Below are 57,142 nucleotides of genomic sequence, written 5' to 3'. Positions count from 1 at the left end.
CTGTTGCGCGACCTCGGCGATCAGTTGCCGCCGCTGATCGTCGTCGATGACAGGCAACAGATGATCGACCAGGGCGGGAGCGTGGCGCGCGTCCCATTGCAGGGTGCGATCCAGGCCTGGGTGGTCGAATGTCGCCAGGGCCAGGTCCATTTCCGCGCACAGGCGGCCCAGGCCGGTCACCAACTCAGGCGGCAGGTGTTTGAGCTGCGTGAGGGACTGGCCGTCGATGTACTCCAGCAGTCGCATATGGACCGCTTGGCCGTCGACGTCCAATGTCAGCAGGTCCTGGCCGTTGCTGGCGGTAATCACCCGCGGCACCTTCACCGCGCCGTGCCCGGCCAACTGCTTGAGGGCAGCGTGTTGGGCCTGGAGCTCCTGGACAGCGTAGTCGCCGTGGCAAATTTTCAACACAAAGCGCCCGCGCTCGCTGTCGACTCGGTAATTGAGGTCCTGGTTGCTGCCAAGGGGTCGCAGGTCGCCGCTGAGTCCGTAATTCAAGCGCAACAGCACCAACGCCTGCTCGGCGCTGATCTGTGGGCTTGGCAAACTGGCACGGTGAACCAACGTAGTGAGCGGCATACAACGACCCCTGAGGTGGTTTTGATCGGATGCCTATCACGCCACTGAGTCGGGGGATAAGCAACCCCTCCTGTTCAAAAATATGCACAGCCCTCCTGAGAGGCTATATGGGAAGGGCGTGTCCATAGGATATTCGCTTGCACCGCCCCCGCCATGCCTACAAGCTATGCTCCTAAGGCTCTGTCGTCTCACGGAAAAAGGCTTACCCGGATGCGCATTCTCATCACTGGCGGTGCCGGCTTCATCGGCTCGGCTCTCATACGGCACTTGATTCTTGATACCGGACACCAGGTCCTGAACCTCGATAAGCTGACCTATGCCGGCAATCTCGAATCACTGAGCAGTATCGATCACGACAGCCGCTACGAATTCGTCCAGGCCGATATCGTCGATCAATCTACCGTCAGTGCAGTGCTGGCGCGATTCAAGCCTGACGCCATCATGCATCTGGCGGCCGAGTCCCATGTAGACCGCTCCATTGATGGCCCGGCGGACTTCATCCAGACCAATATCGTGGGCACCTACAGCCTGCTGGAAGCCACTCGAGCCTATTGGCAGGCCCTGCCCGAGCAGCAGAAACGCGCGTTTCGCTTCCACCACATTTCCACCGACGAAGTGTATGGCGACCTGCACGGTGTGGATGACCTGTTCACCGAGACCACCGCCTATGCCCCAAGCTCACCGTACTCGGCGAGCAAGGCAGCGTCCGACCACCTGGTCCGCGCCTGGCAGCGCACCTACGGTTTGCCCGTGCTGTTGACCAACTGCTCCAATAACTACGGGCCGTTTCACTTCCCCGAGAAGCTCATTCCACTGGTGATTCTCAACGCGCTGGCCGGCAAGCCGTTGCCGGTCTATGGCGACGGCCAGCAAGTGCGCGACTGGCTGTTTGTCGAAGATCATGCCCGTGCACTGCTCAAGGTCGTCACAGAAGGCATGGTCGGCGAGACTTACAACATTGGCGGGCACAACGAGCAGAAAAACATCGACGTGGTGCGCAGCATCTGCGCGCTGCTCGAAGAACTGGCGCCACGCAAGCCCGAAGGGGTCGAGCACTATGCCGACCTGATCAGCTTCGTCCAGGATCGCCCCGGCCACGACCTGCGCTACGCCATCGACGCCAGCAAGATCGAACGAGAACTGGGCTGGACACCACGGGAAACCTTCGAGACCGGGCTGCGCAAGACCGTGCAGTGGTACCTCGAAAACCTGCTGTGGTGCCAACGTGTCCAGGACGGCAGCTATCAAGGCGAGCGCCTGGGCTCGCTCGACAACAAGGATGCAATGGCATGATGAAAGGCATTGTTCTGGCCGGCGGTTCCGGCACACGCTTGCACCCGATCACCCTTGGGGTTTCCAAGCAACTCTTGCCGGTTTATGACAAACCGATGATTTATTACCCGATCTCGGTGCTGATGCTCGCCGGCATCAAGGACATATTGGTGATTTCCACCCCGCAGGATCTGCCGCAATACCGCGCCCTCTTGGGCGACGGTCATCAATTTGGCGTGCATTTCAGCTACGCCGAGCAGCCGACGCCCGATGGCCTGGCCCAGGCGTTCCTGATTGGCGAACAGTTCATTGGCAGCGACTCGGTGTGCCTGATCCTGGGCGACAATATTTTCCACGGCCAGCATTTTGGCGAGCAATTGCAGACCGCCGTCAACCGGCAGGGTGGCGCGACGGTGTTCGGCTACTGGGTCAAGGACCCTGAGCGTTTTGGCGTGATCGACTTCGATACCGAAGGACGGGCGATGTCCATCGAAGAAAAACCCACCGCGCCCAAATCCAGCTACGCGGTGACCGGCCTGTATTTCTACGATAACGACGTGATCAAGATCGCCAAGGCCATCAAGCCGTCCAAGCGTGGCGAACTGGAAATCACTGACGTCAACAATGCCTACCTGCAACGCGGCGACCTGCACGTCGAGCGCTTCGGCCGTGGTTTCGCCTGGCTGGACACCGGCACCCACGACAGCCTGCTGGAAGCCTCGCAATACGTGCAGACCATCGAACATCGCCAAGGCCTGAAAGTGGCGTGCCTGGAAGAAATTGCCTACCAGCAAGGTTGGGTCAGCCGCGAGCACGTTCTTGAGCGCGCCCAGTATTTTGGCAAGACCGGCTACGGCCAGTACTTGTTCAAGATCGCCGGAGAAACATGATGAACGTCATCGCCACTCGCTTGCCAGACGTCCTGGTCATCGAACCGAAAGTCTTTGGCGACGACCGGGGTTTTTTCTACGAAAGCTTCAATGCCCGGGCGTTTGCCGAAGCGACTGGCTGCACTCTGCAGTTCGTCCAGGACAACCATTCACGCTCCACCAGAGGCGTGCTGCGGGGCCTGCATTATCAGATCGAGCAAGCCCAGGGAAAACTCGTGCGCGTCACGGCGGGGGAAGTGCTGGATGTCGCGGTGGACATCCGCCGCAGCTCGCCGACCTTCGGCCAATGGGCCAGCGTACGCCTGTCGGCGCAGAACCACCGGCAGATGTGGGTCCCGCCAGGGTTTGCCCACGGTTTCGTCGTACTGAGCGAATCAGCGGACTTCCTCTACAAGACCACTGATTACTACGCACCGTCGGCCGAGCGCTGCATTCGCTGGGACGATCCGCAGTTGGCCATCGATTGGGAGTTCGAAGGCGCGCCGATCCTCTCGGCCAAGGACCTGAATGGCAAAGCCCTGCACGAGGCCGACCTGTTCCCATGAGTGCCCCCTTGCGTATCCTGATCATCGGCCAGAATGGCCAGGTTTCCCGGGCGCTCCAATCGCGCCTGAGCGGCCTGGGCGAGTTGACTGTACGCGGCAGCGACCAGCTCGACCTGGCACAACCGGATTCCCTGCGTGCCCCCATCGAAGCCCTCAAGCCCGGCCTGATCATCAATGCCGCCGCCCACACGGCCGTCGATCAGGCCGAAAGTGAACCGGAGCGGGCGTTCGCCATCAATGCCACGGCGCCGGGCATCCTGGCCCAGGCAGCGGTTGCGCTGGGCGTCCCGCTGATTCATTACTCCACCGACTACGTCTTCGACGGCCTCAAACCTGCCCCCTACACCGAGGACGACACGCCCAACCCACTGAGTGTCTACGGACGCAGCAAGCTGGCCGGCGAAAATGCCATCCGCCAGGTTGGTGGCCAGCACCTGATTCTGCGCACCAGTTGGGTGTACTCCACCGAGGGCCGCAACTTCCTGTTGACCATGCAACGCCTGTTACAGGAAAAACCGCAGTTGCGGGTGGTCGCCGACCAGGTCGGCGCACCGACCTGGGCCGGCACCATTGCCGACAGCACCGCGAAATTGATCGAGCGCTGGCAGGCCGGCCAACCCGGCGCCTGGGGCACCTATCACCTGACAGCCCGGGGCGAGACGTCCTGGTTCGGTTTCGCCCAGGCCATCGGCGAAAACCTGCTCGATCGGCACAAACCGTGTGCGCAGCTGGAGCCCATTGAATCCAGCGCCTATCCGACTCCAGCCCCGCGGCCACTTAACTCGCGCCTGGATTGCATGCGCCTGCTCAAGGAGTGGGGAGTGAGCCAACCGGACTGGCAAAGCGCGTTGCAGCAGTGCCTTGCCGGACAAGCCTAGTACTGCCTTACAAATAGTATTTGCAAGGCAACTAGGCATAATACGCCTGTCACCACAGGCGTCCGAGGCTCATGAATTCCACCCTTCCCCGCAGACCCCGTTGGCGCAGCCTGGCCTTGCTCGCGCTGTGCCTGGCGCCCTTGCTGTGGCCGTTGGAACACCTGGCCGAACGTTATTACCGCAGCGAGTTGGCCGGGCAGAACCGCCAGACCCTGGACCTCTACGTCGCCAACCTGTTGGGCACGCTGCACCGCTATGAGGTGCTGCCACAGATTCTCGGCGACCTGCCGGCCTTGCGCGCCGCCTTGTCGGCACCGGACGATGGCGTGACCCAAGGCAATGCCAACCGGCTGCTGAAAAACATCAGCGCCCAGACCGGCGCCGAAGTCATGTACCTGATGGACCCTTCCGGCAAGACCCTGGCCGCGTCGAACTGGGACAAACACGACAGTTTCGTCGGACGCAATTTCGCCTTCCGGCCGTACTTCATCGAAGCCATGGCCGGACACCTGGGCCGCTTCTTCGGCCTCGGCACGACATCGGCCAAACGCGGTTATTTCTTTGCCGCCGCCGTGCGCGACCGCGAAAAAGTCATCGGCGTGCTGGTGGTCAAGGTCGACCTCGACCACACCGAAAGCCTGTGGGGCAAGACTCCCGAACAATTACTGGTGACTGACCACAACGGCGTGGTCATCCTCACGTCGCGACAGGAATGGCGATTTCGTGCGACCCGGCCCTTGAATGACGCCGAGCGCGAGGCCATCAGCGCGGTACAGCCGTATCCGACCCGCGAGCCCAAGCCGCTGAACCTGAACGCCAACGCCTGGCTGACCCAGACCCAGTCCATCGAGGAAACCGGCTGGAGCGTAAGCATTCTCGCCCCGCGCACGCTGATTGATCGTCCAGTGCGCACCGTGGTCGCCATCGGTGGCGCGGCCTTGCTGGTCTTGATGCTGTTGCTCGGGCTGATGATGCAACGCAGGCGCCACTACCTGGATCGAATCGCCTTCGAAGCCAAGGCCCGTCACGAATTGGAAGGCCGAGTGGCCGAGCGCACCAGCGACCTGGAAGGACTGAACCGACGGTTGAAGCAGGAAGTGCTGGAGCGCGAACAGGCTCAGCAAGAGTTGGTCCGTGCCCAGGATGACCTGGTACAGGCCGGCAAGCTGTCGGCCCTGGGCACCATGTCGGCGAGTATCAGCCACGAACTCAACCAACCGCTGGCAGCGATTCGCAGTTACGCGGAAAACGCCGAGATTTTGCTCGATCACCAACGCACCGAAGACGCCCGGGGCAACCTCAAGCTGATCAGCGAACTGACCGGGCGCATGGCCTCGATCATCGCCCACCTGCGCGCCTTCGCCCGCCGCGATCGACATGCGCCGGAAAGCGTCGCTCTGCAACCGGCGCTGGACGACGCCCTGGCGCTGCTCGCCAAACGCCGGCGCAGCATGGAAGTGGAACTGATCCGCGACTTGCCGGCCGCCACGCTGTGGGTGGAGGCCGGCGAAACCCGCTTGCGCCAGGTACTCGGCAACCTGCTGGCCAACGCCCTCGATGCGCTCACCGAGAAAGGCCCACCGCGCAAACTCTGGCTCAGTGCCCAGGCCACCGAAACCGGCGTCAACCTGTACATCCGCGATAACGGCCCGGGGTTTTGCATGGAAGCCCTGGGCCGCGCCGGCGAACCCTTCTACACCACCAAGACCCGCACCCAGGGCCTTGGTCTGGGGCTGGCGATCTGCGACACCCTGATGCGCGCCTTTGGCGGCGAACTATCGTTCGCCAACCACAAGGAAGGCGGCGCCCTGATCACCCTGAAACTGCGCGCTGGAGCCCCCGGGGTGAGCCTGCAACCGTCCGAGGACCGAAGTGTATGACCATCGACAACCGGATTGAGGTGGTGCTGATCGACGACGATCCCCATTTGCGTCAGGCCCTGAGCCAGACCCTCGACCTGGCGGGCCTGAAAATCCTGCCCCTGGCCGAAGCCAAGGGTGTGGCCGCGCAACTGCCCCGTGACTGGCCAGGCGTGGTGGTCAGCGATATTCGCATGCCAGGCATGGATGGTCTCGAACTGCTGGGCGAACTCCACGCCCAGGACTCAGAGCTGCCGGTGCTGCTGATCACCGGCCACGGCGACGTGCCACTGGCGGTGCAGGCAATGCGCGCCGGAGCCTATGACTTCCTGGAAAAACCTTTCGCCAGCGATCATTTGCTCGACAGCGTACGCCGCGCCCTGGCCTTGCGCCGGCTGGTGCTGGACAACCGCAGCCTGCGCCTGGCCCTGAGCGATCGCCATGAACTGAGCGCCCGCCTGGTCGGCCAATCGACACCCATGTTGCGCCTGCGCGAGCAGATCGGTGCATTGGCCGCCACCCGCGCCGACGTGCTGATCCTCGGTGAAACCGGAGCCGGCAAGGAAGTGGTCGCCCGTGCATTGCACGACCTTTCAGGCCGGCGCAACGGCCCCTTCGTGGCGATCAACGCCGGGGCCCTGGCCGAGTCGGTGGTGGAAAGCGAGCTGTTCGGCCACGAACCCGGCGCTTTTACCGGCGCGCAGAAGCGTCGTATCGGCAAATTCGAATTCGCCAACGGCGGTACGCTGTTCCTGGATGAAATCGAAAGCATGAGCCTGGATGTCCAGGTCAAGCTGCTGCGCCTGCTGCAAGAGCGCGTAGTGGAGCGGCTGGGGGGCAATCAACAGATCCCGCTGGATATCCGCGTGATCGCCGCCACCAAGGAAGACCTGCGCCAGGCCGCCGACCAGGGGCGTTTTCGCGCCGACCTGTATTACCGCCTGAACGTCGCGCCGCTGCGCATACCGCCCTTGCGTGAACGGGGTGAAGATGCGCTGATGCTGTTCCAGCATTTCGCCGACGAAGCCAGCGCTCGCCACGGGCTGCCGCCCCATGAATTGCAACCGGCACAACGGGCGCTGCTGCTGCGCCACAGTTGGCCGGGCAATGTGCGGGAACTGCAGAACGCCGCCGAACGTTTTGCCCTGGGCCTGGAGCTGGCCCTGGATAACGCCGCGCCCGACGGCAGCCCCGGCGCACCGGTGGAAGTGGTCAGTGGCGGCTTGAGCGAGCAGGTGGAAAACTTCGAGAAAACCCTGATCGCCGCCGAACTGGCCCGCCCCCACAGCTCGGTGCGCAGCCTGGCCGAAGCCTTGGGCATTCCACGCAAGACCTTGCACGACAAGTTACGCAAACATGGGCTGCACTTCGGCGACAGCAGCCATGGTTCGGCCGATGAGTCCGATTGAGTTATCGTCATTTCCCGTTCAAGCAAAAGGCCCCGCAATGAACCGCGACAGTCGTTACCTGGAATCGATCCTGCACCACGACATCCCCTTGACCCGGGACATGGGCCTCAAGGTGCTCGATTGGCAGGCCCGACAACTGCGCCTGTCCTTGCCGCTTGCAGCCAACGTCAACCACAAGAGCACCATGTTCGGTGGCAGCCTGTATTGCGGCGCGGTGCTCGGCGGCTGGGGCTGGCTGCACCTGGCCCTGCGCGAGGAAAGCATCGAAGACGGGCATATCGTGATTCAGGAAGGGCAAATCAGTTATCCGCTGCCGGTGACCCGCGATGCGACCGTCGTCTGCGAAGCCCCCGAGGAAAAGGTCTGGAAGCGCTTCCTGGCCACCTACCGGCGTTACGGACGGGCGCGGCTGGCGTTGCAGACGCGGGTGATGAATACCGGCAGCGAGGACGTGGCGGTGCAGTTCGAGGGGCAGTACGTGTTGCACCGCTAAAACACTGCATACCCCTGTGGCGAGGTATCGCTGTGTGGGAGCAAGGCTTGCCCGCGATGGATGCGCTGCGGTCTTTCAGAGATCGAGGCGCCTGTATCGCGAGCAAGCTTTGCTCCCACAATCCCCTTGCCACAAAGGATCGAGCCAAGCTTAAGAGCGAGCAAGCTCCAGCAGTTTTGCACGCCACGCCGCTTTCGCCGGCAACGCCAGGAACGATGTATTCAACAGCGACTCACGCGGTGGATAACAGAACGGTTCGCCGCTCAAGTCCAACACCTCGCCACCCGCACCTTCCAATACACCCTGGGCGGCAGCGGTGTCCCACTGGGAGGTCGGCGCCAGCCGTGGATAACAATCCGCCGCGCCTTCAGCCACCAGGCAAAACTTCAACGAACTGCCAATACTGGTCAGTTGCAGCTCACCCAGGCTCCCGCCCAAGCCATCCAGCAGGCGTTCCTGCTCCGGGCTGGTGTGCCGACGACTGGCGACCACGGTAAAAACTTCACCTGGGGCCAGGACGTCACGAACCGCGATAGGCAAAGGTACGCCGCCCTTGTCGCCACGCCAGGCACCCAGCCCTGCGCCACCGACGTAAAAACGTCCATTGGTGGGCATCGATACCACGCCGAACACCACACGGCCCTGCTCCACCAACGCGATGTTGACGGTGAACTCCTCGCTGCCGGAAATGAACTCCTTGGTGCCATCCAGCGGGTCTACCAACCACCAGCGATGCCAGCCGGCGCGCACGCTTTGGGCAATATCGGCGTCTTCTTCGGAGAGGATCGGAATATCCGGGGCCAGCGCCATCAGCCCGGCCACGATCACATCATGAGCGGCCATGTCTGCGGCGGTCACCGGCGACTCGTCGGCCTTGTGGTTGACCTGCACGTTGGCGCGCCAGAACGGCAGGATCGCTTCACCGGCCTGGAGCGCCAGCTCGACTACAGGGGCCATCAACGGATGAGGGAAAGTCATGACAGGAACGCTCCACGCTGGGTCAGCAGGTCACGGGCCAGGTACAGCGCCGCCAAGGCCCGACCCTCCGTGAACTGCGGGTTCTGTGCCAGGGCCGACAGCTCACGCAGGTTGACCTTGTCCACGCGCATCGGCTCGGGCTCGTCACCCTCCAGCCGTTCTTCATACAGATCGGTTGCCAGCACCACCTGGATCTTCTGGCTCATGTAGCCGGGGGACAGCGACAGTTCGGTCAGGTGTTCCAACTGACGCGCACCGAAACCGGCCTCTTCCTTGAGCTCCCGTTCGGCCGCCGCCAGCACATCTTCACCTGGCTCGATCAAGCCCTTGGGCAGGGACAGTTCGTAGGCGTCGGTACCCCCGCAATACTCTTCCACCAACACAGCATGGTCGGCATCGAGCATCGCCACGATCATCACCGCGCCGTAGCCCGCCCCCTTGCTCGCCAGACGTTCATAGGTGCGCTCAACACCGTTGGAAAACCGCAATTTCAGTTCTTCCACGCAAAACAGGCGGCTGGTAGCGACGATCTGGCGATCGAGTATGGTGGGTTTCTGGCGCATAAACGGCTCCCTGGGCGATAGCGGGCTACTATACCCGGCCTATTCTGATTGTTTGTGTCGGATATCCGATTACCGCTGGAGAAGTTTTATGGCTTTGCTGCCCTGGCATGAGATCGATACGGTTCTGCTGGACATGGACGGCACCCTGCTGGACCTGCATTACGACAACCATTTCTGGCTCGAACACCTGCCCCAGCGCTACGCCGAACTGCATGGCGTGAGCCGGGCGATGGCCGAGATGGAGCTGCAGCCGCTGTTCGAGCGCAACGCCGGCCAGTTGCAATGGTATTGCCTGGATTTCTGGAGCGCCGAGCTGAAACTGCCGGTACGCGAACTGAAGCTGGAAACCGCGCACCTGATCGCCTTGCGCCCGGACGCCGATACCTTCCTGGCAGCGATCCAGCGGGCCGGCAAGCGCGTGGTGATGATCACCAACGCCCACCGCGATTCATTGTCCCTGAAGCTGGAGCGCATCGAACTGGCCCCTTATTTCGACCGCCTGATCAGCTCCCACGACTACGGCTTCCCCAAGGAAAACCCGCAATTCTGGGACGCGCTGCAAGCCGACTTGAATTTCGACCCGGCCCGCAGCCTGTTCATCGACGACACCCTGCCGGTGTTGCGCAGCGCCCGGGACTTCGGCGTGGCGCACTTGCTGGCCGTGAGCGAGCCGGATAGCCGCAAAGGGCCGAAGGACACAGGGGAGTTTGACGCGTTGGGGGATTATCGGGACTTGATTGCCGGGCTTTGAACCGCGCCGTATTCATCGCGAGCAAGCTCGCTCCCACAGTTGGATCGGGGGCACGGCCGGAGAAATTGGCCGGCTGTCAGGCCGCCTCGCGAGCAAGCTTTGCTCCCACAGGTCCTGCTCAAACAGAGCTGATGGGTGTACGACCGGGAGAATCAGGTCGGCTGTTAGGCCGCCTCGGCGTGGACGTTGATCTCGGCGCCCCGTTAACCACGCTGGCCGAACGCAGGTATTGCGCAGTGGGCATCCCGGCATGAATGCCGGGATAGCCGCGCTGGGCCATGGATGGCCCTTCGCGGCGGGCCCACGGAGCAATGCCGGAGTGAGGGCATGCCGAGCCTAAGCGAGGCACCGAGTGGTGGGGCAAAAGCGTTTTGCTTACTTTTGACTGGGCCGGCTCCCGGGCTTCTCAAAAGTGAGCCGCCGTAAGGGCGGAACCCTAAGCAGCCGTTACCGCAGCAATGGATATGTACCCGATCAACAAAATCCCAGCCAGCTATCAGGCCGCCATCGCGAGCAAGCTCGCTCCCACAGGGGGATCTTTGTTCACCACAGATCCAGTGTGGGAGCGAGCTTGCTCGCGATGAAGGCACCACAGGCCTGAAGGTTACTCGGGGATACGCAACACCTGCCCCGGATAGATCTTGTCCGGATGCGACAGCATCGGCTTGTTGGCCTCGAAGATCTTGTTGTACTTGTTCGCGTCGCCGTACTCGGCCTTGGAGATGGCGCTGAGCGTGTCGCCCTTCTTCACCGTCACGAAACGCGCCGCCTGTGCTACCGGGCCAGTCACCGTGATCTGGTCGTCGACACTGCCGACACCGGCGATATTGCCCACCGCCAACAGGATCTTTTCCTTTTCTTCCTGGCTCGCTACTTCACCGGTGACGATGACTTTGTCGCCGTCGATGGTCGCCTGGACATTCGGATTACCCAGGCCGACCTTTTCAATATGCGCTTTCAGTTGTTCGCTGGCATTGGCATTGCCGGGGGTCAGCAGATCGATCAGCTTTTCACCGGCTTCCTTCACAAAGCTAAAGATACTCATGGCACACGCTCCTTGATTTAAGTGTCCAGACGCAAAGACTAGACCAGGCGAAACGAACCCGGTTCCCAACCGACCAATGACCCCGCCACGCGCAAGCGCTAGAATCCGAACCTTCCTGCGCCCTGGAGCGAAGATGGACATCAAGCAGCTGAAATTTCTCATCGCGCTCGACGAAACCCGCCACTTCGGCCAAGCCGCCGCACGCTGCCACATCACCCAGCCGACCCTGTCGATGCGCCTGCGCAGCCTTGAAGAAGAACTCGACCTGCCACTGGTCAATCGCGGCCAGCGCTTTGAAGGTTTCACCGCGCCGGGAGAACGGGTACTGGCCTGGGCGCGCACGGTGCTGGCGGCCTATGACGGGCTGCAGGCCGAAGCGGCGGCCTGTCGTGGCAACCTGGTGGGTACGCTGCGCCTGGGCGTGGTGCCGTTGTCGGACTTCGACCCGCTGGCGATGATGCAGCGCTTGCACGCCGAGCACCCCAGCCTGCGTTTCGAATTGTCGTCCCTGAGCTCCGAACGCATCCTCGAACAGTTGGCGAACAACCGTATCGACCTGGGTATTTCCTACCTGGAACGCCTGGACAACGAACGCTTCGAAGCCCTGCCCTTCAGCCACACCCGCATGGGCCTGCTCTACGACCAGCGCTTTTTCTTTTTCGGCGAACAACCGCTGAGCTGGGAAGCGCTGATCGAACTGCCCCTGGGCATGCTCACCAGCGGCATGCATTTTCGCCAATCCATCGACCACAACTTCCACAGCCGGGGCCTCACGCCTCAACCGCTGTTGCAAACCGACGCGGTGCACCAATTGTTACAAGCTGTGCACGGCGGACTGTGTTGCGCGGTGATGCCCTTGGACAGCGGCCTGAATGTGCTGACCGAAGATTTGCGCATCCAGCCTATCGAAAGCGCGCAGACCTTAGTCCCGCTGGGCCTGATCATGCGGCGCGGCGCCCCACGTTCGGCCTTGGCAGAGGCCTGTTTTGCCCTTTACCAGAAATCATCGACGACTTCTTGATCGACGTCATCTATTGAGAGATCAGTAATAGCGATTAGACGTGGCAGATTGCCGCATTTAGTCTTAACACTATTCCTACTTTCAGTGATGCCTATGAACGACAAGCCTCCGGTCAGTCCAGCGCCAGCGATGGAAACATCCGCGCCGGCCGCCAGCCAGAGCTATCGCTACTGCAATCTGGACCACTCCCAATCGGACAGCACCGCGCTGGCCGAGGAAGTGGCGCTGGCGATTGCCTATAACGGCATCAGCCAGGCGGTCATGCTGGTCACCCCCACCGACCTTGAAGACTTCATCGTCGGCTTCAGCCTCGGCAGCGGCATCATTGAAGACGCATCGGACATCTATGACCTGCAACTGAGCGGCACCGGTGCGGCGCACCATGCCGAGGTGACCATCGCCAACCGCGCCTTCTGGAACCTCAAGCAGCAACGCCGGCAATTGACGGGCACCAGTGGCTGCGGCTTGTGCGGCGTGGAAGCAGTGGAACAGGCATTGCCCAACCTCAAGGTGCTGCCCGGCGCAGCGCTGCCACCGGCCCAATGGCTCGATGGCCTGCGTGACCGTATCAGCCAGTTCCAGCCCCTGGGCCAATACTGCGGCGCAGTCCACGCCGCGTTGTTCATGAACGCCCAAGGCGAGTTGCTGCTGGGTCGCGAAGACATTGGCCGGCACAACGCCCTCGACAAGCTGATCGGCGCGCTGGTTCGGCAGCAGATCCCGGTGGCCGGCGGCATGGCGATCGTCACCAGCCGTTGCAGCCTCGAACTGATCCAGAAAGTCCTGCGGGCCGGCATCCAGACCCTGGTCAGCCTGTCGTCGCCCACGGGCCTGGCGGTGCAGTGGGCCCGCCAACACAACCTCAACCTCATCCACCTGCCGCAAAAAAGTGCGCCACGGGTCTACAGCCCTGCGATGGAGAAACAAGCGTGAGCAATCATCAACAAGCCGACCAGAAACCCGTACCGCGCTACAAGCCCTACAAGGGCCCGGCCGGTGGCTGGGGTGCGCTGATCAGCGTCGCTCAGGCCTGGCTGACCAGCGACAATGCGCTGAAAAACATCCGCATGATGCTCAAGACCAACCAGAATGGCGGTTTTGACTGCCCAGGCTGTGCCTGGGGTGACTCGCCGGAAAGCGGCGTGGTCAAGTTCTGCGAGAACGGCGCCAAGGCCGTGAACTGGGAAGCCACCAAGCGCCGCGTCGATGGTGCATTTTTCGCCAAGCACAGCGTGAGCTCGCTGCTGGAGCAGAGCGACTACTGGCTCGAGTACCAGGGTCGCCTGACCGAGCCCATGCGCTACGACGCCGAAACCGACCGCTACAAACCCGTCAGTTGGGAAGCGGCGTTCGACCTGATCGGCAAGCACCTGCAAGGGCTGTCCAGCCCGAACCAGGCCGAGTTCTACACCTCGGGCCGAGCCAGCAACGAAGCGGCCTACTTGTATCAGCTATTCGTGCGCGCCTATGGCACCAACAACTTCCCCGACTGCTCGAACATGTGCCACGAGGCCAGCGGCGTAGCGTTGTCCCAGAGCGTGGGCGTGGGCAAGGGCACAGTGACCTTCGACGATTTCGAACACGCCGACGCGATTTTCGTCTGGGGCCAGAACCCCGGTACCAACCATCCGCGGATGCTCGAACCACTGCGCGAGGCAGTGAAACGCGGCGCCCAAGTGGTCTGCATCAACCCGCTCAAGGAGCGTGGCCTGGAGCGCTTCCAGCATCCGCAGAACCCGATCGAAATGCTCACCAACGGCAATAAGCCGACCAACACCGCCTATTTCCGCCCAGCCCTGGGCGGCGACATGGCGATCTTGCGCGGCATGGCGAAGTTCCTGCTGCAGTGGGAGCGCGAAGCGCAGAATACCGGCGCTGCGGCGGTGTTCGACCACGCCTTCCTCAATGAGCACTGCACCAACGTGCTGGATTACCTGGCGGCGGTCGACGACACGCCGTGGGAACAGATCGTCGAGCAATCGGGCATGACCCTGGTCGAGATCGAGCAAGCGGCGCGCATGTACGCCAAAAGCGAGAACGTGATCATGTGCTGGGCGATGGGTATCACCCAGCATCGCCATTCGGTGGCGACCATCCAGGAAATCGCCAACGTGATGATGCTGCGCGGCAACATCGGCCGGCCAGGCGCAGGCCTGTGCCCGGTACGCGGCCACAGCAACGTCCAGGGTGACCGGACCATGGGCATCAACGAGCGTCCGCCAGCGGCGTTCCTCGATTCACTGGAGCGGCGCTTCCAATTCAAGGTACCGCGTGAAAACGGCCACAACGTGGTCGAGGCGATCCACGCCATGGCCGACGGCCAGGCGAAGGTGTTCATTGCCCTGGGCGGCAACTTCGCCCAAGCCACACCGGACAGCCATCGAACGTTCCAGGCCTTGGCCAATTGCGACCTGACGGTTCAGATCAGCACCAAGCTCAACCGCAGCCATCTGGCTCACGGCAAGGAAGCGCTGATCCTGCCGTGCCTGGGCCGCACCGACATCGATCTGCAAACCGAAGGTGCGCAAGCGGTGACCGTGGAAGACTCCTTCAGCATGGTGCATGCCTCCATGGGCCAGCTGCAGCCGCTGTCGAACCAGATGCGCTCCGAACCGTGGATCATCGCCGGCATCGCCGCCGCCACGCTGGGTAGCCGTCCGGTGGACTGGAACTGGCTGGTGGCCGACTACCGTCGCATCCGCGACCTGATCGCCGACACCGTACCTGGCTTCAAGGACTTCAACGAAAAGCTGAAGAACCCTGGCGGGTTCTACCTCGGCAATAGCGCCGGTTCACGGCGCTGGAACACCCCGTCGGGTCGCGCCAACTTCAAGCCCAACCGGTTGCCGACCGATCTTGTGCATGAACGCACCCGGGCCACCGGCCAGTTGCCCGACCTGATCATGCAGTCCATGCGTTCCCACGATCAGTACAACACCACCATCTATGGCCTCGATGACCGCTATCGCGGTGTGAAGGGCCAGCGTGACGTGTTGTTTGCCAACGAAGCGGACATCATTCGCCTGGGCTTCAAGCCGGGGCAGAAAGCCGACATCGTCTCGCTCTGGGATGACGGCCGCGAACGGCGGGTCAAGGGCTTTACCCTGCTGGCATTCGACATTCCTGCCGGGCAGGCTGCGGCCTATTACCCTGAAGTGAACCCGCTGGTGCCACTGGAAAGCACGGGCGATGGCAGCCACACCCCAACGTCGAAATTCGTCGCGATCCGCCTGGAAGCGGCGAGCGAGAATGGACTGATCCTGGCCAAGTCGGCCTGATATAACGTGCGAGTAGATTAGGTTGTGTGGGAGCAAGGCTTGCCCGCGATGAAAGCAGTGCGGTCTTTCAGAAATAGAGTCGCCTGTGTCGCGAGCAAGCTTTGCTCCCACACAGCTTCGCTCTCACAATCCTATTTTTCGAACGCCCACAAAAAAGGCCGTTTTCCATAGAAAACGGCCTGTCCGAAGTAGCTACAGACCGACCAATTTGCCTTAAGTTCCCACCGAAAAACAATAACTTAGAGAACTGTGCACAAGTCGTGTTACTCGTCGGATTTCTATTGTAACCAAGCGAAGCCAGCCTCAGGATCGCGCCGTCATCCCTTTGAGGCTCCTCTATGAAGTTCTCCTCCATTCTCTTGTTGTCCCTTAGCCTGGCCAGTGGCATCGCTTCTGCCGGTGGTACTGCCGAAGCAGGTGTGGGCGGCGCATTGGGCGGGGTTTTGGGTTCGGTCGTCGGCCAGTCCCTGGGCGGCAACACCGGCTCCACTATCGGCGCGGCGCTGGGCGGTGCGGGCGGTAGTGCAGTCGGCGCAGACAAACACAGCCGCGGCGAAGCGGCGATCGGCGGCGCGTTGGGCGCAGCCGGCGGCAACGTGGTCGGCCGTAGCGTCGGCGGCAGCACCGGCAGCCTGATCGGTGCGGCAGCGGGCGGCGGCGCTGGCGGTGCCCTGGGTAACTACATGGGCAAGGACGATGACGATGACCGTCGCTATGACGATCGCCGTGGTGATCGCCGCTACTACCGTGACGGCCACCCAGGTCGCGGCCATGCCTACGGGCACCGCAAAAAACATCATCGCTACTACCGTGACTAACGGCTGATCGTCACTAGCCGTTGAAGATCGCAGCCTCCGACAGCGCCCAGCGCTGACAGGAGGCTGCGATTTTTCGTTTCAGACCACCAACCGCTCCAAAGCCCCACGTAGGCGGTCCGGAATCGCCACCGGCCGATTCGACGCCCGATCCACAAATACGTGAACAAAACGCCCCGCCGCGCACGCCTCCTCCTCGCCAACCTTGAACACCGCCAATTCGTACTGCACCGAACTGCTGCCCAGCTTCCCGACCCGCAGGCCGATTTCAATCCGGTCAGGAAAGGCGATCGAGGCAAAGTAGTCACAGGCTGAACTCACCACGAACCCCACCACCTCTCCGTCATGGATATCCAGGCCACCGACTTCGATCAGGTAGGTATTCACTGCGCTATCGAAAAAGCTGTAATAGGTGACGTTATTGATGTGACCGTAGACATCGTTGTCGTGCCAGCGCGTGGTAATGGGTTGCAAGTGTCGGTATTCGTTGCGTTGGGGCATCAGGTGTCCTTTACGGTTGTTCAATGATATTGACGTGGCCCGGCCTCAGGCCTGCGCGAATCCCTTGCCCTGCGCGACCAAATCGCCGATCAGGCGCGCAGGCTTCCATTGGTCGCCCTGCTTCGTTTCGAGCTCCAGGAGGCGTGCGTGAATATCTTCCAACCCCTGCCCGTCGGCCCAGGCCATAGGCCCGCCTTTGTCCGCAGGGAAGCCATAGCCGTTGAGATAGACCAGGTCGATGTCGTGGGCAGACTCGGCAATGCCCTCCTCCAGGATTTTCGCCCCCTCGTTGACCAGCGCCAGCAAGCACCGCTCGAGGATTTCCTCCGGGCCAATCTCGCGCCGTTGAAAACCCAGCGCTTCACTGACCTGTAGCACCAGCGCATCGACCTCGACATCATGCTCGGCCTGTCGACTGCCCGGCTCGTAGTGATAATACCCATTGCCGCTTTTCTGGCCGAACCGTCCCAGCTCGCACAACCGGTTGTCCACCTGCACCTCGGGCGCATCCTGGCCCTTGTCCGCCAGCTCACGGGCGCGCCACTCCAGATCGATGCCAACGACGTCGTACATACGGAACGGTCCCATGGCGAAGCCAAAGCCTTGCAACGCCGCATCCACCTGATGGGGGAATGCCCCCTCCAGCAGCATCTTGCGCGCTTCCAGCACATACGGATGAAGCATCCGGTTGCCAATGAATCCATGGCAATTGCCTGATACAACGCTGACCTTGCCCATGCGCTTGCCCAGCATCAACGCCGCGTCCAGCACCGCTGTGGAGGTGTGTGCACCGCGAACGATTTCCAGCAACTTCATGATGTGCGCCGGGCTGAAGAAATGCAGGCCCAGGACCTGGGCCGGCCTGCGGGTGGCAGCGGCAATGGCATCGATGTCCAGCGCGGAAGTGTTGCTCGACAGGATGGCCTCGGGCTTGAGCAGGCCGTCCAGCTCACGAAAAATGTTCTGTTTGAGTTCGAGGTTTTCGTAAACCGCTTCGATCACCAGGTCCACATTGCGGATCGCCGCGTAATCATCCGCCCGTGTCACCCGGGCGATCCGCGCGTCAGCCTCGCCCTGATCGAAACGGCCCTGACGCACGCCATGGGCATAGGTCTCGGCCACGGCCACCAGTGCCTGCGCGAGCATCTGTGGATTGTTGTCGACCCACTGTACCGCCACGCCCGCGTTGGCCAGGCACATCACGATGCCCCGCCCCATGGTGCCTGCACCGACCACCGCGGCACGCTGAATATCGAAAGGTGTCTGGCTCATGTTTGCTCTCTTGTTGGCGATCCAAAGACAGCCTTCACCTTAGTCAGCCACCGAATGTTTTTGAAATTTATTCGTGTGATGCAGGGCATTCAGCGAATGGATACAGCTCACAGGTGCGCTTGAGCCCACTGACGAACTTCAGCGTATGGATACGCTTCCAATGCGGCATACCCACGGATCTTCCGCGCCTTCAATCGGGTGAACAGCGGCACGCTGATTCCGCACAGGAAGCGGGTAAGGCGCTCGGCAGACGGCACGCTGCCGCTGTGCTGCTCATGCTTGTGGATAAAGTCGCCACACAGCGCCTCGAAGTTTTTATCCACAAGCGCCGGCAAAGCAGGCGGCTCCGGCAGGCAAGCGACATGACCATGGCACACCGAGCAATGGCCACACTGGCGTGGCGCATTGTCATCGCCGAAATACTGCGCCAGGCGATAACCCAGGCAACGGTCGGTGGCGAACAGTTCAAGCATGGCGTGGATCCGCGCGATTTCACCTTGTTCGTGTCGGGTGAAATAGGCGTGTAGCTCGGCACTCAAGACCTGCGTATCCAGGTCCGCTTGCAGCACGCTGTACACCTCGGTCATCTGTTTGCTTTCCAGCTCGATCCAGCCCTTTTCCTGGAAATAATCCAGCGCCTTGACCACGCGATTACGCTCAGCGTGATATTGCTGGTACATCCCATCGAAATTTACCGTGGCCCAGGCCCGGGCGCGACTGGAGGTCTGGATGATGGCCGAGACGAAGTCCCTTCGCTCGCCTTCGAAGCGCTCCAGCAGTTCTTGCGGCTCCGTCAGGAACTTGAAGCGGTACTCCGCGAAATAGGCATAGCGCGGCGCGATCAGCCGACGTAGCTCCAACTGGACCAACAGCGTCTTGAGTGGCAGTTGCCGGATGTTGCTCTGGTCAGCCAGGGGGCCCAGCAGAAACTCCCATTGCCCATCGGCGGCAGCGGCCTTCAGCTCATCGAGCACGCAACGAATGCCGGCAAGCTCCGGCGTATCGCCATACACAAAGTTTTCCAGCACGTTGAGGCTGTCGCGGTTGGCCAGTACCAGGCAATCGGAAGGCTGCCCGTCCCGCCCGGCCCGGCCGATCTCCTGGCTGTAGTTTTCGATGGACTTGGGCAGATCGAAATGCACGACATTGCGGATATCGCTCTTGTCGATGCCCATGCCGAAAGCGATGGTCGCGACGATGCAATTGGATTGCCCGCCCATGAACCGCCGCTGGATATCTTCGCGTTGTTCATGGGGCAAACCGGCGTGATAGGCCTCGGCCTCGATACCGTGCCGGCCCAGGTGTTCGGCAATCTGCTCGGCGGTTCGCTGCAAGGTCACGTAGACGATGCTCGGCTGCCCGGCACGCTCGCCCAGCCATTGCACCAGCCGTGCGCGCTTGTCGGCACCCAGCACGGGCTCGACCAGCAGATTGAGGTTCGAGCGGTAGAAACCGGTCGTCACCACATCCGTGGCAGCGATGGCGAATTTCGCCTGCATATCGGCGATGACCTTGGGTGTAGCGGTGGCCGTCAGCAGCAATACCTGAGGAATATTGAACTCACGCTGGTAATCGGGAAGCTTGAGGTAGTCAGGTCGAAAGTTATGCCCCCATTCGGAAATACAGTGGGCCTCGTCCACCACCAGCAACGAGATCGGCACCTGCTGCAGGAAATTGCGAAAGCGCTCGTTCTTCAGGCGCTCCACGGAAATCATCAGGATCTTCAACTCGCCCGACCGGGCCCGCGCCATGGCATCGTTGGTTTCGTCACGGCCCTGGGCCGAATCGATACTCGCCGCCGCGATGCCGTGGCGCTTGAGGAACGCCAACTGGTCCTGCATCAGCGCTAGCAACGGTGAGACCACCAGGGTCAGGTGCGGCAAGAGCAGGGCCGACAATTGATAACACAGGGACTTGCCCGAGCCGGTGGGAAAAATGGCCGCCGCCGACCGACCGGCCAGCACGGCGCCGATGGCCGCCTCCTGCCCGGGACGAAACTGTGGATAACCGAAAACCTGTTCCAGGGTGCTGTGCATGCGCGGTCGCTCCTTTGACTGCTGCGAAGCCCAAAGCCTAGCGCGGCAACGCGGCGAGTCGAGAAAAGGTCGGGGACAAAAACGATACGGGATGATACAGCCTGGTGCCAAAGACTTGGTTCAGGAAATAACCATGGGAAATCCAAAGGGATCTACCGCCTAACGGCGTTGGCGGTTGGACTCAAGCGTGATAATCACCAAACATCCCGATAATCAAAAGACACCTGATAGTCATACACCGACAAGTCCAAAACATGTTTGAAATGTGGTTGCAACATTTCAACCCATTCAGTACTCACGTCAAAATTTCCGTTATTGATATCGTTTTTTACCGAACGACCAAGATTGTCAAGAATCACAAAATCATCTTCAAAATCCTTGGAATATTCTTTTTCAACCAGAACCTCCGTCTCTTTATCAAACCATCTCAATCTGACTTTTAATCCCATAGCATCCTCAAAGAAATTTTTTGATATTACGTTTCGGATTAGCTTTTTTCTTCTGCTCACCCGTAAGGTGATCAAATGAACCTAGATGGCTGCCATCGCTCGATCGATATACCTCTAACTCCGCGTGTCTGGAATCCCATTCATAAATCTTCCTCCCTTTAGCGTCCGTCCATCGCTCTCGAAAACCACCGCCGCCTTGACGTGGAGTCTTGGCCTTAACTTCGATCAAGTCATCAAAACCAGCTATTTCATATGTTTTTGGTGCCGGATGATAATCATGCTCAGCCTCCGGCAGGCCTTTGCGCCGAATGTTGAAAACAACATACAACGGCGAAACCCCAGAATCCGCCGGAAACACAAGAATGAAATCCTTGTACTCCGGCGGATAGATCGGGTTGACGATGATGCTGTCCGCCGCAGGCGTCGGCGGGAAAATCCAGATGTGCGGGGCCTGTGGCGCGGCCTCCAATGCCGGGATGCCCAGCGTGGAGGATGGATCGACCGCCGGCGTCCAGATCAACTCGACCCCATCGCCTAAGTCCGCCACTTGCTGCTCGCCGCGGGCCTGGAACGTCACCACAGGAATCATTTCCCAGTCACGTCGTGCCTGGGTGTTGTAGCCGTACCCCTTGAGCGTGCCATCGGCCTGAGTTTCGACATGCAACCGCACCCGCGTACGTGCCTGCTCCAGGGAGCGCAGTTGCTCTTCGGTGTACAACGAACCGTCACCCAGGTTCGAGGGCATCAGCAACCCCACCAGACCGATCAGTACACCCGCCGCCACAGGAGCGCTGACCGCGCCAGCAGCCCCCGCCGCCACGCCAAGGGAGGCCGGCATCGTCCGACCCAAGGCAAACGTACCGAAGCTTGCCGGTAACGACCCACTGATACTCTTAAGCTGAATGCGCCCTGACTCGTCAGCTTGACGGCCACCCAACAAGGTAAATTGGCCGTACTCCCTCAGGGCTTCAGTCGGGATGTAGCCGCTCGGGTTGTGGTAGTCGATGACTGAATCAGGCAGCTTGCAGGACTTGGCAAATACGCTGCCCTTCACGTCGAAAGGTGATGCCTCGCGGACCTGGGCCAGACGCTCGCTCATGTACGCCGTCTGCCTGGCGAGCATGGCCTCATAGGCGTGTTGATCGGCATCTCTTTTTGCCAGTTCGCTGGGGGTCATGGCCCGCAGGATCCTGTAGCCTCGATCGCCACCGTAATGCTCCCAGACCTGCGGAACACTGGTCTTTCCTTTCGTCATGCTTCATCCCTGCTCGGTCGCCGTTACCCCATTGAAAGGGCGTGGCGAACCTTACCGAGCGGCCAGGGAAATACTCAGCAGACGGTTCCGAGACTACTGTGAGACCTTTCTTCTTTTTCCAATGGCCAGCGATTGCCCCTAAACTTTCCCTCCAGACAGACGCACGCCAACGCCCCGGAAACCTCACCATGCACCTCGCCCCAGACTTCCCCGACGATCACGCCATGCGCCAGCTCATGGAGCTGCTCCACGAAGAAATCGGCCTGCCTGAACGCAAGACGATCCGGCTGGATACCGCGATCAATCTCGACCTGGGTTGCGATGGCGCGGATGCCCGGCACCTGATGGAGGCACTGGAGGAGCGCTTCGCCATCGAGCTCATCGACTATGACGCCTACCGCTATTTTCAGCCTGAAGGGTTCGATGTGTTTCAAAAGCGCAGGGCCAAGGGCCGGGGGAACAAGATGCCACTGACCATCGGCATGCTTTACAAGGCGATCAAGGCGCAACGATGGGATACGCGGGAAGTGGAAGAGGCCTAGCGGATCGGGGCGCCTCAAATAGTCGCCCATAAAAAAACCGCCCATGAAGGGCGGCTTTTTCATTCGCTAACCAAGTTTTACAGCTGTGGACCGGCAGCCTTGATCGCGTCGCTCACGTCGAACTTCTTGAAGTTCTCGGTGAACAGACCGGCCAATGCCTTGGCCGCTTCGTCGTAGGCAGCTTTGTCGGCCCAGGTGTTGCGTGGGTTCAACAGGACAGTCTCGACGCCTGGAACAGCCAGCGGCACGTCCAGGTTGATGATGTCCAGGTGTTCGGTTTCAGCACCGATCAGCGCGCCGCTCTGGATCGCCGCGATCACCGCACGGGTGGTCGGGATGTTGAAGCGCTTGCCAACGCCGTAGCCGCCGCCGGTCCAGCCGGTGTTGACCAGGTAGACCTTGGAGCCGAAACCACGGATGCGCTTGATCAGCAGCTCAGCGTACTCACCGGCTGGACGCGGGAAGAACGGGGCGCCGAAGCAGGTGGAGAAGGTCGACTTGATGCCACTGCCCGAACCCATTTCAGTCGAGCCCACCAGTGCGGTGTAGCCGGACAGGAAGTGGTAGGCGGCTTGCTCTTCGCTGAGGATCGACACTGGCGGCAGTACACCGGTCAGGTCGCAGGTCAGGAAGATCACGGCGTTTGGCTCGCCACCGAGGTTTTTCGGTGCGCGTTTTTCGATCAGCTCACGCGGGTAAGCGGCGCGGCTGTTCTGGGTCAGGCTGTCGTCGGCGTAGTCGGCTTTCTTGGTGACCGGGTCCAGGACGACGTTTTCCAGTACGGCGCCGTGCTGGATGGCTTTCCAGATAACTGGCTCGTTCTTCTCGGACAGGTCGATGCACTTGGCGTAGCAGCCACCTTCGATGTTGAAGACCACGCCCACGCCCCAGCCGTGCTCGTCGTCACCGATCAGGTAACGGCTTTCATCGGCGGACAGGGTGGTCTTGCCAGTGCCCGACAGGCCGAAGAACAGGGTCACATCGCCTTCTTCGCCCATGTTCGCGGCGCAGTGCATCGGCAGCACGTCAACGGCCGGCAGCAGGAAGTTCTGCACGGAGAACAGGGCTTTCTTCATTTCACCGGCGTAGCGCATGCCGGCGATCAGCACTTTCTTGGCCGCGAAGTTGATGATCACGGTGCCGTCGGAGTTGGTGCCGTCACGCTCAGGCTCGCAGACGAAGTTCGGCGCGTTGAGGATCTGCCACTCGTCCTTGCCACCGGCGTTGTATTGCTCGGGGTTGATGAACAGGCAACGGCCAAACAGGTTGTGCCACGCGGTCTCGGTGGTCATCTTGACTGGCAGGTAGTGCGCAGGATCGGAGCCTACATGCACGTGGGATACGAAACGCTCGCGCTCGCCCAGATAGGCTTCGACGCGGCTCCACAGGGCATCGAACTTGTCGGCCGGGAACTTGCGGTTGATCGGGCCCCAGGCGATGGCGGCCTGGGTGGTTGGCTCTTCCACGATGAAACGGTCGACTGGCGAGCGACCGGTACGATGACCGGTACGAACAACCAGCGCGCCAGTATCGGCAAGCTCGCCTTCACCGCGATTCAGGGCTTCTTTGACCAGATCATCGACACTCAGATCGGTGTACACGGCGTTATTGGCTTGCGTCATGAGATTCCCCGTCGGCCCGTGGCCGAGTGCTCCAAACGTTTTGTAGTAGGAAGTCGCGCACTACTACCCGAAAAAAGTGGGCCGGATTATGCCAGAAAACCCCAAAAAGAGTAGGGCCCTCCCGTCAGTACGGCGTAAATCCGGCACTTGCCAGGAGATTTACCTGCGCTGAAACGTTTTAGTGACGAGTATCTGACGGTGTGTCGACACCCGCACCCGCGAACAATTGAGCGATGTCCGCCGCGTCGAACAGGTAGCGCTCGTTGCAAAACTGGCAATCGACCTCGATGGCACCGCCATGCTCGATCACCAGTTGCTGCGCATCTTCCAGACCCAGACTGACCAGCGCATTGGCGGAACGTTCACGAGAGCAACTGCATTGGAAGCGCAACGGCTGTCCGTCGAACAAGCGTACCTGCTCCTCGTGATAGAGGCGATGCAGCACGGTTTCGTTGTCCAGGCTCAACAGCTCATCGGCGCTCAGAGTGCTGGCCAGAGCGGTGACGTGCTGCCAACTGGCGTCGCGTTCTTCCGGGTCGCGCAGGCGATCGGCAGGCAGTTGCTGCAGCAGTAAACCGCGAGCCCGCCGCCCGTCGGCGTAGAGCCAGAAGCGGGTATTGGTCTGCTGGGACATGACAAAGTAGTTGGTGAAGCAATCGGCCAGGGTTGCCCCGTCCAGATCGACAATTCCCTGGTAACGCTGGCCTTGGGTCGGATCGACCGTGAGGGCCAGCACGCCATTGGGCATCATGTCGGCCAGCGTTGCGTCAGGCCCGATCTGCTCGGCGTCATAACGGGCCAGGCCACGGATTTCGCGCTCACTGGAGCACTCGATCATCAGCAACGGCACCGGACCATCGGAACGCGCCTGGAGAATCAGCAAGCCATCGAACTTCAAGGTGCCCACCAACAACGCCGCAGCCGCCATCAACTCGCCGAGCATTTGTGCGACCGGCTCCGGGTAGGGGTGCTTGGCCAGGACTTCGGCGTAGCTACGCTCCAACGCCACCAGCTCGCCACGGGCGTCGCTGTCATCGAAGATGAAACGTTGGGTGTAGTCGGTATCCGGTAAATCAGTCATAGGGTCTGGTATCTGAGGTGATGACAAATGATGGCAGGCATTTTATGAGCATTCAGGGTGGGTTCCAAGCAAGGCTTGGGTTTGCCTGACGGGAAGGTACTGCCCACCTACCTGTAGACGCTGCGTAGGAGCTGTGTAGGAGCTGTCGAGTGCAACGAGGCTGCGATCTTTCCCCAGACAATTGAGTCGCGAGCGAATGATCAAGATCAAAAGATCGCAGGCTTCGCCAGCTCCTACAGAGCCCAGCGGGAGCAAGCTCCCTCGCCACGGATAGCCTCGAATGACCGATGTTCTATTCGTTATTGCTGCCATGAAACTTGAACAGGTCCCGGCGCTGCTTCTTGCTCGGCTTGCCGTCGGTGCTGACCCCCAGGGCGCCGGCCTTGCGTTGCGCGGCGGCGGTTTCACGCTTGGCGATACTGGCTTCGGTTTCGCGATACAGCGCCTGCGCTTCAGGCGCGCCGCGACGCACGATCGACAAGGCTTCGACCACCACGGTCTTTTCATCGAAGCCGGTGCGGATGACAAATTCATCGCCAACGCGTGGCTCCTTGCCCGGCTTGCAACGCTCTCCCCGGTGATGGACCTTGCCGCTTTCGATGGCGGTCTTGGCCAGGGCCCGCGTCTTGTAGAATCGCGCCGCCCACAACCATTTATCGAGACGGACCTTGTCGTCCTCTTCCTTTTTTTGTGCCACTGCCATTCCTCTTTTCTGCCAATAGCCGGAACTGTACTACCGTTTTTGTCGGGCGCACGAATCCGGCCCGACGGATAGAATGCCCACCAAATCGCCTCCAGATGCATGGCTTGGCTCGAAATCGGTTACAAGCACAAACAAGCGCGTAGATAACTGTCGCCATTTTGTGATTATTCTGCGTGAATACCGCGATTCGCGGAGTCCACGATCCGATGTACTGATCGCAGGTTTTTTTATTGAAGACTTTTGACCATTTGACCGTTGTCGGTCTGCGCGAGTGGGTGGCGCTCCCGGATCTGGGAGTCGTGGGCCTGCGGGCAAAAATCGACACCGGCGCCAGCACCTCCAGCCTGCATGCCACCGACATCGAGCCATTCGAGCGCGATGGCGAGAAGTGGGTGCGCTTCACTGCGCACCTCGGTACGGTGGTGCAGTTGCGCCATCGCCGCTGCGAAGCCCCGCTGGTGGCCCGCAAGACAATAAAAAGCTCCAACGGCCACGCTCAGGTCCGCTACGTGATCAGCACCACGTTGGCACTGGGTGATCGGATCTGGCGGGTCGAGTTCACCCTTGCCTGCCGCAAGTCCATGCGATACCGCCTGTTACTGGGTTCCAAAGCCTTGATCGACGGCCAACTGGTGGTCAATCCGGGTATCAAATACGTTCAAGACAAGCCGGCATTCCCGGTGTCCACTACCTCTGCCACAGGTGTTGCATGAAGATCGCTGTGCTGTCGCGTAATCCGCGTCTGTATTCCACTCGTCGCCTGGTTGAAGCCGGGACCGAACGAGGCCATGAAATGGTGGTGATCGATACCCTGCGCGCCTACATGAACATCGCCAGCCACAAGCCGCAGATCCATTACCGTGGCAAACCGCTGGAAGGGTTCGACGCGGTGATCCCGCGCATCGGCGCATCGGTGACGTTCTATGGCTGCGCCGTGTTGCGTCAGTTCGAAATGATGGGGGTGTTTCCCCTCAACGAGTCGGTGGCCATCGCCCGCTCCCGGGACAAGCTGCGCTCGCTGCAGTTGCTGTCACGGCGCGGAATTGGCCTGCCGGTCACCGGTTTTGCCCACTCCCCCGACGACATTCCCGACCTGATTGCGATGGTCAACGGCGCACCGCTGGTGATCAAGGTGCTGGAAGGCACCCAGGGCATCGGCGTGGTCCTGTGTGAAACCGCGACGGCGGCGGAATCGGTGATCGAGGCGTTCATGGGCCTGAAGCAGAACATCATGGTCCAGGAGTACATCAAGGAAGCCGGTGGCGCGGACATTCGCTGCTTCGTGGTCGGCGACAAGGTGATTGCCTCGATGAAACGCCAGGCCAAGCCCGGAGAGTTCCGCTCCAACCTGCATCGCGGCGGCAGTGCCAGCCTGATCAAGATCACCCCGGAAGAACGCATGACCGCCCTGCGGGCCGCGAAAGTCATGGGCCTGGCCGTGGCGGGCGTGGACATCCTGCGCTCCAACCACGGACCGCTGGTGATGGAGGTCAACTCCTCGCCAGGCCTGGAAGGGATCGAGACCACCACGAGCAAGAACGTGGCCGGGATCATCATCGAGCATTTGGAAAAGAATGGCGGGCCGAACATGACCCGAACCAAGGGTAAGGGCTGACTCAACACAAAACCCTTTGGGAGAGAGCCTTTGTGGGAGCCGAGCTTGCTCGCGATGAAGGCGCCTCGGTCTACTGGAAGACCCTGTTATCGTTCATCGCGAGCAAGCTCGGCTCCCACAGGGCTCGCTCCCACAGGTTCTCTGTCTTACTTGAGAAAAGCCGCTACACCGCATCCCGAGGCAGCATCAAGCCCAACGGCAAGCGCACCCGAGCTTCCAGCCCACCACCGACACGGTTACGCAGCTCGACATTGCCGCCGTGCATCGAGGCAATGCGCTTGACGATGGCCAGGCCCAGCCCCGTGCCCTTCCCACCCCGAGCGCGATCACCGCGAGTGAACGGATTGAAAATGGCTTCCAGCTCAGAGGGATCGATGCCGGCGCCACGGTCCATGACGCTCAGCACCACATAAGGCGCGCTGGTGTCACCGGAGACATAGGCCGCGACTTCGACACCGGTGCCTGCGTGGTTCAGCGCATTGCCGATCAGGTTGTTCAGCAAGCGCTTCATCGACACGCGGCGCAACGGAAACGGTTGGATCGGCTCCAGGCGCAGGTGCAATTTCTCATCGTTCTGGTTATAGGGCGCGGCCACCTCCCGCACCAATTCACTGAGGTCCACCTCTTCCACCGACTCGTCACGACCGTCGCGAATGAACGCCAGGAACTGGTCGAGAATCGCGTCCATGTCCTCGATGTCGCGGACCATCTCGTCGGTCAGGTCGGTGTGCTCACCCATCAACTCCAGCGACAACCGCAGCCGGGTCAGCGGCGTGCGCAGGTCATGGGAGACACCAGCGAGCATCAACTCACGCTCGCGCCCGGCCTGTTCGACATCCTCGGCCATCTGGTTGAAGGCACGGTAGACCTCGGTCATTTCGCTGGGCGTATCGCTGATGGGCAGCCGCACGCTGCGCCCCTGGCCCAGTTGGCGGGCGGCGTAGACCAGGCGTTTCAAAGGTTGGTTGAGCTGGCTGACGAAGATCCACGCCGATGCCGTCGACAGCAGGCCGATGGCCAGGAACCAGCCGAGTACGTTCCAGATTTTCTGGCCGCGCAGCGGATGCGGGTACAACGGCACCTTCAGCCAGCCATCCCCCAGGCTCGGGGCTCGCACCCACAGCGCCGGCGGCGAATGCATGCGCAATCGCACCTCGGTATCGGCGCCCAGTTCGGCCTGCATCTGGCGTTGATAGATCTCGCTGTAGGGCCAGTGCTGCTCGCCCTCCGGCACGCCGGCACCGACAACGCGGATCAGCGTCGCCGCCTCGGCAATTTTCGCCCGGTTGGTTTCGTCCGCCGCCCAATAGGCCCGCAGGGTCAAGGCAACACCATGGCTGTATTGCCGGTCCACGAGAACGTCTTCGTTCATCAGCAGGTACACCAGCGTCAGTGCCTTGGAGAAGAGCACGACGATCAGCACCAGCCAGAGGGTGCGGGAGAAGAAACTCTGGGGGAACCAAACGGGGGTTTTCATGAATAACCGCTACACACTTGCAGGAGCGAGCGATGCTCGCACAATGACAGACCGCGAGTCGCCTGGAAGAAGACATTTCAACCGGCCAGGCCACCCGCTCCTACAAATCGCCGATCACTTGCTGGCGGCGCCATCCGGCACGAACACATAACCCACGCCCCAGACGGTCTGGATGTACCGCGGCTTGGAAGGATCAGGTTCGATCATCCGGCGCAGACGGGAAATCTGCACGTCAATGGAGCGCTCCAGCGCATCCCATTCACGACCACGGGCCAGGTTCATCAGTTTGTCCCGGGTCAGCGGCTGGCGGGCGTTCATCACCAGCGCCTTGAGCACCGCGAACTCGCCGGTGGTGAGCATATGGACCTCATCACCGCGCTTGAGCTCACGAGTGGCCAGGGACAGCTCATAATCGCCGAAGGTCACGCTTTCATCTTCGCTGCCTGGCGCGCCAGGTACCGGCGCCGACTGGCGACGCAGCACCGCCTTGACGCGGGCCATCAGCTCGTCGGGGTTGAACGGCTTGGCCAGGTAATCGTCGGCGCCCAGTTCAAGGCCCTTGATACGGCTCAGCTCGTCGCCCTTGGCGGTGAGCATGATGATCGGGATCTGGTTGTTGGCGCCGCGCAGGCGGCGGCAGGCTGTCAGGCCGTCTTCACCGGGCAGCATCAGGTCGAGCACCACCAGGTTGAAAACCTCACGGGCCAGCAGTCGATCCATTTGCTCGGTGTTCGGTACGGTACGGGCGCGGTAGCCCTTGCTGACGAAAAAGCGTTCCAGCAAGCTGCTCAGCCCCGGATCGTCGTCAACAATAAGAATTTTTTCGCCTTCAGCAGTTTGTGCAGTGCTGCTCATAGGAAGCTCCTTTGATCTCGGCGCGCATTATGGCCTAGCTGCCGTTATACGCACCGTGTGCATTGTTAGCAGATTTTTCCTCTATCACCACAAATCCGGGTATCAAGCCTACAGACCATGTCCCCCCCTCAGGACAGAACGCTGGTTATAATGCGCGGCCTTTTGTGCCAGGGAATGCCGGATCGTGACCCGGCGTGCCATTTTTTTCCCCTTGGCCAGGCAGCACTTTTTGAATTTCGCGGGTCAACAGGCAGCCTTTTGACCCAGGCAGCGGCGCATGCCAGGCCGCTCAACCAGTCTCGCCGAGCCCTGCTTCTGCGGTGGCGAGCCTGATTTCACAATTTGTCAGGTGGTTTTATGGACAGCATCAACAGCCGCATCGCCGAGGAACTCGGTGTACGCCCACAACAGGTCGAAGCGGCCGTCGCGCTACTCGATGAAGGCTCCACGGTGCCTTTCATCGCCCGTTACCGGAAAGAAGTGACCGGCAGCCTCGATGACACCCAATTGCGGCATCTGGAAGAACGCCTGCGCTACCTGCGAGAACTCGACGAACGGCGCATCAGCATCCTGGCCAGCATCCAGGAGCAGGGCAAGCTGACCCCGCAACTTGAGCGCGACATCAAGCTGGCAGACACCAAGACCCGCCTCGAAGACTTGTACCTGCCCTACAAGCAAAAGCGCCGCACCAAGGGCCAGATCGCCCTGGAAGCCGGCCTCGGCGAGCTGGCCGACGGCCTGTTCAACGACCCTACCCTGGCCCCGGAAGCCGAAGCCGCGCGTTTCGTCGATGCCGACAAAGGCGTGGCGGACGTGAAAGCGGCGCTGGAAGGCGCCAAGTACATCCTCATGGAGCGTTTCGCCGAAGACGCCAACCTGCTGGAAAAACTGCGTAGCTACCTCAAGCAGGAAGCCACCCTCAGCGCCCGCGTGATCGCCGGCAAGGAAGAGGAAGGCGCGAAGTTTCGCGACTACTTCGAACACGACGAACCGCTCAAGAGCATGCCGTCCCACCGCGCCCTGGCGATTTTCCGTGGTCGCAACGAAGGCATCCTCAGCTCCGCACTGAAAGTCGGTGAAGAATTGCCCGGCACCATGCACCCGTGCGAAGGCATGATCGGCCAGCAGTTCGGCATCCAGAACCAGAATCGCGCCGCCGACAAATGGCTGGCCGAGGTGGTGCGCTGGACCTGGAAGGTCAAGCTCTACACCCACCTGGAAACCGACCTGCTGGGCGAGTTGCGCGATAACGCCGAGACCGAGGCGATCAACGTGTTCGCCCACAACCTGCATGACCTGCTGCTGGCCGCACCGGCCGGCCCGCGCGCCACCCTGGGCCTGGACCCGGGCCTGCGCACCGGTTGCAAGGTGGCCGTGGTGGATTCCACCGGCAAACTGCTGGACCACGCCACGGTCTATCCGCACGTGCCACACAACAAGTGGGACCAGACCCTCGCCGTGCTCGCCGCCCTGTGCGCCAAGCATTCGGTGGACCTGATCGCCATCGGCAACGGCACCGCCAGCCGCGAGACCGACAAGCTGGCCGCCGAGCTGATCAAGAAATACCCAGCCATGAAGATGACCAAGGTCATGGTCTCCGAGGCCGGCGCTTCGGTTTACTCGGCGTCGGAACTGGCCTCCAAGGAATTCCCGGACCTGGACGTATCGATCCGTGGCGCGGTGTCCATCGCCCGTCGCCTGCAGGATCCACTGGCGGAACTGGTCAAGATCGACCCGAAATCCATCGGTGTCGGCCAGTACCAGCACGACGTTTCCCAACTGAAACTGGCCCGCGGCCTGGACGCGGTGGTGGAGGATTGCGTGAACGCCGTGGGCGTGGACGTGAACACCGCTTCGGTGGCGCTGTTGGCGCGTATCTCCGGCCTGAACGCCACCCTGGCGCAGAACATCGTCACCCACCGTGACGAACACGGCGCGTTCAAGACCCGCGCCGCGTTGAAGAAAGTCCCGCGCCTGGGTGAAAAGACCTTCGAACAGGCCGCCGGCTTCCTGCGGGTGATGAACGGCGATAACCCGCTGGACTCCTCCGCTGTCCACCCTGAAGCCTACCCGCTGGTGCAACGCATCGCCGCCCAGACCGACCGCGACATCCGTTCGCTGATCGGTGACGCCGGGTTCCTCAAGCGCCTGGATCCGAAGAAATTCACCGACGAAACCTTTGGCCTGCCCACCGTCACCGACATCCTCCAGGAACTGGAGAAACCGGGCCGGGATCCGCGCCCCGAGTTCAAGACCGCCGAGTTCCAGGACGGCGTCGAAGACCTCAAGGACCTGCAGCCGGGCATGATCCTCGAAGGCGTGGTGACCAACGTCACCAACTTCGGTGCCTTCGTCGACATCGGCGTGCACCAGGACGGTCTGGTACATATCTCGGCCTTGTCCGAGAAGTTCATCAAGGACCCGCGCGAAGCGGTGAAGGCCGGTGATGTGGTGAAAGTGAAGGTCATGGAAGTCGACATCCCGCGTAAACGCGTCGGCCTGTCGATGCGCATGAGCGACACGCCGGGCGAGAAAGTCGACGGTGCCCGTGGTGCGCGTCCTGGCTCGACGCCACGCCAGTCGCAAAACACCGCGCCGCGCAAGGAAACCGCCACCGCAGCTCCGTCCAACAACGCCATGGCTTCGTTGTTCGCCAACGCCAAGCAGTTGAAGAAACGCTGATGGAGGTGCCAGCCGGGTTGGTGGAGAGCGCGTTCTTCAAGCTGCTCGGCTGCCGTCTGCACAGCCTTGGAGACGGGGTGGCGCAAGTCGCCCTGAGCCTTGAGCCGCCGCTGCGCAATCGCGGCGGCAAGCTGCACGGCGGCGCGCTGTTCAGCCTGGTGGACATCGCCATGGGACTGGCCTGCTCCAGTGTCCATGGCTTTGACCAGCAGAGCGCGACCATCGAATGCAAGATCAACTACATTCGCGCCGTGTCCGACGGCGACGTGTTGTGCACCGCCCGGGTCATCCACCCCGGCCGGCGCACGCTGGTGGTCGAAGCCGAGGTGATGCAAGGCGACAAACTGGTCGCAAAAGCGCAAGGCACGTTCGCTGTCCTATAGCTCCCTGTCATCGATTTGGGGTAATTTCGATGCCATGAATGCGGTGTCGAGCTTTCCTGTGGGAGCGAGCTTGCTCGCGATAGCGGATGGTCAGTCAGCATCAACGCTGCTGATCCACCGCTATCGCGAGCAAGCTCGCTCCCACAGGGGGGGACGGCGATCAGCCTTAGGCCGCACAAAAACCAGGCGAAAACGCCAGTTTTAACTTCACCCTTGTAGACCGTCTTGCCCACCCCCATATTGGGGCGACTGACGCGTGAAGGAATTCAACTTGAGCGACCTTTTAAACCGCCGCCTGGCCCTGCTCGGCGAGCGCGCCAACCTCTCCCTGCTCGAGCAGTGCCTGCACGGCATCGAGCGCGAATGCCTGCGCGTCACTGGCGATGGGCACCTGGCGCAGACCGCGCATCCCAAGGCCCTGGGTTCGGCGTTGACCAACGAACAGATCACTACCGACTATTCCGAGTCGCTGTTGGAGTTCATCACGCCAGCCCTGGCCAACCCGGCCGATACCCTGCGCAGCCTCGACAAGATCCACCGGTTTGCCTACAGCAAACTCGGCGACGAGTACCTGTGGAGCCCTTCAATGCCGTGCCCACTGCCGGCGGAGGAGGACATCCCGATCGCGTATTACGGCACCTCGAACATCGGTCGTCTCAAGTACGTCTATCGCAAGGGCCTGGCCCTGCGCTACGGCAAGACCATGCAATGCATTGCCGGGATCCACTACAACTTTTCCCTGCCGGAAAAACTCTGGCCCCTGCTTCGGCAGGCCGAAGGCGTCGAGACCAGCGACCGTGATTTCCAGTCGTCGGCCTACATCGCGCTGATCCGCAATTTCCGCCGCTACAGCTGGTTGCTGATGTACCTGTTCGGTGCCTCGCCGGCCCTGGACGCCGGTTTCCTGCGGGGTCGCGCGCACCAGTTGGAACAACTGGACCCGGACACCCTGTACCTGCCCTACGCCACCAGCCTGCGCATGAGCGACCTGGGTTACCAGAGCAACGCCCAGGCCGGCCTCACGCCTTGCTACAACAACCTGGCCAGCTACACCGACAGCCTGCGCAAAGCGGTGGCGACACCTTATGCGCCGTACGTCGAAGTCGGCACTCACCAGAACGGCGAGTGGGTGCAGCTCAACACCAACATCCTGCAGATCGAAAACGAGTACTACTCCAACATCCGCCCCAAGCGCGTAACCTACACCGGCGAGCGGCCGATCCAGGCCTTGATGGCCCGGGGTATCCAGTACGTCGAAGTGCGTTGCCTGGACATCAACCCGTTCCTGCCAATGGGCATCGACCTCACCGAGTCGCGATTCCTCGATGCGTTCCTGCTGTATTGCGGCCTCAATGACAGCCCGCAGCTGGAAAACAACGAATGCGGCAACGCCACGAGCAACTTCCTGACCGTGGTCAAGGAAGGCCGCAAGCCTGGCCTGCAATTGCAGCGCCAGGGTCAATCGGTGGACATGCAGGCCTGGGCCGTCGAATTGCTGGAAAAAATCGCACCGTTGGCCTCGCTGCTCGACCAGAGCCAAGGTGGCGATGCCCACCGCCAGGCGCTGGACGCGCAATTGGCGAAAGTCCGCGACCCGTCCCTGACGCCCTCCGCCCAGGTGCTGGCCGCCATGGCCGAACATCAGGAAAGCTTCGCCCAGTTCTCCCTGCGCCAAAGCAAGGCTCACGCCGAGTTCTTCCGCGCCGAACCTTTGCCTGCCCAAGAACAGGCTGCATTCGAAGAAACCGCCCGGGAATCACTGGTCCAACAGGCCGATCTGGAGCAGAACGAGGTCGGGGATTTCGACGTGTTCGTGGGTTCGTATCAGGCGAGCATCCTGGCGATCAGTAACTGAATCCCTGCGTGCGATAACGCTTTTTGTGGCGAGGGAACTTGCTCCCGCTCGGCTGCGCTGTAGGAGCTGCCGAAGGCTGCGATCTTTTGATCTTTTGATCTTTCCCTTGAGACTCAAGTAGCAGCGGAAAGATCGCAGCCTCGCTTCGCTCGACAGCTCCTACAAGCCGAGCGGGAGCAAGCTCCCTCGCCACAAGGGTTCTCAGTCGAGCTTTATAGATTTTTTCGAAAATAAGCTCATTCGAAAAAGTTATTTATTTTCCAATTCTTAGATCATTTAGTCTCCTCCAACGCCGAACATCCGGCGGCCTGTTGAGGAGCTTTCCCATGTCTTTGAGTTTCCCCCTTCGCCTTCTCGCGGCCGCCTCCCTGGCTGCAACGAGTCTTTTTGTCCAGGCGGCCGACCTAACCGTCGCTTACCAGACCACCGTCGACCCGGCCAAAGTCGCCCAGGCCGATGGCGCCTATGAAAAGGCCACCCAAACCAAGATCGACTGGCGCAAGTTCGACAACGGCGCCGATGTCATCACCGCCATCGCCTCGGGCGACGTGCAGATCGGCTACCTCGGTTCCAGCCCGTTGACGGCGGCCATCACCCGCAAGGTCCCGGTGGAAACCTTCCTCATCGCCACCCAGATCGGCGCCGCCGAAGCCTTGGTGGTTCGTGACGGTTCAGGCATCCACTCCCCACAAGACCTGATCGGCAAGAAGATCGCCGTGCCATTCGTGTCCACCGGGCACTACAGCCTGCTCGCCGCGTTGAAGCACTGGAACATCGACCCGTCGAAAGTCACCGTACTCAACCTGGCGCCACCGGCCATCATCGCCGCCTGGAAGCGCGGAGACATCGATGCCACCTACGTCTGGGACCCGGCCCTGGGCGTGGCCAAGGAAAACGGCAAGGTCCTGATCACCTCGGCGGAACTGGCCAAGTTCGGCGCCCCGACCTTCGACGCCTGGATCGTGCGCAAGGACTTCGCCCAGAAACATCCTGAAATTGTCACAGCGTTCGCCAAAGTGACCCTGGATGCCTACGCCCAATACCGCAAGGACCCACAAGCCTGGCTGGCCGATACGTCCAACGTCGACAAACTGGTGAAGCTCTCTGGCGCCAAGGCCAGCGATATCCCGCTGTTGCTGCAAGGCAACGTCTTTCCCCTGGCGGCCGATCAGGTCGTGAGCCTCGGCGCACCGACCACCCAAGCCATCACCGACACCGCAGCGTTCCTCAAGGAGCAAGGCAAGGTCGAAGCCGTGCTGCCGGACTACGCGCCTTACGTCAGCGCCAAATACATCACTCGTTGAGCGAAAAAAGGGAGACACGCGATGGCCTTGCTACAGCTGGAGCGCATCAGCGCACAGTACCCCGGCGCGGCGGAACCTGTGCTGGCGGATATTTCACTGACCCTGGGGCCCCAGCAATTGCTGGTGGCCCTCGGCCCGTCCGGCAGTGGCAAGACATCGCTGTTGAACCTGATTGCCGGGTTCGTCGAGCCCAGCGACGGGCAGATCACCCTCGACGGCACGCCGGTCAAGGGCCCGAGCGCCGAGCGCGGCGTGGTGTTCCAGGACGATGCACTGCTGCCTTGGCAGGACGTGCTGGCAAACGTCGGGTTCGGCCTGGAACTGGCTGGGGTCCGCAAGCAAAAGCGCGAAGCCCGGGCCCGGGAAATGCTTGCCCTGGTGGACCTGGCCGGTTTCGAGCAACGCCGTGTCTGGCAGCTCTCCGGCGGCCAGAAGCAACGCGTCGGCCTGGCCCGGGCACTGGCGGCCGACCCGCGCGTGCTGTTGATGGACGAACCTTTCGGGGCGCTGGACGCCTTCACCCGCGAGCAGATGCAGGAACTGTTGCTGCAGGTCTGGCAGCGCACCGCCAAGCCGGTGTTCCTGATCACCCATGACATTGAAGAAGCCGTGTTCCTCGCCACTGACTTGATTCTGTTGGCACCAAACCCTGGGCAGATCGTCGAGCGCCTGAGCCTGGATTTCGGCCAGCGCTACGGGGCCGGGGAGTCGGCGCGGTCGATCAAGTCCGACCCGCGCTTTATCGAAACCCGCGAGCATGTGCTCGCCAAGGTGTTCTCCCAACGCAGCGCCACTCGGCCACAGGAGCGCGCATGAGCAGCTACGAAATTCCAGCCGTCGTCAGTGAAACGACAAGCAAGCGCCCGGCCGGCGGCTTGAGGCCCAGCCTGAGTACGCGCTGGATCAGCGGCTTGACCTTGATCGCACTGCTGGCGGCCTGGTGGGCCGTCACCGCCAGCGGCCTGATCGAACCGCTGTTCCTGCCCTCGCCGTCTGCCGTACTGCAAAAAGGTTGGCTGCTGGCGACCAGCGGCTACATGGACTCGACCCTCTGGCAGCACCTGGCCGCCAGCCTTGAACGCATCGGCCTGGGCCTGTTGTTCGCGGTGCTGACGGCGGTGCCGGTGGGCATCGCCATTGGTGCCAACCGCATCGCTCGCGGCGTGCTCGACCCGTTGATCGAGTTCTACCGGCCGATTCCGCCGTTGGCGTACTTGCCGTTGATCGTGATCTGGTGCGGCATCGGCGAGTTGTCGAAGGTGCTGTTGATCTACCTGGCGATCTTCGCCCCGATTGCCATTGCCACCGCCACCGGTGTGCGCACCGTCGACCGGGCCAAGCTACGCGCGGCGCAATCGTTGGGCGCCACGCGGGCCCAGTTGATTCGCCATGTGATCGTGCCCAGTGCCCTGCCGGACATTCTCACCGGCATTCGCATTGGCCTGGGTGTGGGTTGGTCGACGCTGGTGGCCGCCGAGCTGATCGCCGCCACCAGCGGCCTGGGGTTCATGGTGCAGTCAGCGGCGCAGTTCCTGGTCACCGACGTGGTGGTACTGGGGATCCTGGTGATCGCACTGATCGCCTTCGCCATGGAAATGGGCCTGCGCGCCCTGCAACGCAAACTGGTGCCATGGCACGGCCAGGCCCATTGATAGCCAATGACCACGCCGACCATTTGGCGCCCCAATCCGAGAACACGACGATGAACCGCCCGACCATTACTCCCTTGAGCACAGCCCTCGGCGCGCAGATCAGTGGGATCGATATCAGCCAGCCGCTGAGCCCGGAACATCGCGAGGCCATAGAGCAGGCCTTGCTCAAGCATCAGGTGGTGTTCTTTCGCGACCAGCCGATCGAGCCGACGCAACAAGCGCGTTTCGCCGCGTATTTTGGCGACCTGCACATTCACCCGATCTACCCCAACGTACCGGAGCAGCCCGAAGTATTGGTGCTCGACACCGCCGTCACCGATGTCCGCGACAACGCCGTGTGGCACACCGACGTGACTTTTTTACCGACGCCGGCCATGGGCGCGGTGCTCAGCGCCAAGCTACTGCCGGCGTTTGGCGGCGACACGTTGTGGGCCAGCGGCATCGCGGCCTACGAAGCGCTGTCAGCCCCTTTGAAACGCTTGCTGGAAGGCCTCACAGCGACCCACGATTTCACCCGGTCCTTTCCATTGGAACGGTTTGGCAACACCGCCGAAGACCTGGCGCGCTGGGAAGCCGCACGGCGGAAAAACCCACCACTGTCCCATCCGGTGATCCGCACTCATCCGGTGAGCGGACGACGGTCGCTGTTCGTCAATGAAGGCTTCACGACACGGATCAACGAGCTGTCGGAAACCGAAAGCGAGGTGATCCTGAAACTGCTCTTCGCCCACGCCACCCGCCCGGAGTTCACCCTTCGCTGGCGCTGGCAGGTCAACGACGTAGCGTTCTGGGACAACCGCGTCACCCAGCACTTTGCCGTCGATGACTACCGCCCCGCCCGCCGGGTGATGCATCGGGCGACGGTGTTGGGGGATGTGCCGTTTTTCAGGTGAGTGTCTTGCTTAAATGGTTTTCCGGGGTACGCATATCGCCGTGGCGAGGGAGCTTGCTCCCGCTCGACTGCGCCGTAGGAGCTGCCGAAGGCTCGGGCCGCGTTCGGACGATTTTTTGATCTTTCGCTTGGGACTCAAGCGTCAGGGGAAAGATCGCAGCCTCGCTTCGCTCGACAGCTCCTATAGACCCAGCGGGAGCAAGCTCCCTCGCCACAGGGTGTTCGGTGTTACTCAGCCGACGAAGGCTTCTCCCAAAGATTGATCCCGCCCTCCAAGGCAAACCGATCGATCTGCGCCAGTTCTTCAGCGCTGAAGCTCAGGTTCTTCAACGCCCCGACGTTCTCGATAATCTGCTCCGGCCGGCTGGCGCCGATCAGCGCGCTGGTCACGCGGGGATCGCGCAGGGTCCAGGCCAGGGCCATTTGCGCCAGGCTCTGGCCGCGCCGCTGGGCGATCTCATTGAGGGCGCGTACATGGGCGATGTTTTCCTCCGACAGGTGCGAAGCCTGCAACGAGCCGCCGCCCGGACGGTTCACCCGCGCATCGGCCGGAATACCCTTGAGGTACTTGTCGGTCAACAGGCCCTGGGCCAGTGGCGTAAAAGCGATCACACCGGTACCCAGTTCGTCGGTGGCGTCCAGCAGGTCTTTCTCCACCCAGCGGTTGAGCAGGTTGTAGGCCGGCTGGTGAATCAGCAGCGGGACTTTCCATTCTTTGAGCAGCGCCGCCATTTCCCGGGTCTTCACCCCGGAATACGAGGAAATGCCGATGTACAGCGCCTTGCCCTGCTGTACGGCAGTGGCCAGTGCGCTGGCGGTTTCTTCCAGTGGGGTGTCGGGGTCGAAGCGGTGGGAATAAAAGATATCCACATAGTCCAGCCCCAGGCGTTGCAGGCTTTGGTCGAGGCTGGCGAGCACGTATTTGCGCGAGCCACCGCCCTGGCCGTAAGGACCCGGCCACATGTCCCAACCGGCCTTGCTGGAGATGATCAACTCATCGCGGTACTGCTTAAAATCTTCGCGCAGCAACCGGCCGAAATTGATCTCGGCGCTGCCGTAGGGAGGGCCGTAGTTGTTTGCCAGGTCGAAGTGGTTGATGCCCAGGTCAAACGCCGTACGCAGCAAGGCGCGCTGGGTATCGATGGGCGTGCTGTCGCCAAAGTTGTGCCACAACCCCAGCGACAGCGCCGGCAGCACCAGCCCGCTGCGACCGACGCGGCGATAAGGAATGGACTCGTAGCGGTTTTGCGCAGCGGTGTAGGTCATCGAAAGGCTCTCTGTTCGGACGCTGGTGGCAGAAGCTAACACTTCACAGACGCATCGGTCAGGCTGAAAGTTCGCGCAAGGCCGCCGCTGCCAGGAAACCCGAACGCGAGCTATAACGCTGATCCCGTCGCACGGTTTGGTCGATGCGCTCAAGCAATTGCTCGGGCAGCGTGGCGTTGAACCGCACTGATTTCCCGAAATAGGGCGTGACATCAAACTCAACCACCCCCCATATCCCACCGGCGTATTGCGGATCGTCGAGATGATCGTCAATTTCATGGATCTGCGGCAGCGGCTCGCCGTCGGCTATCAAGCCTTCATAGTGCAACGAGAGCGCTTCTTTCACATTTTCGAATGCCTGGCTCACGGTACTGCCGGCGGAGAAACAACCCGGTACATCCGGGACCGTCACTCCGTATTCGGAATCGGCATCCTTGTGCAGAACGACCGGAAATTTCATGTGGGCGAATCCTTCCTCCAGATCCGGCAACCGCAGCAACCGGTCTGATAACAATGCATCCCCATCGGGGATTTCGTAATCGGTCATGGGCTTCATTTCAGGCCCGCCTGTTTCAATATGCTATTGATCGTGCCTCTGGGCAGATCGGCGTCAGGGTGTTTGATCGTCACCCTCCCAGCCTTGAAGGCGTGTTTGTACTGGTGATGGCTACCCTTGATTGCCACTAGATACCAACCATCCTCTTCGATCTTCCTGATCATTTCCCGACTTCGCATCACCTTTGCCTTATTCGACAGCTCTGCCGGAAAACTCTAGCTGCGAAAGATGATTTCGATACACACAATACACACCCTGAAAAAATTTTAGCTCAACTCTCCAGCCAATGCACCGCCATCACCACTCGGTCATCGCGCCTGTGCAAACACCTCCGCCACCCAATCCACGAATACACGAACCCGCGGCGACATGAGCCGGTTATGCGGATAGAGCACCGACACCGGCATGGACGGTGGTGGGGTGGCGGTGAGGACTTCCTGCATCAGGCCCTGCCGGATCGGCTCTTGCATCCGGTAATGCGGGCATTGGATCAGGCCCAGGCCGGCGATGGCCGAGGCGGCATAGATTTCGGCGCCGGACACCGACAGCGAGCCCCCGATCGGCACCTCCTTGAGTTCGCCATCGACCATGAACTCAAACGGATACAGTTTGGCGGTGGTCCGCGAGACGTAATTCACCGCCTTGTGATGTTTCAAGTCATCGAGGCACTTCGGCTCGCCGTACTGGCGCAGGTAACCGGGACTGGCACAGGTAATCTGCCGAAGATTGGCAACACGCCGACCGATCAATGACGAATCCGCCAGCTCACCGGAGCGCAGCACGCAATCGACGCCTTCGGCGATAAGATCGACAAAACGATCGGCCTCGCTGATGAACAGTTCTATTTCGGGATAACGGGCCATGAATTGCGGCAACGCCGGAATCACGAAATACCGTGCCTGGGTTCCGTGCAAGTCCACCCTCAACTTGCCTTTGGGCGCCACGCCGCGAAACGCCAGTTCGGCTTCTTCAAGTTCCGCCAGCAATTGCACGCAGCGTGGGTAATAGGCTTCGCCATCGAGGGTCGGGCGCACCTTGCGAGTGCTGCGCTCCAACAAGCGAACGCCCAGCCAGGCTTCGAATTGATTGAGGGTGTGGGTCAGCGTGGCCCGTGGCATGTTCAAGTCCTCAGCGGCCAGGGTGAAGCTGCTTCGCTCGTAGATGCGCACGAACACCTTCATCGCTCTGACTTGATCCATCTGAATCCGGCGCCTTTATTGTTAGTGATTGTTGAACAGTCAAGGCAACTTTCGGGCATTTATCGCCGAGAGTAAACATGTGAACCTGGCCTCACCCACTTCAAGAGGACTCAAGCATGCCGACTCAAACGTCCAAAGTTGCCATTATCACCGGTGCTTCCCGCGGCATCGGCGCCGAAATCGCCAAGCAACTGGCCAGCGAGGGTTTCGCCGTCGTCATCAACTACGCCAACAGCGCCAGCGAGGCGTCCAAGTTGGTGGTGCAACTGCGCCAGGCCGGCCACCAAGCCATAGCGGTGAAGGCAGACGTGTCCTCTGCCGCCGATGTTCGCCGGATGTTCGATGAAACCGAAGCGCAACTGGGTAAGGTCGACGTGTTGATCAACAACGCTGGCATCCTCCAGGTGATGCCCCTGGCGCAGCACAGCGACGAGCTGTTCGACCAGACGTTCGCCATCAACACCCGTGGCACCTTCAATACCCTGCGCGAGGCCGCGACCCGTTTGAATGACGGTGGTCGAATCGTGAATTTTTCCAGCAGCACCGTGGGCCTGAACCTGCCCGGCTATTCGGTGTACATCGCCAGCAAGGCCGCAGTGGAATCCCTGACCCAGGTGTTCGCCAAGGAACTGCGCGGTCGGCAGATCACGGTCAATGCCGTGGCCCCCGGCCCCGTCGCGACCGAACTGTTCATGCACGGCAAGAGTGAGGAGCAGGTGCAGCACTACGCCAAGATGCCGCCCCTGGAACGCCTCGGCCAGCCGCAAGACATTGCCAGCATCATCGCGTTCCTGGTGAGCCCGGCCGCAGGATGGGTGAACGGGCAGATCCTGCGGACCAATGGTGGACTCGTCTGAGGCGTTGCGCTCCATTGCCTCCCAAACCGCTATCGTCGGATCGCCGCCCGGAGCAAGCTCGCTCCCACAAGGAAATCACTAACCTTACAGGAGGGAACCACTTACCCCTGTGGGAGCGAGCTTGCTCGCGATGAGACCAGTGACGATGGAAGGCCTAGCGCCTCGATCAGCGCACCAAATGCAGGAACTGCAGGTGCCGCTCGTACTGGTCGAGGATGTCGTTGATGACTTGCTCCTTGGTATAGCCCACCAGATCGTAATCCTGGCTGCCTTCGCTCAGGTGCACCTCGGCACGGTAGTAACGACGGTTGTTGAGTTCCTTCGAGCCCATGCCGCCGCGGGCGAAGGACGGCGTGAAGTAGCCGCGCATCTGCACCTGATAGATGAACGGATGCTGCTCGCCGTGACCGATCTCCAGGCTGACGCTGTCGTTGGCCGGATCGGGCTGGGTCACCACCGTCAGGCCCTTTTCGACGAACACCGCCGTCACTTCTTCAATGGCCGGGCGCACCGTGGTGTCGAGGAAACGGTACACCTCATCACGGGACGGAAAATGCACCGCCTGGCTCAAGCGTTGGCGCCAGCCGCCCGTGCCCCGACGTGAACCCGACACCGGCGCCAGGGAGTGCAGTTGCGCGATCTGCTTCTGCGACTCCAGGTAGAACGCCTTGTGCAGGCCCCACATCATCAGCAGTAGAATCAATGAGAACGGCAAGGACGTCAGCACCACCGCCGACTTCAAGGCATCGATGCTGCCGGAGAACAGCAACGCGCTGGTCACCAGGGCCGTCATCGCGCCCCAGAACACCCGCAGCCATTTCGGCCCGTCCTCATCAGGGTTGCCGCCCTTGGCCGACAACGTCGACAGCACCACGGTGCCGGAGTCGGCGGACGTGACGAAGAACACGAAGCTGATGAACACCGTGACGGCGATGACGGTCTTGCTCCAGGGGTAGGTTTCCAGCAGCAGGTAAAGGCTCATCGATGGGTTTTCCAGGGCGGACATGCCCAGGGCACTCATGCCGTGGTTCAGCACTTGGTCGATGGCGCTGTTGCCGAAGATCGACATCCACGCCAGGGTGAAACCCAGGGGAATCAGCAGCACGCCAAACACGAATTCACGGATGGTGCGCCCACGGGAAATCCGTGCGATGAACAACCCCACGAACGGCGACCACGCGATCCACCAGGCCCAGTAAAACACCGTCCAGCCGCCCAGCCAGTCGCTAGGTTCGTTGTAGGCGTACAGGTCGAAGCTCTTCATCGGCAGGGCGCCGAGGTAATCGCCGATGTTCTGGATCAAGGTGTTGAGCAGATGCTGGGTGGGTCCGGCAAACAGCACGAACAGCAACAATGCGCAGGCCAGCAGCATGTTGATGTCGGACATGACCCGCACGCCCTTGTCGACACCGGCCACCGCCACAATGATCGCCGCGCCCATCATCAGCACGATCAGGCCGACCTGAATCCACTGGGTGTGGGCGATGCCGAACAGGTAGTCGAGCCCGGAATTGAGGTGCAGCACACCAAAGCCCATGTCCGCGCCAAGGCCGAACACCGTGGCGATAATGCCGAAGCCGTCCACGGCGTAGCCGATGGGGCCGTTGATGCGCTTGCCGATCAGCGGGTACAGCGCCGAGCGCAGGGCCAGCGGCAAATTGTGCCGATAGGCGAAGTACGCCAGGGCCATGCCGACGAACGCGAAAACGCCCCAGCCGTGCAGCCCCCAGTGCAAGAACAGGATCTGCATGGCCTGGCGCGCCGCCTCGGCGGTACCGGCCTCGCCCTGGGGCGGCTGCACCATATGGGTCAGCGGCTCGGACACGCAGAAGAAAAACAGCGTGATGCTGATGCCGGCGGCGAACAGCATGCCGGCCCAGGACAGATAACTGAATTCGGGCTCGTCGTGGTCGGCACCGAGCTTGATCTTGCCGTAGCCAGACAAAGCGGTGACCACCACGAAGACCAGATACAGCGTCATCGCCAGCATGTAGTACCAGCCGACCGTATTGGCCGCCCAGTTCTGCGCGGCCAGCAACCAGGCGCCGGCCTGCGCGGGCATGGCAATCACCACCAGGCCGAACAGCAGGATGAAGGTCGCGGCGAAGTAAAAGACCGGCGGGTTCATGCGGACCAGGCCGCTGGGTGGAAGGGACGAGGCACTCATGAAACAAGCGCCTCGGGAGAAAAAAACATGACGGTCGAAAACGGACTCGGCAAAGGCAAGCCTCCTGTTGTGAGCGGGCAGCAAACCGACGGTTTAACTTGAATGAACGTTCAAGTTAAACATGAATAGGTAGCTAAGGACTAATCGCAGGGCTCGACGGCACGCTTCCTACACTAGCCTACGGGAGGGTATGACGTTGCCAGGAGAGCATTCGTTCAGCGTTCAACGGCATATCCCCTTGCAAATACAGACCCTGTGGGAGCGAGCTTGCTCGCGATGGCGGCCTGACATTCAACATCTTCATTGACTGTCACACCGCTATCGCGAGCAAGCTCGCTCCCACAGGTCAAGTGCAGGGCAAACCGACGACGGTGTCGCCAGATCCAAGCTCGAATAAAAACATGCCGGTTGCCCATGAATATCGGCGTGCCTATAGTCCAGACATCGCCTACAACCAGTACGGACCCATGATCAAAGAACAGCTGTCTCGCTTTAACCGTCTCGACCTGCTCGGCCATCCGACACCGCTGGAAAAACTCGACCGCCTCTCCACCTGGCTCGGCCGGGACATCTATATCAAGCGTGACGACCTGACCCCCCTGGCCATGGGCGGCAACAAACTGCGCAAGCTCGAATACCTGGCCGCCGATGCCATCGCCCAAGGCGCCGATACCCTCATCACCGCCGGGGCGATCCAGTCCAACCATGTACGCCAGACCGCCGCCCTCGCCGCGAAGCTGGGCCTGGGTTGCGTGGCCTTGCTGGAAAACCCCATCGGCACCGAAGACAGCAATTACCTGGGCAACGGCAACCGGCTGCTGCTGGAATTGTTCGACGCCAAGGTCGAGCTGGTGGACAACCTGGACAACGCCGATGAGCAGCTACAGGCCCTGGCCGGTCGCCTGCGCAGCAACGGGAAAAAACCCTACCTGGTGCCGATTGGTGGTTCGAACGCCTTGGGCGCGCTGGGTTATGTGCGCGCCGGCCTGGAACTGGCCGAGCAGATCAAGGACACCGGGATTGAATTCGCCGCCGTGGTACTGGCCTCGGGCAGTGCCGGCACCCACAGTGGCCTGGCGCTGGCGCTGAGCGAAGCCCTGCCGGCGCTGCCTGTCATCGGCGTCACGGTCTCGCGCAGCGAGGAGGACCAGTTTCCGAAGGTCCAGGGCCTGGCCGAGCGCACGGCAGCGTTGCTCGACGTCGCCCTTCCAGAAGCGTTCAAAGTGAACCTGTGGGACGAATATTTCGCCCCCCGCTACGGCGAACCCAACGCCGGGACACTGGCGGCGGTCAAGCTGCTGGCCAGCCAGGAAGGGCTGCTGCTCGATCCGGTCTACACCGGCAAGGCCATGGCCGGCCTGCTCGACGGCATGGGTCGCGACCGTTTCGACGAAGGCCCGATCATCTTCCTGCACACCGGCGGCGCACCGGCGTTGTTTGCCTATAACGCGGCGTTCCAGGCTTAGTGGAGACTTCTGTGGGAGCGAGCTTGCTCGCGATAGCGGTAGATCAGCCCAAATTTATTTAGCTGACACACCGTCATCGCGAGCAAGCTCGCTCCCACAAACAGTCATTCCAAATAGACATATGCGCTTGATTTAATATTATTTTCCAATCTATAAAAGCCACCCTATAGTCTCGCCGCAGGCGCATTTGCCGCGAGACGCCCAAGCTGCTTTAAGGCAGGATGTGGCAATCTTTTCGGATCGCGGCTACGCCTTATCTCAGCCAAAATAACCTCTTCAGAAGAAAACACAGGGGCTTGTCATGAATTTTTCCGCATTACGTCGCAACCTGTTGGTAGGTTCGCTGGGCCTGGCATTGAGCGCCGGCTTGTTGGGGCAAGCGGTTGCCGGTGAGCAACTGCAGAAGATCAAGGACGCCGGCGAAATCAAGATCGGCTTGGAAGGCACTTATCCACCGTTCAGTTTCGTTGATGAGAGCGGCAAACTGACCGGCTTCGAAGTGGAGTTCTCCGAAGCCCTGGCCAAGGAGCTGGGTGTGAAGGTCAAGCTGCAGACGACCCCATGGGCCGGCATTCTCGCGGCCCTGGAATCCAAGCGTCTGGACGCAGTGGTCAACCAGGTGACCATCTCCGAGGAGCGTAAGAAAAAGTACGATTTCTCCGAGCCGTACACCGTTTCCGGGATTCAAGCGCTGGTCCTGACCAAGAAAGCCGCCGAGCTGAACATCAAGAAGGCCGCCGACCTGGACGGTAAAAAAGTCGGCGTGGGCCTGGGCACCAACTACGAACAGTGGGTCAAGGCAGAAGTACCGGGCGCCCAAGTCAAAACCTACGATGACGACCCAACCAAGTTCCAGGACCTGCGCGTCGGCCGTATCGATACCATCCTGATCGACCGCCTGGCCGCGCTGGAATACGCCAAGAAAGCCAAGGACACCTCCGTCACCAGCGAAGCCTTTTCGCGCCAGGAGTCCGGTATTGCCCTGCGCAAAGGCGAGCCTGAGCTGCTGGCAGCCGTGAACAAGGCCATCGAAAAACTGCGCGCCGACGGTACGCTGAAAAAGCTTTCGGAAAAATACTTCAGCGCTGACGTTACCCAATAATGGAAGCAGCTCTTCAACTCGCACTGGACTCCGCGCCCTTCCTGCTCAAGGGCGCGTATTACACGGTTTTCCTCAGCCTGGGCGGCATGTTTTTCGGCTTGCTGCTGGGGTTCGGCCTGGCGCTGATGCGCCTGTCGCGCTTCAAACTGGTGAACTGGATCGCCCGCATCTACGTGTCGTTCTTTCGCGGCACGCCGTTGCTGGTGCAGTTGTTCGTGATCTATTACGGGTTGCCGCAACTGGGCATCGAGCTGGATCCGCTACCGGCGGCCCTGATCGGTTTCTCGCTGAACATGGCCGCCTACGCGTGTGAAATCCTGCGGGCCGCCATCAGCTCCATCGAGCGCGGCCAGTGGGAAGCGGCGGCAAGCATCGGCATGACCCGCGCCCAGACCCTGCGCCGGGCCATCCTGCCGCAAGCCGCACGCACGGCCCTGCCGCCGTTGGGCAACAGCTTCATTTCCCTGGTCAAGGACACCGCGCTGGCGGCGACCATCCAGGTACCGGAGCTGTTCCGCCAGGCGCAGTTGATCACCGCGCGAACCTTCGAAATCTTCACCATGTACCTTGCCGCCGCGCTGATCTATTGGGTTCTGGCCAGCGTGCTCTCGCACCTGCAGAACGTCCTGGAAGCCCGGGTCAATCGGCATGACCAGGAGTCCTGACCCATGATTGTCGTGGAAAAACTGACAAAGCAGTTCAAGGGCCAGGTGGTGCTCAACGGCATCGACTTGAAGATCGAAGAAGGCGAAGTGGTTGCGATCATCGGCCCCAGCGGCTCGGGCAAGACCACGTTCCTGCGCTGCTTGAACTTCCTCGAAGAGCCTAGCAGTGGCCGGATCAAGGTCGGCGACATCGAGATCGATGGCAGCCGTCCGTTGAACCAGCAGCAGAATCTGGTGCGTCGCTTGCGTCAGCAGGTGGGCTTCGTGTTCCAGAACTTCAATCTGTTCCCCCATCGCACCGCGCTGGAGAACGTGATCGAAGGTCCGCTGGTGGTGAAAAAGACGCCACGTGCAGAAGCCGAAGCCCTGGGGCGCAAGCTCTTGGCCAAGGTCGGGCTGGCCGGCAAGGAGGACGCCTACCCACGGCGCCTTTCCGGCGGCCAGCAACAACGCGTGGCGATTGCCCGGGCGTTGGCGATGGAACCGGCGGTGATCCTGTTCGACGAGCCGACCTCGGCCCTCGATCCGGAACTGGTGGGCGAGGTGCTGGCAACCATTCGCGGCTTGGCCGAAGAAAAACGCACCATGGTCATCGTGACCCACGAAATGGGCTTCGCCCGGGACGTGGCCAACCGCGTGGTGTTTTTCGACAAAGGCGTGATCGTCGAACAAGGTGAAGCCAAGGCCTTGTTTGCAGCCCCCAAGGAAGAACGCACTCGACAGTTCCTCAGCAAGATCCTCTCCGCCGGGCACGGCGCTCAGTAAGTTATAGGCAGTGTCATCACTTCCAGGGATGGAAGTGAGGCAGTTGCAACACACTCAAGACACTACCGCCATAACTTTGCCATAAAAAAACAACTTGCAACTTGCGCCCCACTCAACTTTCTCGATCGTTTCATGTGCGGCATCGATCTACCTCTCGTAACACTTCCCCTCAGCCCAAACACGCCTCATCTTTAGTCTCAAGACACTCTTTAGAGCATTTTTCAGAAACCTGCGAGCCTAGGAAAAGGGCTTGTGATGCCGCGCATTATTAACATGGGTGCGTAGGAGATTTCTGAAGCCTTTCACAATGAATTATTAAGCAAGTGCCTCTATTGACACTGAAACTATTGAGCCCTTATCTAGTAACCAACAGGCGATGCACATTATTTATGTTCTGCACAGTGACCAGGTGCAGCCAGCCTATATGGCTGCACACATAAAATATGTCGCAATTAGCCATCGCCGTTGATCTTCCCGAAACGGACTTAGTTTTCAAGCATCAAGGAGAACACCATGACATGTAAGTCGAAGAGTCCTGAACTGGCCGCCCCCACCCTGGCCAACGCCCACCCTACCGGCATCAATATCGCCAACGCCGCTCACCTGGAGGTTACCATTGCGCCCTACCCTGGCATGGACGCAGGTGACCTGATCGAACTGTTCTGGGACAACTGCTACGTCGGCTCGCGCTTGTTGTCGCAGGCCGATGTGCAAGACAGCGTCACCCTGCGAGTCCCGGAGAGTTTCATCGTCGATGGAACCTCGCGCATCCACTATCGGGTGATGCAGGTCGGGCGTGGGCCGGCGCTATCCGCCAGGCAACGGGTACACGCGAAGCTCGATTGCCCCGGCGGGCAGCCGTCAGCCCTGAGCGGCGATGAAAACCAGGGCCTGGCGCCTGTGCGCATTCCCGGCACTATCCGACGTCAAGGGGTAAATCCCAACCAGATCAAGCGCGGCGTACCGCTGACCATCGAACCCTACCTGAACATGGCCGCCGGCGATGCCGTGACCCTGCGTTGGGGTGATGTACGCATGGACTTGCCAGCGGTCACCGCCAGCGAGGTCGGCCAGCCAATCAATATCTGGGTCCCGCCGCAGATCATCCTGGAGGCAGGAGAAGACCTGCGCCTGGAAGTGACCTACTGCATCCTCGACCGTGTGGGCAACAACTCCCTCTGGGCACCGCCACGGACGTTGAAGATCGGTTGTGCCAATCCGTATCTGAACACTGCACCGAAACAGCCGCTCATGGTCGCCGAAACGCGCCGCCGAATGTGAACCCCCTGAAAAAGCTTTTGTGGCGAGGGAGCTTGCTCCCGCTATGTGGGAGCAAGGCTTGCCCGCGATGGACGCGATGCGCTCTTGCAGAATCGAGGCGCCTGTTTCGCGAGCAAGCTTTGCTCCCACAGCCCAAGCGGGAGCAAGCTCCCTCGCCACCAAAAGCTGCGTCCCCCCAGGTGAGCGTACAGCCTTCAATTTAAAACCAACCTATATATATTCCTAAAAGTTAGTTCAAAAATAATTTATACACGCTTAGGGTATATACACCGGACCACCGGACATTCTTGATTTTCGCTCGCCGCATTCATCGCGGCGTTTCTTGAGATGTGAGGTGGGTATGGAACGAAACACAATCACCCCAGTGCAATACGCCAAGGCACTGCCTGCAGCCACGGAGTGGCTGTAATGTCGGATCTGGCGCAAGCAAAAGTCCAGAGCGACCTGGACATCGCACCGTTGTTGTTGCCCGCACAGGTGTTGCGCAACGATGCCGAGGCCATCAAAGCCGCCCATGAACTGGCGCAGGTCGCCCGTCAGCAGGCCGCGCGTCGTGATCAGCAACGCAAGCTGCCCTGGGCAGAAATCGAGCAATTCACCCGCAGCGGGCTGGGCAGCATCGCCATTCCCCGGGAATACGGCGGCCCACAGGTTTCGTTCGTCACCCTGGCCGACGTGTTCGCGATCATTTCCGCCGCTGACCCGGCCCTCGGGCAGATCCCGCAAAACCAGTTCGGCGTGCTCCAGCTGATACTCGGCACCGGCACCGAACGGCAGAAAAAAATCCTCTTGCAGAGCGTGCTCGAAGGCTGGCGCATCGGCAACGCCGGGCCGGAACGCGGTACTCGCAATACCCTTGAGCTCAAGGCGCGGATTACCGCTGACGGTGACGGGTTTGTCATCAATGGCCAGAAGTTCTATTCCACCGGCGCGCTGTTTGCCCATTGGGTCGCGGTCAAGGCGCTGAATGACGAAGGCCGCCAGGTGCTGGCGTTCGTGCGGCGCGGCACCCCGGGCCTGCGGATCGTCGACGACTGGTCAGGGTTCGGCCAGCGCACCACCGCCAGCGGCACCGTGCTGCTGAACAATGTCCGGGTGGAGGCCGACTTGGTCCTGGATAACTGGCGCATCAACGAAACACCCGGCGTGCAAGGTGCGATTTCCCAACTGATCCAGGCCGCCATCGATGCGGGTATCGCCCGTGGCGCCATCGACGATGCCATCGCCTTTGTGCGTGAACGGGCCCGGCCCTGGATCGACGCCAAGGTCGACCGAGCCAGTGACGACCTCTACGTGATCGCCGACATTGGCAAACTGAAAATCGAACTGCACGCCGCCGAAGCCTTGCTGCGCAAGGCCGGACAGGTGCTGGACCAGGTCAGTGCCGCCCCCATCACGGCGCAATCGTCCGCCCGCGCCTCGATTGCCGTGGCCGAGGCCAAAGTGCTCACCACCGAGATCGCCCTGCAAGCCAGCGAAAAACTCTTCGAGCTGGCCGGCAGCCGCGCCACCCTCGCCGAATTCAACCTCGATCGCCATTGGCGCAACGCACGGGTCCACACCCTGCACGACCCGGTGCGCTGGAAGTATCACGCGGTAGGCGCCTACCACCTGAACGGCACCTTGCCGGCCCGCCATTCCTGGATCTGACGACCCGACCTCTGGAGCAGTACATGACGTTTTCTCAACACGTCGCGGTGATCACCAGCGATGAACAAGCCCTGATCGTGGCCAGCGACCTGGCCGATGACTTCAAGCGCGACAGCGCCCTGCGCGACCGCGAGCGCCGCTTGCCGTACCCGGAACTGGAGGCCTTCTCCCGCTCTGGCCTGTGGGGTATCAGCGTGCCCAAGGCCTATGGCGGTGCCGGTGTTTCCAACGTCACCTTGGCCAAAGTCATCGCGCTGATTTCTCAGGCCGACGGCTCGCTGGGACAGATTCCGCAAAATCATTTCTACGCCCTGGAAGTGCTGCGGGTAAACGGCACTGAAGCGCAAAAACAACGCCTGTACGCCGAAGTGCTCGCCGGCCAGCGCTTTGGTAACGCCCTGGCCGAACTTGGCACCAAGACTGCCCATGACCGCATCACCCAACTGCGCTGCGACGGCGAGGGCTATCGCATCAACGGTCGCAAGTTCTACGCCACGGGCGCGATCTACGCCCAGCGCATCCCCACCTCGGTGGTGGACGAAAACGGCGTGCAACAACTGGCGTTCGTCCCTCGCAACAGCCAAGGCCTGACGGTGATCGACGACTGGAGCGGTTTTGGCCAGCGCACCACGGGCAGTGGTTCGGTGGTGTTCGAAGACGTGTATGTCGCCGCCGCCGACATCGTGCCCTTCCAGAGCGCCTTCGAACGTCCCACACCGGTAGGGCCGCTGGCGCAGATTCTTCACGCCGCCATCGACACCGGCATCGCCCGCGCCGCCTATGAAGACGCCCTGCATTTTGTCCGCAATAAAACCCGCCCCTGGATCGACGCCACCAGCGACGTCGCCACCGAAGACCCGCACACTATCAAGAGTTTCGGTCAACTGAGCATCCGCCTGCACGCCGCCGAAGCCCTGTTGGAACGTGCCGGTGAGTTTCTCGACCGGGCCCAGGCCGACACCCGGGCCGACACGGTCGCCGCCGCCTCGATTGCCGTGGCCGAAGCCCGTGCCATCAGCACCGAAATTTCCCTGGCCGCCAGCAGCACGCTGTTCGAATTGGCCGGCAGCCAGGCGACCCTGGCCGAACATGGCCTCGACCGTCACTGGCGCAACGCCCGGGTGCACACCCTGCATGACCCGGTGCGCTGGAAATACCACGCGATAGGCAACTTCTACCTCAATGATGAAAAACCGCCGCTGCGGGGGACCATCTGATGGCGGCCGGCAAGAAAAAGATCCTGCTCAACGCGTTCAACATGAACTGCATCGGGCACATCAATCACGGCCTGTGGACCCATCCCCAGGACACCTCGACCCAGTTCAACACGATCGAATACTGGACCGCCCTGGCGCAATTGCTCGAACGCGGACTGTTCGACGGGCTGTTCATCGCCGACATCGTCGGGGTCTACGACGTGTACCAACAGTCGGTGGACGTCACGCTCAAGGAGTCGATCCAACTGCCGGTCAACGACCCGTTGCTGCTGGTGTCCGCGATGGCCGCCGTGACGAAAAACCTCGGCTTCGGCCTCACCGCCAACCTGACCTACGAACCGCCCTACCTGTTCGCCCGACGCATGAGCACCCTCGACCACCTGAGTCGCGGTCGGGTCGGCTGGAACATCGTCACCGGCTACCTGGACAGCGCCGCCAAGGCCATGGGCCTGACCGCACAGGTCGAGCATGACCGCCGCTACGACCAGGCCGACGAATACCTGCAAGTGCTCTACAAACTGTGGGAAGGCAGTTGGGAAAACGACGCGGTGCTCAACGACCGCGAGCAGCGGATCTATGCCCGACCGGAGAAAGTGCACAAGGTCCGGCACCAGGGCGAGTTCTACCAGGTCGAGGGTTATCACCTGTGCGAGCCGTCGCCCCAGCGCACGCCGGTGCTGTTCCAGGCCGGCAGTTCCGAGCGCGGCCTGCTGTTCGCCGGGCGGCATGCCGAGTGCGTGTTCATCAGCGGCCAGAACAAACCGGCGACCAAGGCCCAGGTGGACAAGGTCCGCGCCAGCGCCGTAGAGGCCGGGCGCAACCCCGGGGACATCAAGGTGTTCATGGGCCTGAACGTGATCGTCGGCGAGACCGAGGCGGCCGCCTGGGCCAAGCATGCCGAGTACCTGAGCTACGCCAGCGCCGAGGCCGGCGTGGCGCATTTTTCCGCGTCGACGGGCATCGATTTTTCCCAGTACGAACTGGACGAACCGATCCAGTACGTCAAGAGCAACGCCATCCAGTCCGCCACCAAGACCTTGCAGAACAACGACTGGACCCGGCGCAAATTGCTCGAGCAACACGCCCTGGGCGGTCGCTACATCACGGTGGTCGGCTCGCCCGAGCAGGTGGCCGATGAGCTGGAGTCCTGGATCGGCGAAACCGGCCTCGATGGCTTCAACCTGACCCGCATCGTCACGCCGCAAAGCTACGTGGACTTCATCGACCTGGTGATCCCCGAGTTGCAGCGACGCGGCTCGTACAAGACCGAATACGACAACGGCACCCTGCGCGAAAAACTGTTTCACGCAGAGGCCCATCTACCCAAGCAACACACCGGTTCGACTTACCGGCACTGACCCTGGGGCTACCGACAATGTCCCTGTGGGAACAAGGCACTGTGGGAGCAAAGCTTGCTCGCGATGCAGACACCTCGTTTTCTGAGAGACCGCATCAATTTCATCGCGGGCAAGCCTTGCTCCCACATAGCTCTGTTCGCCAAAAAATATGCACCTCCCCCTAAATGACTGGAATACCCGACATGACCAAGCACTTCCTGACCCTGCCAGTCAAAACCCTGGCCCTGGCCCTCGGCCTGTTCAGCTCGGCGCTGTTTGCCGCCGACGCACCGTTGAAAATCGGCACCACCGCGGCGTTCGCCATTCCCCTGGAGGCCGCCGTGGAAGAGGCCAGCAAGCAAGGCTTGAAGGTCGAGCTGGTAGAGTTCAGCGACTGGATCGCGCCCAACGTCAGCCTGGCCTCCGGCGATATCGACGTGAATTACTTCCAGCACATCCCGTTCCTGGAAAATGCCAAGGCCGCCGCCGGGTTCGATCTGGTGCCGTTTGCGCCGGGGATCATCAACAACGTCGGCCTCTATTCGAAAAAATACAAAAGCTTCGACGAACTGCCAGAAGGCGCCAGCGTCGCCATTGCCAACGACCCGATCAACAGCGGTCGCGGCCTGCAACTGTTGGCCAAGGCCGGGCTGATCAGCCTCAAGCCAGGCGTCGGCTACAAGGCCACCGAAGACGACATCGTCACCAACCCGAAGAAGCTCAAGATCCTGCAGGTCGAAGCCGTGCAGTTGGTGCGCGCTTATGAAGACGCCGACCTGGTGCAGGGTTATCCCGCCTACATCCGCCTGGCCAAGACCTTCGATGCCAGCTCCGCCTTGCTGTTCGACGGCCTCGATCACAAGGAATACGTGATTCAGTTCGTGATCCAGCCTAAGAGCAAGAACGACCCACGGCTGATCAAGTTCGTCGACATCTACCAACACTCGCCAGCCGTGCGCGCCGCCCTGGACAAGGCCCATGGCAAGCTCTACCAAGCCGGCTGGGAAAGCTGACATGAACGCCGTCAACGCTCGACTTCGACAAGAAGCCCCCACGCTCCAGAGCGCCGACCAGACCGAACTGCATCCGGAGCTCAACCGTGCCCATGTGCGCTTCATCGGCCTGGGCAAGACCTACAACGGCGCCCAGGGTCCGGTGGCCGCGCTGCAAGGCATCGACCTGGCGATCCAGCGCGGCGAGGTATTCGGCATCATCGGCCGCAGCGGCGCCGGCAAGTCGTCGCTGATCCGCACCATCAACCGCCTCGAACAACCCACCAGTGGCCGGGTGTTGATCGATCAGATAGACATCGGCGAGTTCGATGAAGACCGCCTGGTGGAACTGCGCCGGCGCATCGGCATGATCTTCCAGCACTTCAACCTGATGTCGGCCAAGACCGTGTGGCAGAACGTTGAACTGCCGCTGAAAGTCGCCGGCGTGCCCAAGGAGCAGCGTCAGCGCAAAGTTCGCGAGCTGCTGGAACTGGTGGGCCTGCAAGGCAAGCACAAGGCCTATCCGGCGCAACTTTCGGGCGGGCAGAAACAGCGGGTGGGGATCGCCCGGGCGCTGGTGCATGACCCGCAGATTTTGTTGTGCGATGAAGCCACTTCGGCCCTGGACCCGGAAACCACCCAATCAATCCTCGGTTTGCTGCGTGAGATCAATCAGCGACTGGGCCTGACCATCGTGTTGATCACCCATGAAATGGCGGTGATTCGCGAAGTCTGCGACCGGGTGGTGGTGCTCGAACAGGGGCGGATCGTCGAACAGGGGCCGGTCTGGGAAGTGTTTGGCAACCCGCAACACGAGGTCAGTCGAACACTGCTGGCACCGTTGCAACACGCGATACCGGAAGAACTGCAAAACCGCTTGCAGGTGCAGCCGGCATCGGCGGATGCCGCCACTGTGCTACGCCTGCAATTCACCGGCATAGATCGTGAAGAGCCGGATCTCGCCGCTTTGTTCAGCGCCCTCGGTGGACGGGTGCGGCTGCTGCACGGCGGCATCGAGCGAATTCAGGGCCACGGGCTGGGGCAATTGCTGCTGGCCGTGAGCGGTTCGTCGTGGAGCGCCGAGGAACTGCGGCAACGGGCGGGCAATTGGGCCCAAAGTGTGGAGGTGCTGGGTTATGTGGTTTGATCGGTTGTTGCAGGGTTTCATCGACACGTTCCTGATGGTCGGCGTGTCGTCGCTGATCGCGCTGTTGGCGGGCATCCCGCTGGCGGTGATCCTGGTCACCAGCGGCAAGGGCGGGATCTATGAAGCGCCGGCCTTGAACCGGGCCCTGGGCGCCTTCGTGAACCTGTTCCGCTCGATACCGTTCCTGATTCTGATGGTGGCGTTGATCCCGTTCACCCGGCTGATCGTCGGCACCACCTATGGCGTGTGGGCCGCGGTAGTACCGCTGACCATCGCCGCCACGCCGTTCTTTGCCCGCATCGCCGAAGTCAGCCTGCGGGAGGTCGACCATGGCCTGATCGAAGCGGCCCAGGCCATGGGTTGCCGGCGCTGGCACATTGTCTGGCATGTGTTGCTGCCCGAAGCGCTGCCGGGCATCGTCGGCGGTTTTACCATCACCTTGGTGACCATGATCAACTCTTCGGCCATGGCCGGAGCGATCGGCGCCGGCGGCCTGGGCGACATCGCCTACCGGTACGGCTACCAGCGATTCGACAGCCAGATCATGCTCACGGTAATCGTGCTGCTGGTGGCGTTGGTGGCGGTGATCCAGTTGGGCGGCGACCGCTTGTCACGCGGCTTGAACAAGCGCTGACCGGGGAGAGCAGTTGACCTGTGGGAGAAGTTGATCTGTGGGAGAAGTTGATCTGTGGGAGAAGTTGATCTGTGGGAGAAGTTGATCTGTGGGAGCAAAGCTTGCTCGCGATAGCAGTACTCCATCCAACATGGATGCCAACTGAGCTGGTCTAATAGTCCCGGACACCTCAATAGGTGAAACTACACCTATTGAGGAGTATTCCATGACCAAGAAGTACAGAAAATTCGACGCCGCTTTCAAGCTAAGAGTCTGCAAGATGATTGTTGACCAGGGCCTGAGCGTGAAC

The 57,142-nt window shown here is 61.2% G+C and carries 53 protein-coding genes (1 of these 53 cut by a window edge); 34 read left to right on the top strand and 19 right to left on the bottom strand.

The genetic code is table 11. The features are described from left to right. Positions 1-579, bottom strand: partial view of an aminotransferase gene (locus AB4Z20_RS16895; RefSeq protein WP_442090285.1) — the beginning only. It extends 2,334 nt beyond the left edge of the window; 579 of the gene's 2,913 nt are visible here — the first part of the coding sequence; its start codon is at positions 577-579; its stop codon lies off the left edge, out of view. 210 nt (positions 580-789) lie between these two features. Between AB4Z20_RS16895 and rfbB the strand changes: the two genes are divergently transcribed. From rfbB to AB4Z20_RS16860, 7 genes are all read left to right on the top strand, one after another. Next, positions 790-1,872: a dTDP-glucose 4,6-dehydratase gene (gene rfbB / locus AB4Z20_RS16890; RefSeq protein ID WP_442090284.1), complete on the top strand. Its 1,083-nt coding sequence runs from the start codon at positions 790-792 to the stop codon at positions 1,870-1,872. Then, the gene (gene rfbA / locus AB4Z20_RS16885) at positions 1,869-2,741 is read left to right on the top strand and encodes a glucose-1-phosphate thymidylyltransferase RfbA (RefSeq protein WP_442090283.1); all 873 of its coding nucleotides are present in this window, start codon (positions 1,869-1,871) and stop codon (positions 2,739-2,741) included. The genes rfbB and rfbA overlap by 4 nt, the downstream gene beginning before the upstream one ends. Next, entirely contained in the window at positions 2,741-3,286 is a 546-nt protein-coding gene (gene rfbC / locus AB4Z20_RS16880) for a dTDP-4-dehydrorhamnose 3,5-epimerase (protein WP_442090308.1), read from the top strand. Before rfbA ends, rfbC begins: the two co-directional genes overlap by 1 nt. Further along, a complete protein-coding gene (rfbD, locus tag AB4Z20_RS16875; RefSeq protein WP_442090282.1) occupies positions 3,283-4,164 on the top strand; it encodes a dTDP-4-dehydrorhamnose reductase in 882 nt (293 codons plus the stop codon). The genes rfbC and rfbD overlap by 4 nt, the downstream gene beginning before the upstream one ends. A 71-nt stretch (positions 4,165-4,235) precedes the next feature. Beyond that, positions 4,236-6,044 carry a sensor histidine kinase gene (locus tag AB4Z20_RS16870; protein WP_072342767.1) on the top strand — a complete coding sequence of 603 codons (1,809 nt, stop codon included), beginning with the start codon at positions 4,236-4,238 and terminating at the stop codon, positions 6,042-6,044. Continuing rightward, positions 6,041-7,432, top strand: coding sequence for a sigma-54-dependent transcriptional regulator (locus AB4Z20_RS16865; RefSeq protein WP_253470950.1), 1,392 nt, complete (start codon positions 6,041-6,043; stop codon positions 7,430-7,432). The genes AB4Z20_RS16870 and AB4Z20_RS16865 overlap by 4 nt, the downstream gene beginning before the upstream one ends. A 37-nt stretch (positions 7,433-7,469) precedes the next feature. Continuing rightward, the gene (locus AB4Z20_RS16860; protein ID WP_253470948.1) at positions 7,470-7,925 is read left to right on the top strand and encodes a YiiD C-terminal domain-containing protein; all 456 of its coding nucleotides are present in this window, start codon (positions 7,470-7,472) and stop codon (positions 7,923-7,925) included. A gap of 150 nt (positions 7,926-8,075) precedes the next feature. Here AB4Z20_RS16860 and cysQ read toward each other — a convergent pair whose 3' ends face one another. Together cysQ and nudE are read right to left on the bottom strand one after the other, a co-directional pair. Next, a complete protein-coding gene (gene cysQ, locus AB4Z20_RS16855; protein WP_442090281.1) occupies positions 8,076-8,903 on the bottom strand; it encodes a 3'(2'),5'-bisphosphate nucleotidase CysQ in 828 nt (275 codons plus the stop codon). Continuing rightward, a complete protein-coding gene (nudE, locus tag AB4Z20_RS16850) occupies positions 8,900-9,466 on the bottom strand; it encodes an ADP compounds hydrolase NudE (RefSeq protein ID WP_003196729.1) in 567 nt (188 codons plus the stop codon). The genes cysQ and nudE overlap by 4 nt, the downstream gene beginning before the upstream one ends. 88 nt (positions 9,467-9,554) lie before the next feature. Between nudE and yrfG the strand changes: the two genes are divergently transcribed. Next, positions 9,555-10,217 carry a GMP/IMP nucleotidase gene (gene yrfG / locus AB4Z20_RS16845; protein WP_214510974.1) on the top strand — a complete coding sequence of 221 codons (663 nt, stop codon included), beginning with the start codon at positions 9,555-9,557 and terminating at the stop codon, positions 10,215-10,217. Between the two features lie 604 nt (positions 10,218-10,821). Here yrfG and lysM read toward each other — a convergent pair. Further along, positions 10,822-11,262, bottom strand: a complete 441-nt coding sequence (gene lysM, locus AB4Z20_RS16840) for a peptidoglycan-binding protein LysM (protein ID WP_024619134.1) — start codon at positions 11,260-11,262, stop codon at positions 10,822-10,824. 133 nt (positions 11,263-11,395) lie between these two features. On the opposite strand from lysM, the gene AB4Z20_RS16835 reads away from it, so the two are divergent. The 4 genes from AB4Z20_RS16835 (at position 11,396) to AB4Z20_RS16820 (ending at position 16,379) form a co-directional block, all read left to right on the top strand. Continuing rightward, positions 11,396-12,283, top strand: a complete 888-nt coding sequence (locus AB4Z20_RS16835; protein WP_003196722.1) for a LysR family transcriptional regulator — start codon at positions 11,396-11,398, stop codon at positions 12,281-12,283. 93 nt (positions 12,284-12,376) lie between these two features. Further along, complete coding sequence (gene fdhD / locus AB4Z20_RS16830) at positions 12,377-13,216, top strand: formate dehydrogenase accessory sulfurtransferase FdhD (RefSeq protein WP_442090280.1); 840 nt, start codon at positions 12,377-12,379, stop codon at positions 13,214-13,216. After that, positions 13,213-15,561 carry an FdhF/YdeP family oxidoreductase gene (locus tag AB4Z20_RS16825; protein WP_442090279.1) on the top strand — a complete coding sequence of 783 codons (2,349 nt, stop codon included), beginning with the start codon at positions 13,213-13,215 and terminating at the stop codon, positions 15,559-15,561. The genes fdhD and AB4Z20_RS16825 overlap by 4 nt, the downstream gene beginning before the upstream one ends. A gap of 338 nt (positions 15,562-15,899) precedes the next feature. Further along, the gene (locus AB4Z20_RS16820) at positions 15,900-16,379 is read left to right on the top strand and encodes a glycine zipper domain-containing protein (protein WP_212798541.1); all 480 of its coding nucleotides are present in this window, start codon (positions 15,900-15,902) and stop codon (positions 16,377-16,379) included. Positions 16,380-16,457: 78 nt separating this feature from the next. Here AB4Z20_RS16820 and AB4Z20_RS16815 read toward each other — a convergent pair whose 3' ends face one another. The 5 genes from AB4Z20_RS16815 to AB4Z20_RS16795 form a co-directional block, all read right to left on the bottom strand. Continuing rightward, positions 16,458-16,877: an acyl-CoA thioesterase gene (locus AB4Z20_RS16815; RefSeq protein WP_214510978.1), complete on the bottom strand. Its 420-nt coding sequence runs from the start codon at positions 16,875-16,877 to the stop codon at positions 16,458-16,460. A 45-nt stretch (positions 16,878-16,922) separates the two neighbouring features. Continuing rightward, entirely contained in the window at positions 16,923-18,149 is a 1,227-nt protein-coding gene (locus tag AB4Z20_RS16810) for a 3-hydroxyacyl-CoA dehydrogenase NAD-binding domain-containing protein (RefSeq protein ID WP_442090278.1), read from the bottom strand. 107 nt (positions 18,150-18,256) lie between these two features. Then, on the bottom strand, positions 18,257-20,185 hold the full coding sequence (locus AB4Z20_RS16805; RefSeq protein ID WP_442090277.1) for a RecQ family ATP-dependent DNA helicase: 1,929 nt from the start codon (positions 20,183-20,185) through the stop codon (positions 18,257-18,259). Between the two features lie 194 nt (positions 20,186-20,379). Next, on the bottom strand, positions 20,380-20,634 hold the full coding sequence (locus AB4Z20_RS16800; protein ID WP_253470932.1) for a colicin E3-like toxin immunity protein: 255 nt from the start codon (positions 20,632-20,634) through the stop codon (positions 20,380-20,382). A gap of 7 nt (positions 20,635-20,641) precedes the next feature. Next, positions 20,642-21,889 carry a colicin E3/pyocin S6 family cytotoxin gene (locus AB4Z20_RS16795; RefSeq protein WP_442090276.1) on the bottom strand — a complete coding sequence of 416 codons (1,248 nt, stop codon included), beginning with the start codon at positions 21,887-21,889 and terminating at the stop codon, positions 20,642-20,644. A 188-nt stretch (positions 21,890-22,077) separates the two neighbouring features. Here AB4Z20_RS16795 and AB4Z20_RS16790 point away from each other — a divergent pair, with 188 nt between their 5' ends. Next, complete coding sequence (locus AB4Z20_RS16790) at positions 22,078-22,431, top strand: DUF1493 family protein (RefSeq protein ID WP_253470928.1); 354 nt, start codon at positions 22,078-22,080, stop codon at positions 22,429-22,431. 77 nt (positions 22,432-22,508) lie between these two features. On the opposite strand, the gene AB4Z20_RS16785 is transcribed toward AB4Z20_RS16790, so the two are convergent. The 3 genes from AB4Z20_RS16785 to AB4Z20_RS16775 form a co-directional block, all read right to left on the bottom strand. Beyond that, positions 22,509-24,053, bottom strand: a complete 1,545-nt coding sequence (locus tag AB4Z20_RS16785; RefSeq protein WP_214510985.1) for a phosphoenolpyruvate carboxykinase — start codon at positions 24,051-24,053, stop codon at positions 22,509-22,511. Positions 24,054-24,231: 178 nt separating this feature from the next. Beyond that, a complete protein-coding gene (gene hslO, locus AB4Z20_RS16780; RefSeq protein ID WP_018608788.1) occupies positions 24,232-25,134 on the bottom strand; it encodes an Hsp33 family molecular chaperone HslO in 903 nt (300 codons plus the stop codon). A 292-nt stretch (positions 25,135-25,426) separates the two neighbouring features. After that, the gene (locus AB4Z20_RS16775; RefSeq protein WP_442090275.1) at positions 25,427-25,831 is read right to left on the bottom strand and encodes an RNA-binding S4 domain-containing protein; all 405 of its coding nucleotides are present in this window, start codon (positions 25,829-25,831) and stop codon (positions 25,427-25,429) included. 236 nt (positions 25,832-26,067) lie between these two features. Here AB4Z20_RS16775 and rimB point away from each other — a divergent pair, with 236 nt between their 5' ends. Continuing rightward, positions 26,068-26,550 carry a retropepsin-like aspartic endopeptidase RimB gene (rimB, locus tag AB4Z20_RS16770; protein ID WP_003196699.1) on the top strand — a complete coding sequence of 161 codons (483 nt, stop codon included), beginning with the start codon at positions 26,068-26,070 and terminating at the stop codon, positions 26,548-26,550. Next, positions 26,547-27,452, top strand: a complete 906-nt coding sequence (gene rimK, locus AB4Z20_RS16765) for a 30S ribosomal protein S6--L-glutamate ligase (RefSeq protein WP_003196697.1) — start codon at positions 26,547-26,549, stop codon at positions 27,450-27,452. The genes rimB and rimK overlap by 4 nt, the downstream gene beginning before the upstream one ends. A 163-nt stretch (positions 27,453-27,615) precedes the next feature. Here the strand turns inward: rimK and AB4Z20_RS16760 are convergent, their stop codons facing one another. Further along, positions 27,616-28,929 (bottom strand): ATP-binding protein, encoded by a 1,314-nt coding sequence (locus tag AB4Z20_RS16760; protein ID WP_018608795.1) that lies wholly within the window; start codon positions 28,927-28,929, stop codon positions 27,616-27,618. A 114-nt stretch (positions 28,930-29,043) separates the two neighbouring features. Next, positions 29,044-29,784: an osmolarity response regulator transcription factor OmpR gene (gene ompR, locus AB4Z20_RS16755; RefSeq protein WP_003196691.1), complete on the bottom strand. Its 741-nt coding sequence runs from the start codon at positions 29,782-29,784 to the stop codon at positions 29,044-29,046. A 357-nt stretch (positions 29,785-30,141) separates the two neighbouring features. Here ompR and AB4Z20_RS16750 point away from each other — a divergent pair, with 357 nt between their 5' ends. From AB4Z20_RS16750 to tauD, 7 genes are all read left to right on the top strand, one after another. Beyond that, positions 30,142-32,466, top strand: coding sequence for a Tex family protein (locus AB4Z20_RS16750; RefSeq protein ID WP_253470926.1), 2,325 nt, complete (start codon positions 30,142-30,144; stop codon positions 32,464-32,466). Next, the gene (locus tag AB4Z20_RS16745) at positions 32,466-32,849 is read left to right on the top strand and encodes a PaaI family thioesterase (RefSeq protein WP_253470924.1); all 384 of its coding nucleotides are present in this window, start codon (positions 32,466-32,468) and stop codon (positions 32,847-32,849) included. The genes AB4Z20_RS16750 and AB4Z20_RS16745 overlap by 1 nt, the downstream gene beginning before the upstream one ends. 271 nt (positions 32,850-33,120) lie before the next feature. Next, complete coding sequence (gene gshA / locus AB4Z20_RS16740) at positions 33,121-34,704, top strand: glutamate--cysteine ligase (protein WP_442090274.1); 1,584 nt, start codon at positions 33,121-33,123, stop codon at positions 34,702-34,704. 326 nt (positions 34,705-35,030) lie between these two features. Further along, positions 35,031-36,008, top strand: a complete 978-nt coding sequence (tauA, locus tag AB4Z20_RS16735; RefSeq protein ID WP_253470920.1) for a taurine ABC transporter substrate-binding protein — start codon at positions 35,031-35,033, stop codon at positions 36,006-36,008. A 21-nt stretch (positions 36,009-36,029) separates the two neighbouring features. After that, positions 36,030-36,824 (top strand): taurine ABC transporter ATP-binding subunit, encoded by a 795-nt coding sequence (tauB, locus tag AB4Z20_RS16730; protein WP_442090273.1) that lies wholly within the window; start codon positions 36,030-36,032, stop codon positions 36,822-36,824. Next, entirely contained in the window at positions 36,821-37,660 is an 840-nt protein-coding gene (tauC, locus tag AB4Z20_RS16725) for a taurine ABC transporter permease TauC (RefSeq protein WP_214510990.1), read from the top strand. The genes tauB and tauC overlap by 4 nt, the downstream gene beginning before the upstream one ends. Positions 37,661-37,710: 50 nt before the next feature. Then, positions 37,711-38,553 carry a taurine dioxygenase gene (tauD, locus tag AB4Z20_RS16720; RefSeq protein ID WP_253470916.1) on the top strand — a complete coding sequence of 281 codons (843 nt, stop codon included), beginning with the start codon at positions 37,711-37,713 and terminating at the stop codon, positions 38,551-38,553. Between the two features lie 227 nt (positions 38,554-38,780). Here tauD and mgrA read toward each other — a convergent pair whose 3' ends face one another. From mgrA to AB4Z20_RS16700, 4 genes are all read right to left on the bottom strand, one after another. Then, on the bottom strand, positions 38,781-39,818 hold the full coding sequence (mgrA, locus tag AB4Z20_RS16715; RefSeq protein WP_003196675.1) for an L-glyceraldehyde 3-phosphate reductase: 1,038 nt from the start codon (positions 39,816-39,818) through the stop codon (positions 38,781-38,783). 58 nt (positions 39,819-39,876) lie between these two features. Further along, the gene (locus AB4Z20_RS16710; RefSeq protein WP_024619603.1) at positions 39,877-40,278 is read right to left on the bottom strand and encodes a type II toxin-antitoxin system HicB family antitoxin; all 402 of its coding nucleotides are present in this window, start codon (positions 40,276-40,278) and stop codon (positions 39,877-39,879) included. Positions 40,279-40,370: 92 nt separating this feature from the next. Continuing rightward, entirely contained in the window at positions 40,371-40,553 is a 183-nt protein-coding gene (locus tag AB4Z20_RS16705; RefSeq protein WP_018608816.1) for a type II toxin-antitoxin system HicA family toxin, read from the bottom strand. Between the two features lie 129 nt (positions 40,554-40,682). Next, positions 40,683-41,573 (bottom strand): LysR family transcriptional regulator, encoded by an 891-nt coding sequence (locus tag AB4Z20_RS16700; protein WP_258690175.1) that lies wholly within the window; start codon positions 41,571-41,573, stop codon positions 40,683-40,685. A gap of 116 nt (positions 41,574-41,689) precedes the next feature. Here AB4Z20_RS16700 and AB4Z20_RS16695 point away from each other — a divergent pair, with 116 nt between their 5' ends. Further along, positions 41,690-42,430, top strand: a complete 741-nt coding sequence (locus AB4Z20_RS16695; protein ID WP_442090272.1) for an SDR family oxidoreductase — start codon at positions 41,690-41,692, stop codon at positions 42,428-42,430. Positions 42,431-42,596: 166 nt separating this feature from the next. Here the strand turns inward: AB4Z20_RS16695 and betT are convergent, their stop codons facing one another. Then, positions 42,597-44,558: a choline transporter BetT gene (gene betT / locus AB4Z20_RS16690; RefSeq protein ID WP_253478360.1), complete on the bottom strand. Its 1,962-nt coding sequence runs from the start codon at positions 44,556-44,558 to the stop codon at positions 42,597-42,599. Positions 44,559-45,064: 506 nt separating this feature from the next. Here betT and AB4Z20_RS16685 point away from each other — a divergent pair. The 11 genes from AB4Z20_RS16685 (at position 45,065) to AB4Z20_RS16635 (ending at position 56,853) form a co-directional block, all read left to right on the top strand. Next, a complete protein-coding gene (locus AB4Z20_RS16685; RefSeq protein ID WP_253478357.1) occupies positions 45,065-46,063 on the top strand; it encodes a D-cysteine desulfhydrase in 999 nt (332 codons plus the stop codon). 301 nt (positions 46,064-46,364) lie between these two features. Further along, entirely contained in the window at positions 46,365-47,165 is an 801-nt protein-coding gene (tcyJ, locus tag AB4Z20_RS16680) for a cystine ABC transporter substrate-binding protein (RefSeq protein ID WP_258690174.1), read from the top strand. Further along, positions 47,165-47,830 (top strand): cystine ABC transporter permease, encoded by a 666-nt coding sequence (gene tcyL, locus AB4Z20_RS16675; RefSeq protein WP_003196663.1) that lies wholly within the window; start codon positions 47,165-47,167, stop codon positions 47,828-47,830. The genes tcyJ and tcyL overlap by 1 nt, the downstream gene beginning before the upstream one ends. 3 nt (positions 47,831-47,833) lie before the next feature. Continuing rightward, positions 47,834-48,595, top strand: coding sequence for an L-cystine ABC transporter ATP-binding protein TcyN (gene tcyN, locus AB4Z20_RS16670; protein ID WP_253470908.1), 762 nt, complete (start codon positions 47,834-47,836; stop codon positions 48,593-48,595). A gap of 513 nt (positions 48,596-49,108) precedes the next feature. Then, on the top strand, positions 49,109-49,876 hold the full coding sequence (locus AB4Z20_RS16665) for a hypothetical protein (RefSeq protein WP_442090271.1): 768 nt from the start codon (positions 49,109-49,111) through the stop codon (positions 49,874-49,876). Between the two features lie 408 nt (positions 49,877-50,284). Then, positions 50,285-51,526, top strand: a complete 1,242-nt coding sequence (locus AB4Z20_RS16660) for an SfnB family sulfur acquisition oxidoreductase (RefSeq protein WP_253470904.1) — start codon at positions 50,285-50,287, stop codon at positions 51,524-51,526. Positions 51,527-51,549: 23 nt separating this feature from the next. Next, positions 51,550-52,743 carry an SfnB family sulfur acquisition oxidoreductase gene (locus AB4Z20_RS16655; RefSeq protein WP_253470902.1) on the top strand — a complete coding sequence of 398 codons (1,194 nt, stop codon included), beginning with the start codon at positions 51,550-51,552 and terminating at the stop codon, positions 52,741-52,743. After that, positions 52,743-54,101 carry an LLM class flavin-dependent oxidoreductase gene (locus AB4Z20_RS16650; protein ID WP_253470900.1) on the top strand — a complete coding sequence of 453 codons (1,359 nt, stop codon included), beginning with the start codon at positions 52,743-52,745 and terminating at the stop codon, positions 54,099-54,101. Before AB4Z20_RS16655 ends, AB4Z20_RS16650 begins: the two co-directional genes overlap by 1 nt. A gap of 182 nt (positions 54,102-54,283) precedes the next feature. Beyond that, positions 54,284-55,093, top strand: coding sequence for a MetQ/NlpA family ABC transporter substrate-binding protein (locus AB4Z20_RS16645; RefSeq protein WP_442090270.1), 810 nt, complete (start codon positions 54,284-54,286; stop codon positions 55,091-55,093). Between the two features lies 1 nt (position 55,094). Next, positions 55,095-56,219, top strand: coding sequence for a methionine ABC transporter ATP-binding protein (locus AB4Z20_RS16640; RefSeq protein WP_442090269.1), 1,125 nt, complete (start codon positions 55,095-55,097; stop codon positions 56,217-56,219). After that, entirely contained in the window at positions 56,209-56,853 is a 645-nt protein-coding gene (locus AB4Z20_RS16635) for a methionine ABC transporter permease (RefSeq protein WP_442090268.1), read from the top strand. Before AB4Z20_RS16640 ends, AB4Z20_RS16635 begins: the two co-directional genes overlap by 11 nt. Positions 56,854-57,142: the final 289 nt, after the last annotated feature.

The organism is Pseudomonas sp. KB_12 (assembly GCF_052114545.1).
In the GTDB taxonomy this organism is placed as follows: Bacteria; Pseudomonadota; Gammaproteobacteria; order Pseudomonadales; family Pseudomonadaceae; genus Aquipseudomonas; species Aquipseudomonas brassicacearum.
The sequence above is the reverse complement of the archived record's forward strand: the minus strand, read 5'-3'. Positions and strand labels throughout refer to the sequence as shown.

Coding starts and splice junctions, on each gene's coding strand:
- rfbB (WP_442090284.1), top strand. CDS start 790: ATGCGCATTCTCATCACTGGCGGTGCCGGCTTCATCGGCTCGGCTCTC.
- rfbA (WP_442090283.1), top strand. CDS start 1,869: ATGATGAAAGGCATTGTTCTGGCCGGCGGTTCCGGCACACGCTTGCAC.
- rfbC (WP_442090308.1), top strand. CDS start 2,741: ATGAACGTCATCGCCACTCGCTTGCCAGACGTCCTGGTCATCGAACCG.
- rfbD (WP_442090282.1), top strand. CDS start 3,283: ATGAGTGCCCCCTTGCGTATCCTGATCATCGGCCAGAATGGCCAGGTT.
- AB4Z20_RS16870 (WP_072342767.1), top strand. CDS start 4,236: ATGAATTCCACCCTTCCCCGCAGACCCCGTTGGCGCAGCCTGGCCTTG.
- AB4Z20_RS16865 (WP_253470950.1), top strand. CDS start 6,041: ATGACCATCGACAACCGGATTGAGGTGGTGCTGATCGACGACGATCCC.
- AB4Z20_RS16860 (WP_253470948.1), top strand. CDS start 7,470: ATGAACCGCGACAGTCGTTACCTGGAATCGATCCTGCACCACGACATC.
- cysQ (WP_442090281.1), bottom strand. CDS start 8,903: ATGACTTTCCCTCATCCGTTGATGGCCCCTGTAGTCGAGCTGGCGCTC.
- nudE (WP_003196729.1), bottom strand. CDS start 9,466: ATGCGCCAGAAACCCACCATACTCGATCGCCAGATCGTCGCTACCAGC.
- yrfG (WP_214510974.1), top strand. CDS start 9,555: ATGGCTTTGCTGCCCTGGCATGAGATCGATACGGTTCTGCTGGACATG.
- lysM (WP_024619134.1), bottom strand. CDS start 11,262: ATGAGTATCTTTAGCTTTGTGAAGGAAGCCGGTGAAAAGCTGATCGAT.
- AB4Z20_RS16835 (WP_003196722.1), top strand. CDS start 11,396: ATGGACATCAAGCAGCTGAAATTTCTCATCGCGCTCGACGAAACCCGC.
- fdhD (WP_442090280.1), top strand. CDS start 12,377: ATGAACGACAAGCCTCCGGTCAGTCCAGCGCCAGCGATGGAAACATCC.
- AB4Z20_RS16820 (WP_212798541.1), top strand. CDS start 15,900: ATGAAGTTCTCCTCCATTCTCTTGTTGTCCCTTAGCCTGGCCAGTGGC.
- AB4Z20_RS16815 (WP_214510978.1), bottom strand. CDS start 16,877: ATGCCCCAACGCAACGAATACCGACACTTGCAACCCATTACCACGCGC.
- AB4Z20_RS16810 (WP_442090278.1), bottom strand. CDS start 18,149: ATGAGCCAGACACCTTTCGATATTCAGCGTGCCGCGGTGGTCGGTGCA.
- AB4Z20_RS16805 (WP_442090277.1), bottom strand. CDS start 20,185: ATGCACAGCACCCTGGAACAGGTTTTCGGTTATCCACAGTTTCGTCCC.
- AB4Z20_RS16800 (WP_253470932.1), bottom strand. CDS start 20,634: ATGGGATTAAAAGTCAGATTGAGATGGTTTGATAAAGAGACGGAGGTT.
- AB4Z20_RS16795 (WP_442090276.1), bottom strand. CDS start 21,889: ATGACGAAAGGAAAGACCAGTGTTCCGCAGGTCTGGGAGCATTACGGT.
- AB4Z20_RS16790 (WP_253470928.1), top strand. CDS start 22,078: ATGCACCTCGCCCCAGACTTCCCCGACGATCACGCCATGCGCCAGCTC.
- AB4Z20_RS16785 (WP_214510985.1), bottom strand. CDS start 24,053: ATGACGCAAGCCAATAACGCCGTGTACACCGATCTGAGTGTCGATGAT.
- hslO (WP_018608788.1), bottom strand. CDS start 25,134: ATGACTGATTTACCGGATACCGACTACACCCAACGTTTCATCTTCGAT.
- rimK (WP_003196697.1), top strand. CDS start 26,547: ATGAAGATCGCTGTGCTGTCGCGTAATCCGCGTCTGTATTCCACTCGT.
- AB4Z20_RS16760 (WP_018608795.1), bottom strand. CDS start 28,929: ATGAAAACCCCCGTTTGGTTCCCCCAGAGTTTCTTCTCCCGCACCCTC.
- ompR (WP_003196691.1), bottom strand. CDS start 29,784: ATGAGCAGCACTGCACAAACTGCTGAAGGCGAAAAAATTCTTATTGTT.
- AB4Z20_RS16750 (WP_253470926.1), top strand. CDS start 30,142: ATGGACAGCATCAACAGCCGCATCGCCGAGGAACTCGGTGTACGCCCA.
- AB4Z20_RS16745 (WP_253470924.1), top strand. CDS start 32,466: ATGGAGGTGCCAGCCGGGTTGGTGGAGAGCGCGTTCTTCAAGCTGCTC.
- tauA (WP_253470920.1), top strand. CDS start 35,031: ATGTCTTTGAGTTTCCCCCTTCGCCTTCTCGCGGCCGCCTCCCTGGCT.
- tauB (WP_442090273.1), top strand. CDS start 36,030: ATGGCCTTGCTACAGCTGGAGCGCATCAGCGCACAGTACCCCGGCGCG.
- tauC (WP_214510990.1), top strand. CDS start 36,821: ATGAGCAGCTACGAAATTCCAGCCGTCGTCAGTGAAACGACAAGCAAG.
- tauD (WP_253470916.1), top strand. CDS start 37,711: ATGAACCGCCCGACCATTACTCCCTTGAGCACAGCCCTCGGCGCGCAG.
- mgrA (WP_003196675.1), bottom strand. CDS start 39,818: ATGACCTACACCGCTGCGCAAAACCGCTACGAGTCCATTCCTTATCGC.
- AB4Z20_RS16710 (WP_024619603.1), bottom strand. CDS start 40,278: ATGAAATTTCCGGTCGTTCTGCACAAGGATGCCGATTCCGAATACGGA.
- AB4Z20_RS16705 (WP_018608816.1), bottom strand. CDS start 40,553: ATGCGAAGTCGGGAAATGATCAGGAAGATCGAAGAGGATGGTTGGTAT.
- AB4Z20_RS16700 (WP_258690175.1), bottom strand. CDS start 41,573: ATGGATCAAGTCAGAGCGATGAAGGTGTTCGTGCGCATCTACGAGCGA.
- AB4Z20_RS16695 (WP_442090272.1), top strand. CDS start 41,690: ATGCCGACTCAAACGTCCAAAGTTGCCATTATCACCGGTGCTTCCCGC.
- betT (WP_253478360.1), bottom strand. CDS start 44,558: ATGAACCCGCCGGTCTTTTACTTCGCCGCGACCTTCATCCTGCTGTTC.
- AB4Z20_RS16685 (WP_253478357.1), top strand. CDS start 45,065: ATGATCAAAGAACAGCTGTCTCGCTTTAACCGTCTCGACCTGCTCGGC.
- tcyJ (WP_258690174.1), top strand. CDS start 46,365: ATGAATTTTTCCGCATTACGTCGCAACCTGTTGGTAGGTTCGCTGGGC.
- tcyL (WP_003196663.1), top strand. CDS start 47,165: ATGGAAGCAGCTCTTCAACTCGCACTGGACTCCGCGCCCTTCCTGCTC.
- tcyN (WP_253470908.1), top strand. CDS start 47,834: ATGATTGTCGTGGAAAAACTGACAAAGCAGTTCAAGGGCCAGGTGGTG.
- AB4Z20_RS16665 (WP_442090271.1), top strand. CDS start 49,109: ATGACATGTAAGTCGAAGAGTCCTGAACTGGCCGCCCCCACCCTGGCC.
- AB4Z20_RS16660 (WP_253470904.1), top strand. CDS start 50,285: ATGTCGGATCTGGCGCAAGCAAAAGTCCAGAGCGACCTGGACATCGCA.
- AB4Z20_RS16655 (WP_253470902.1), top strand. CDS start 51,550: ATGACGTTTTCTCAACACGTCGCGGTGATCACCAGCGATGAACAAGCC.
- AB4Z20_RS16650 (WP_253470900.1), top strand. CDS start 52,743: ATGGCGGCCGGCAAGAAAAAGATCCTGCTCAACGCGTTCAACATGAAC.
- AB4Z20_RS16645 (WP_442090270.1), top strand. CDS start 54,284: ATGACCAAGCACTTCCTGACCCTGCCAGTCAAAACCCTGGCCCTGGCC.
- AB4Z20_RS16640 (WP_442090269.1), top strand. CDS start 55,095: ATGAACGCCGTCAACGCTCGACTTCGACAAGAAGCCCCCACGCTCCAG.
- AB4Z20_RS16635 (WP_442090268.1), top strand. CDS start 56,209: ATGTGGTTTGATCGGTTGTTGCAGGGTTTCATCGACACGTTCCTGATG.